This is a genomic window from Cohaesibacter sp. ES.047, from assembly GCF_900215505.1.
Classification (GTDB): Bacteria; Pseudomonadota; Alphaproteobacteria; order Rhizobiales; family Cohaesibacteraceae; genus Cohaesibacter.
Genome location: NZ_LT907844.1, coordinates 2,761,645 through 2,819,315, shown reverse-complemented (window position 1 = coordinate 2,819,315; position 57,671 = coordinate 2,761,645). Strand labels below are relative to the sequence as shown.

The window sequence follows — 57,671 nt, the reverse complement described above, 5'->3', positions numbered from 1 at the left end:
TCCGGCAACCATGATCGTGGCGTTGGTTTTGGTGGTCTCGCGCGGACTGGTGCTCTCCGGTGCCGTTGACAGAATCACGACGCTGGTGGTCGATGCTGACCGTTCACTGCAGAGCCACGTCTCCATCATCGGAGCAATTGGCGGCCTTCTCAGCGCGATCATGAACAATGTCGCGGCTCTGGCGCTCCTCATGCCGGTTGACATTCAGGCTTCGCAAAAGTCCGGCCGCAGCCCATCACTCACCCTCATGCCCCTCGCCTTCTGCACCATTCTGGGCGGCATGATCACGTTGATCGGCACACCGCCCAATATCATCATCGCCTCCTTCCGTGGTGAACAGCTGGGAGAGCCGTTCTCGATGTTCGACTTTGCCCCCGTGGGACTGGTTGCAGCCGTTATCGGCACGCTGTTCGTTGCCCTTGTCGGCTGGCGTCTGATACCCGGAGCGTCGGCCAGACGCGACGAAACCCAGGAACTGTTCGAAATCGGCAAATATATCGCCGAGGTGGTCGTCACAGAGGACAGCGAAGCTCTGGGCCAATTTGTAAAGGATCTGGATGCGGCGACCGAAGAGCATGACGTTGCCGTTCTAGGGGTCATCCGTAATGGCCGCCGTCTCGCCGGCAGCAGCCGCAATATCGAGCTGAAGGCCAAGGATATTCTGGTGCTCGAAGCTGGGCCTGAGCAGATCGACAAATTCGTCGGCTCTCTCAGTCTTGGCTATGAGCGCAAGCCGTCGGAAGCGCCCGCAGCGGCAAACGGTATGGAACTCATGGAATGTGTCGTGCCAGCCGATGCCCGGATTGTTGATCGCTCATCGATGTCTTTGCGCCTGCTCTCGCGGCGCAATGTGACCCTGCTTGGCATCTCCCGCCAGGGCCGCCGTGTCTATCATCGGGTGCGCAAGGAACAGATCCAGCCTGGTGACGTCCTGCTCCTGCTCGGCCCATCCGGAGCGCTGGCCGATACGGTTCGGTGGTTGGGCTGCCTGCCGCTGGCCAATCGTGGCCTGTCTCTCACCCAGCATGGCCGCGCGGGTCTTGCTGTGGGGCTCTTTGCCGCCGCAATCCTTGCTGCCAGCTTTGGCTTCGTGTATCTGCCTGTGGCCCTTGCAGCGGTTGTCGTGCTCTATGCCCTGCTCAAGATCGTGCCCATCCGGGAGCTCTATGACACCATCGAATGGCCGGTCGTCGTGCTGTTGGGATCAATGATCCCCTTGGGGTCAGCCCTTGAGAACTCAGGCGGCACCAGTCTCATTGCCGGGTCCATCGTGTCCCTGACCGACGGATTTGCCCCCGCGATCATTCTCACCATTCTGATGGTTGTCACCATGACCCTGTCGGATGTTCTCAACAACACAGCCACCGCGGTCGTTGCCGCTCCCATTGCCATGGAAATCGCGTCCCGATTGAACGTCAATCCCGACCCTTTCCTGATGGCCGTCGCGGTTGCCGCCTCTTGCGCCTTCCTCACCCCCATTGGGCATAAGAACAACACGCTGATCATGGGCCCCGGTGGCTATAAATTCGGCGATTATTGGCGCATGGGACTGCCGCTCGAAATCCTCATTATCGCAGTTTCTGTCCCGGCCATTCTAGTCTTCTGGCCGCTTTGAACGCTTGCTGTGCCCAAGGCTCCGGTATGTTGTGCAGGCCATAATCTTTGGAAAAGGCCAATGGGCGTTGGCATTCCTTTGGCATTCCCGTCCGATGCACCTGCACCGCGCGCGAACCGATATGCACAAAGGCTTAAAATTCGTCCGCTTTTCGATTGCACCGGCTCGTTGCATCAGCTAAGAAAGCCGGCATATCCCGCGCGTGTTGTTTCTCGGTCACACACGGTGAAGCCACTTGTCACCCTTGGCGACACGGCTCACTCTCGATGACACCGGAACCCGAACGCGTCAGGCACCCGTAGCTCAGCTGGATAGAGCGCTGCCCTCCGAAGGCAGAGGCCGCAGGTTCGAATCCTGCCGGGTGCACCAAATTTCCTCAACAAATACAGAATCTTAAAAAAGAGAACTCTGGAGCACCTCGATTGCGCCCATGATATGGCCCATGAAATCGCCGGTACAACGCGCTATTTCCTGGGCTTCTTGTTATTCCCTTCCATTGCACTGACAGCCGAATCCTGAAAATCAGGATGGTGATGGAGGTAGGTTTCCTCGATTGTCCGGATAGAGGTGGCAAAAAAGCTTGCTGCATCGGCAGGCGTTGCGCGGTTCCGCATAGCCCATGTGATGGCCGTATGTTTCAAGGTGTGCCGATTGACATCCGTGATCGCTGCATCACGGCAAATCCGCTCCCAGCCTGTCTTGATGTCCTTGACCTTCTCACCGCGATAGGTAATCACACAGATCGGATTGTTCTTGCGCCAAAGTCGAGCGTGCAAGAGAATCTGTCTTGGCAAGCGGGCCGGCGTGCGTTCTTTGTCGGTTTGCCGTTCCTTCGCGCCAGCACGATAAAGAATTCCGTTTTCGATATCGATATGACCCGCAAAGTCGGACTTTTCCCAACCGAGATTGAGGATGGCGCTTTTTCGGGTGCCGGTATAGACCGCAACCAGAATGAACTTGGCAATGTGCCTCGTCTCTGGATTTTTGCGTGCCACTCTCAAGAGCTTGGCGACTTCCTCTCGGGTCAACCAGCGATCGCGGCCAGAAGGCTTGTTGGGCAGATGGACAACAGGAGCCTTGAGGAGATATTCCTCGTGCTCACAATAATTCAAAGCAGCGCGAAGAACGCCCAACTCACGCCGAATTGTCCCATCAGCAACACCGCGCTCTTCAGCATATTTGCGACAATTGTTTTTCTTGACCTCTGCAACGGTCTTTTCGCCCCAAAAGCCCATCAGTGCATCAATGGCATATCCCACCCTTGCTGGGTCGGCCGTGCTTGGCGCATGTTCAATTGCATAGGCAGTCAGAACATCGGCCACAGCCATATTGGAGGGAGAGACCAGATCTCGCGTCGACCATTTGGTCGCGAGATAGTCACTCAAGAACTTTTCAGCTTCTTCGCTGCATTCAGGGCCGTAGCCCGTGCTTGTCTCGTTGCCCCGGTCGAGGATGACATAGACCGGCGAACGACCTTGTCTCTCCCGGAGAAAGAGGCGCGGGGGTTTGGCTCTACGCGGCATAGTTCAAACATGTCCTTTATGTTCTGATAGGTGGTGTAGTCCACGCCTCCCATCCGGTAGCAAACCAGATTGCCCTTATCCCGCTCATTGCGAAGTGTTTGGGTTTTGCGGCCCAGCAACTTTGCGGCGGTTGCCAGCGTGATATAATTTGGGAGCGTTTGAATTTCCTCAGCCATTTCCACGGACACCATCCCATTCAATTTTTCAAAGCATCTGGAATTCAGCTGAGTTCGAGAAAATCCGGATCAAAAATGAAAATTTTACAAAACTGAGGTAACCGCATGAAATTAATGGGAAAATTATTTTCATGCGGGAATTTTGCGAACCGCTGCGGTTCGATGTTCTTTGATGAAGTCGAATTTCTGACTGAAAAAAGCTGAAATTCTCGAAGGCAGAAAACATGGTTTTGCCAATTCTCATGATTTCTGCCCGGTCAGACGCTGGCCAGTCCGGGCGAAATCGATGGCATGATCAATACAGAGGAGAAGACTGCTGCCTCGTTTCTTGAGCTCGACGGCTGACAGCCAAATCAATCAGGGCATCAACGCGCGCCCGAACAGAATTGAACCGGTGTCTTGTTTTACCAGTCAAACTCCCGAGGACAGGTGTCTTGGCCGCCCCGCATACAAACCAGCCATGGTCGACAGAGACCGTAATCCTTTTGCCACTGTTAAATCGTGTTGCACCTTTTAGGCCTGCCGCAGCAATGGCAATCGGATGCACGACGAGCGTCCCATAACCACCCTCTGATTGGCTTGTTGTCTTAGAGCCGCATACGAGGGTGACCAGTCTAACGCCCGCAATATCCCGGACATCATGCACCACGCAGGGACGGGCCTTGGACGGTCGCGTTTGACCGCCTTCATCTGACGGAAATCGAAACATGACAACGTCGCCCCAACTCAGGTTGTCTTGCCAGATTGGCTTGTTTGATCGTTGATCGGGCTTGACCTTGATGAGCATCAGTTACTCCATTCGTTGTTTGGATAGTCTCTGACGCCTTTCTTTGCCCTTTCCCAAGAGGATCGGATCATGCGCGGCGTCACTAAGGCTGCCGCGGGTGATCTCGATCCCTTTCAGAATTTTTCCTTTTGCCTTCATGGCTTCCTTACGTGAGTTCGGACTGACATCAGGAGAGAATGGGGTTGGCCCCCATTCTCCCAATTGCTGCTCGAGACCATCAGAAGCTCTCAAGCACCCCACCCAGATCTTTCCGTTTCCCGATGCGTCCAGTATTGAAGGGCATCAAGAAGATGAAGGCGATCTTCCCGGATGCGATCGGGTTTGCGGATGAATTGCATGCGAAGCAGATCGATGTCAGCCAATCGACCGATCACAGGGGAGGCAATCGTAGTAAAGCCCGTTTCATCATGAGGGATTGAAACTGTACGGGTGTAATTGAGTGAAAAGGACAGTGGCTTTTTGAGTCCGGCCATCCGCAGTTTCTCCGCTTCGATGACGGGAATTTCCAACGGTTTCTTTGATGCAGCGTCGATATCTCTGCCGTGCCCCATCAGCAGCAGTGTTTGGGACTCGGTGGAATAAATGTCGATTATGACAAATGCATTGAACTGCTCTGATCTGGTTGACGAGACAGCAGCAAACTGGACAACATCGCCCCGCTTAAGGTCGTTCAGCCAGTTGGCGGGGGATTGAGATTGAATGTTTGTTTCAATGGGACTATGGAGAATTTTGTGCCCTGGCGTGGTAACTCTAATATGAGGAGACCCACGTATGAGCATCGACAAAGCCCTTTTGGATCATCTGATGGAAGGCCGCAAAGCGGGCGATCTGTTCGGAGAGGACGGGATTCTGCAAGAACTGACCAAGGCGCTGGCCGAACGAGCCCTGAGCGCCGAACTGGACGAGCATCTGACCGAAGAACGCGCCGATGCGCCGCCTGAAGGCGCGAACCAGGCGCCAAATCGTCGCAATGGCCGCAGCCAGAAGACGGTGACCACCGACAGCGGGAAGGTCATTCTCGACATTCCCCGTGACCGCAACGGCAGCTTTGATCCTCTGCTGATCGCCAAGTATCAGCGCCGCTTTCCCGAGTTCGACACCAAGATCATCAGCATGTACGCGCGCGGGATGACGACCCGCGAGATCCAGGGGCATATCGAGGATATCTATGGTATAGAGGCGTCCCCGAGCCTGATTTCGGCGATCACCGATGCCGTGATGGAGGAAGTGACCGCCTGGCAGAACCGCCCGCTGGAACCGTGTTATCCGATTGTGTTCATGGACGCGATCCGGGTCAAGATCCGCACCGACGGCGTGGTTCTGAACAAGGCGGTTTTTGTGGCCCTGGCTGTTCTCCCGGACGGCACCCGCGACGTTCTGGGGCTTTGGTTCCAGGCCAATGAGGGTGCCAAGTTCTGGGCTAAAGTTCTCAGCGATCTGCGCAACCGTGGCGTTCAGGACATTCTCATCGCCGTCGTGGACGGTCTGAAGGGCTTCCCCCAGGCCATCGAGGCAGCCTTTCCTCAGACCCAGGTCCAGACCTGTATCGTGCATCTGCTGCGCCATTCCATGAGCTTTGCCAGCTACAAGGATCGCAAGGCCGTCGCAGCGGCTCTTAAGGCTGTCTACACCGCTGTGGACGCAGCAGCCGCGGAGACTGCGCTGGCGGAGTTCGAAAACAGCGACCTTGCCGCCAAATACCCGGCAATCGCGCCGAGTTGGCGCCGGACTTGGAACGAGGTGATCCCGTTCCTTGACTATCCGCCCCAAGTGCGCAGGCTGATCTACACCACGAACGCCATTGAAGCACTGAACTCGAAAATCCGCCGGGCCGTTCGCTCCCGCGGGCATTTCCCCAGTGACGAGGCAGCTGCGAAATTGATTTATCTCGCCCTGAATGCTACTTCTGTGGAATGGAAACGCTCCGTGCGCGAATGGCACTCAGTGAAAAGCCAGTTCGCAATAATGTTCGAAGATCGTTTCCAAATGGCGTAATCAAAGCGCCAGGGCACAAAATTCTGCATAGTCCCGTTTCAATGGGCATTTGCGCCTCCGTTCAGATTAATTTCCAGACACGAACGCCCTTTCTTTTTCTGATCAACAGCAAAACAGATTGAGCGCGGCATCGCATAGGAGTGCCGCGCTCAATCTGTTTCGGAGTATCAAGAGTTGAATGAATTCAAGTGGTCACATCACATCAACATACAAACCATATCTATGATTCCTTTGCATAAATTCAGCACAGCATCCCTAGAGCTGCTATGTCTTGAGTTTCTATGCATACTCGGCATCTTGATCACCGACGGTCTTTTCAATAGCTCTCAATAGCCCTTGAGCTTGCTCCACTCGATAGCGATCAGCATTCACTTCATAAAACTCGGCGCTCGTTGCGCTCGCATGGCCGACCAATGCTCTTGCCACACTACGATCAAGGTCATTATCCATTGCGCAATAGTCATAGATGAGCGTCCGAACGATATGGGCGCTGTGACACGTGTGCTCCGTCATATTCCTACGCAACCATTCTGCGCTGTAACTCCGGAACCGGCGTGCAGGATTGGCAAAGAGAGGGGAATTGCATCGCTCATCATATTTACTCCAAAGAAATTCGGGCCTACAGTCCATAAGAAGCACGGCATCTAGATATGGCGTCAGGCAATCAGGAAGCCGACCCTTGATCGCTGTGCCAGTCTTGGAAGTCGCAAGATCAACAAGCCATCCTTCACTATCTCGGCAAAATTCCTTTCCAATCCGGCCTTCCCTCAAGTCCTTTGCTCGAATAGGCAATTTGCACAGCAAAGCAATTGCTCCAGCAAGAGTGAAGTCTCGTCTTCGATTTCGTAAATTTTCTTCAAACGGCGCTTTCATCAGAATCTCATTGGCAGTCTTTGCCAAGAAAACCAGATCAATCGGATTCTTGGCCAACTTGATCTCTTTTCGCCGTACATCATTCCTGCTCGCAAATTTTCGAGCATTTCGCCTCTTGTGCAGCGCATCAACAATTGTGTCTGGATATCCTGCCTGCTTGGCAAACGCCCCAAGGCTATCGCAATATGTCGCCTCTGAAATTCGAGCGATTGGATCACTGTGAAGGTCACGTGCAAAAGCCTTGGCAGTGTCCATCGTAAGAACGGGCTCCAAGTCTCTTGCCTTCGCGGAGGTCAAGAGTCTCCGAATGGCAGTTGCCATCAACGTGATCCTATCATCAGATTGAGCCCCAGATGAGCAGATGTGTTTGATCTCCGACAAGAACGGCTCAGGCAGATCCCCATATGGCGGCGCTTTCGGCAGGTCTTTTGCCTTACTGCGTTTGATGGTTCTTGCCTGTTGAATAATTTCGGTGTCTGGACTACCCGGATCAATTGCCGTCAGCACCTCCGCCAGATCAGAAAAGGCAGAAATTCCCTCTGGAAACTGAAGAGCATGATCCAGTGTCAGTTGGTTGACTTTGGCACAGTGACGAAGCCAACGATCCAAGAGACGGATAACGCGATCCGTGACTCCCACCGAAATCATATCTGGCACCAACACCGCATACGGCGTCCAATGTGAGCCTCGTGTAACAAGATCGATTGGTCGTCGGTCTGACGTGGCACTTTCGAGCGCCCATTCAATCCCTTCACCAGTTTCATAAGCGTAGCGACGAAGCAGTGATTTTTGGACGATAAGTGAATCCTTTGACCAACCCGCCTTCTTCAAACGATTGATCATTGCGGAAGCGGTCGCAGAATTGAGTTCTGCAACGAGTCCAGTCTTTGTTGCAGTCTCCACCAAACACCGGAGTGTTGAAGAAATACCAAAACGGTTCTTCTGCAAAGCTGAAGAGAAATAGGCTTGACCATTGTCAATATCGCGGAGGAATTGTCGCATGCTGAGAGGAAGTTCTGCTTCGGATAATTCGAATCTCATCTTCTAAGTCCTTTCTGAAGTGCGCGATTGACATCAGAAAGTCCGTTAAGGCCTTGTTGTGTCTTGTCTTCGATATCGATGAAAGCATAGGTTTTATCGACAGTTGCAGGCTCGTCTGCCAACAAGGCGGCAATCACCTCAATATCGGAGTTCGGTTGGTTTTTGAGGATCGAAGCGATTGCGTGTCGCACTTGATGCAAATTCATGAACAGATCGACAGAAGCGGTGGCGAAACGCCAAGATCTGTACAAGTTTTGATACCTAGCTCCTCCAAGAAGCAAAGTATCATCAGGCTTTGATAAGCCCGCCATAATCAATGGCCGCGCTTCTGAAAGCCACCAAAGAAGGATTGTCCTTGGGTCTGTCTTTCCTCGTCTGGAAATTCTTGTAACAATCTTTCGATTGTTTTTTACCATTTCCTTGGGGATGACAATCTGCACATCCTTGGATTTGTAAGGAAGGAAAACATTTGCCTCCTCGCCTTCAATCGTCAATTGCGTCAAATTCGTCGCACGCAAAGGAAGGAATGTGAGGATTGCGGCAGCTGCGGCCGAGAGAGCCCAATGTTGAGCTTGTGTCTTTTCGTTGAACGAAAGGTTTGAGTAGTTGGCAATCATCGACGCAGCCTTGTCGTAGAAGATCGCCCCCAAATTAAGAAATTTGGCCTTGTCTTGGCTGGACTTCATCAAAGATCTGCAGAATTCTTCGTTTTCTTCTGTCATTGGCTGCCATTTGGCAAAGTATTTTTGCTTAAAAAACTTCCGTTGCTTAGATTTCAATTTTGGATTGAAGCGACGAAGAAAACGAAAGGTACCTTCTAAATTCTTGCGCACTGTCCGCTTCTTCAGAGGGGTCCAGTAAAACTCTCCGGCCACCTCAGATTCAAAAGCGGCGGTTATGCACCCTATGGTGGCAAATGTAGATGGATCCGGATCCGCGTTCAGGTCGAGGAAGTCGAGCTCGACCATACAGCTGAAAAACCAGCCCACGGTGTCACGTACACTTTTGATGGAGCTTTCAGCGCATGGGTCTTTGCGCATCTCATCATCATCCGACAGGTCGTCATCATCGAGCAAATCGTCGTCATAAAGTACGCCCAATCTCATGTCAGATTGCAAATCTGCGATTGCCTGTTCACATTTTGGCGGGAGCGCAGGAGTTACACGACGACGGGTGATGACCGGAATTTGATCGATTTTGTGAGGCAGCAAACCAGCCGGACAATCGAAATCAAGATCATGAAGTTTATTCAAGACGGAAACCGCCGTCCGTATGGAAGACTTTTGACCAGAAGTTGCTTGTTGCATCCATATGGCAACCAACCCAGAAGTCAGCTGGAATGGTTGTCGCTCGTTCTGTCGCGCAAAATTTCGAAGAACCATGACAGCCACAAGATCGAATTGGTGCAGGCCGCACCCCTTCCTCTTTTCTTGGATAAGGTCTGAAATGATCTTTTCCAGATCTGTCCAATCATCTTGGCACGCTCTCAACTGATCTCGTCTTTTTCGTTCGCCCGAAACGTGATCGATCAGACTTTTTGTTTGGTCATACCAGTCTTTAAAGCTACCGAACCGAGGGAATGGGGCAGGAAAATTCTTGTTCTTCAAGAATAGTTGCCAGCGTTTTACGAACGCTTCTGGATCTGCAGGGATGCGCAGAAGATCGCAATTATAAACTACAGCGCATTTGTTTGCGCATTCCGGAGCATTCGGCCGGCCATTCCGATAACATCCGGCCACCTAATCCGGAGTATCCGGCCACCTTTGGCGTGCCGTCTTGAGGCCTGAAGATTTAGGTATCAGCTTTTGTTGTTTTCGTCACCCGTTTTGACATGGGTTTTTCGGAAGGACTGGCCTTCGAGTTCGAGGCGATATGCGTTGTGCACGAGCCGATCGAGGATAGCGTCGGCGAAGGTAGGTTCGCCGATAACCTCGTGCCAGGTTTTCAGCGGCAATTGGCTGGTGATCAGGATTGACCCTGCACCATATCGTTCTTCGACGATTTCCATGAGGTCCCGTCTCTGGTTTGCATTCAGACGGTCGGGTCCCCAGTCATCGAGGATCAGGAGTTGGGTTTTGGTAAGGCTTCGAAAGAGGCGCGGGAAGCGCCCGTCTGCATGGGCCATCTCCAATTCGCTAAACAGACGCGGCACACGTTTGTAAAGCACGGTGACACCACTTCGACAAGCGGCCTGGGCGAGCGCACAGGCTAACCAGGTTTTACCGACGCCACATGAGCCGGTGATCATCAAGTTCCGTTTGTCCCGTATCCATTTACCTGTCAGCAGTTGCTGGAACAGCGCCTTGTCCAGCCCACGTCTGGTTTTGTAGTCGACATCTTCTGGGGCGGCTCCGACATGGCGCAGACGTGCGGTTCGCATTCGGCTCTCGAACCGCTTGGTCTCGCGGCTGGCAGCTTCTCTGTCGATGAGTAGCCCCAGCCATTCGGCGTGGGTCAGATCAGCCGTTCCGTCTTGGCTGGCCAGCTCGGTGAAGGCCTCTGCCATGCCGTCGAGCTTGAGGCTATTGAGCTGCTCCAGGGTTGGATGTGTCAGCATATCCTGTCCTTTCAATGGAAGTAATCTGCACCACGGATATTGGGGTGGGTGATCGCGGGGCCGTCCGTGGGCGTTTCTCGGCGTTGTCGATCCAGACCATTCTTGAGAATGGAATGCAGGGATTGGTAGGTGTAGCTGTTGATCTCGAGCGCGCGTTCACAGGCAGCATCGAGGCGAGCATTGCCAAAAGATCGGGCAAGCTTGAGCACGCCCATGCAACTGCGATAGGCTTGTTCTGGGTGTTTGCGTCGGCGCATGACGACCTCAACATAGGTATCGACATTGGGGCCGATGCGGACGGCTTGCCTTCGGATGCTTTCCGGCGTCCAGTCGGCACGATGGCGATGATTGGACGGCATATGTTCTTTCTGGGTGGAATGTTGGCGGTTACCAGAGATGCGGACGTGAGACGCAACCCTCTGACCTTTATGGAAGACTTCGATGGTCCGCGCGGCGACCCGCACCCATAGCCTTTGTTTGATCAGCTGGTAGGGTACCGAGTAATAGTGCCGGTCCACATCGATGTGATAGTCAATCCCAGCACGACACTGCTTCCATTCGGCATAGACGTATGGCTCCCGGGGCACTGGCTTCATGGCTGGTTTGTCCAGGCTCTCAAACAAGGCCCGGCGGCTGGTACCCAGATGCCGGGTGACCTTGGCATTGAGCTGATCTTGTAGAGGGCGAATTGCTGCGTTCAGCTCGTCCAGGCCAAAGAAGGTCTGGTTGCGAAGTCGAGCCAATACCCAGCGCTCGGCCAATTGAACCGCCGTCTCGACCTTGGCTTTGTCCTTGGGTTTATGCGGACGAGCGGGCACAACGGCGGTATCGTAATGTGCAGCCATATCCCCATAGGTGCGGTTGATCGCCGGGTCATGGAAACAGGCCTTGATTACCGCTGACTTCAGATTATCTGAGACAATCATCGCAGGCACACCGCCGAAGAAATCGAAGGCCCGCACATGGCTCGATATCCAATCCGGCAGGCTCTGGGTCCAACTGGCCTCCACATAGGTGTAGTTCGACGCCCCAAGCGTGGCCACAAAGATCTGAGCTGTGCGCACTTCACCGGTCTGAGGACAGATCACATCCACGGTCTGGCCCGCATAATCGACAAACAACCGTTCACCAGCGGGGTGACGCTGGCGCATTACCGGCGAAAGCTTGCCTTCCCACGCTGAATAGCGGGCACAATATTGGCTGTAACCATAGCCGTCAGGATGAACCTCGCGATATTCCTGCCACAACAGAGCCAGCGTCACACCTTTGCGGCGCAGCTCGGCATGCATATGAGCCCAGTCTGGCTGCGGTACCGCGCGAGAGGACGCCCCAGGTTGGGATGGGTAAAGAAGAAGTTCCAGATCACTGTCAGACAAATCAACCGGCAGAGGCCATGCCAAACCAGCCAAATCCGCGCGACGGAAATAGTCCGATATCGTTGCTCGTCCTATCGAAAGGCTTTGCGCCACTCGGCGTCCTGACAAGCCTTCTGCCCGAAGCCGAAGGGCTTCCCGGATCTTGCGCATTGGTAATCTCTTCATGGGGCTTTCTCACGTTCCAAAAGAACACAAGATAGCCGGTGAGTGATTACCTCAAAACGGTCGACAAATCCCCTTCACAAGGGGGGGCCGAATGCTCCGGAATCAATGGCCGGATCAAATCGGAATGGGTGGCCGGATGCTGTCGGAATCAGTGGCCGGATAAGACCGGAATGCGCATTTGTTCACTGATCCGCGAACTTTGGCAGCGTAGCTGTCTGAAAAAGGCAGCTCGCCAGCATCAAGTTTCTCCAGTGCCTGCTGCAAATTGATCGTCATGTGTTTCTCCGATGTCATGGTGACTAAAGACAATGTTCGTGAAGCTGCCCCGGCTACAGGGGTTGACCATTCAGAGCAGAGTGCGTTTTGAGGTGATTTTTTCGAATTTCGGCATTGATAAAGTGAAATGAGAAAAACACGCTCAAAACGTCCTTAAATGACTCTTCGGGGGCGTTTACCTCACTTATTTTCAGATTTGCCGCCTTGTAATGAATTCGGTCTTTGGCACCTCATCTCCCTCAAAAAGGCTGGAAATGACGTGGTCATGAAAACGAATAGATCCACCAAGGGTGATGCTTGTGATCATGCCTTCACGTACCCAGTTCCGAATGGTGGCAGACGAACAACGGCACATTTCCGCCAGATCACTTACCTTGAGCAAAGGAGACATCAGTTCGCTGTGGTCGGAACGAGACAGGGCCGTGGAAATGGGAATGCCTTCCAGCCGCCAGATATCGAGAATGCAGTATCTGGCCCGTTTCCAAGGTCCCCTAGCGCGAGGAATTTTCGCATCTCGAATAATTCCTCGAGCTGTATCAGGATCAACACGCCACCTTCGCGCAATCTCGCATTGAGATAACGTTGGTAGCTGATGTATCAGACGGGATTTGAGCCTCAGTTCTGCAAGTTTGTCGTTCGCCATTTTTTTCTCCTCGAATTTTGATGTTGAGGAGGTGGGTTCGTTTTTCGGCTAAAAAAAATAAATTCTGTCTTTTTATGGAAACAAGGCCTTAGGCTAAATATCGCCCATCCAAAAACGGCAGTTTTCTGACAGAAAATCGCAATTACCCCTAAGAGAATAAACCTAAAGCCAAATTTTTTGGGGCGCTCTGACCATGATTTTTTTTCAATCGGCAATAAAAAACATGAAATGAGAAAATTCATGTTTTCTCGTCTCAAAACCGCTTGCCAGCACCACAGTTCCCATATTTCAGAGCGTTTGGAGAACTGCGACAACGCCTATACGGTCAAAATAGGAATTTTTCATTTTTTGAAATTTGAAACCATCTTACCATCTGCAAGACTCTGTCTTGCCGTCCAGAACCAAATCAAAACCTGAATAGCAGTTTTGAGCCATCGAGAATGATGTCTTTCAGACTTCCGGGGGATCCAAATCACGACCAAGGAAACTTTCAACCGGTAATGGAAATGAAATTGAACGCCCCTTGTCTTTGCCTTAGTCTCCAGACAAGCAAAGAGTTGTAAAAGCAAGATTCGTGCGCGTTGAAAGAGCAGAAGGGTGGGGATGATCAGGGATGGGATTAGAAACGCTCAACAGCATAAATGCCTTCCGTCCAAAAGCAGATCATTCAGCTAGGCTTGGAGGCTCTCAATGAGAATCTTGGATAGATTCTCACTGCTTAAAGGCAGAAGGACAAAACACAGACAGGATCTCACAGACGACAGCCTTAGAGTTTCAGAAATACGTCTCATCCTCAACGGGCAGATCGAAGATCTATCTGATTTCGCATCGTCAAATCGGCTAAACAAGAGAGATCCAAAGGGCGACACTCCACTTCATCTGGCAGCACGAAAGGGAAATCTTGCACTTTGCGATCTTTTCGTACGCTCAGGCGCTGAAATTCTTGCCCTAAACCACAAGCGTCAGACAGCAGCTGATGTTGCGAGGCAAGAAGGAAATGATCTTGTGTCCCAGCTGCTGGCTTCGCTTTCCGGACAAGTTCTGAATTCTGAAAATGATACCAAGCGTCGCCAAATAGGAAGCACTAGAACACATATCAACGAGTCGCCAGAGCATAGCGAACAACTTGCACAAGACCAAAAACCTACCTCCCAAAAAATTTCATCACCAAGAACACCCATTTCACGACAAGCTGAAGAATACCCGATCCAAACTGATTTTACTTCTGACGCATTTGATGAATTATTGAGTTTCGAGATAGAAGAAACCCCGCAATCATTTCTCCAAGCGTCTGGCGTCGAAAAAGCAGCAGGCTCTTTCGTATCAACAACTCGGGCGTTGCTTGATGTCACTGAAGAAGGCTTGGAAGAATTATCGCTCGATCGTTCATCGGTTCAAATTGCAGGCGATGGAATTCGCTCCAGCGGAACCAAGGTTGAGCGCGATGATCACGCGTTTCTCAAAGTGAGGAAAAGGGGACCTCAATCCTCAAAACAGGCAGTTAAGCTGTCAGGCACCAGATTGTCGATTAATACCAACGGCATTTAATTCTGACCTTCTTGAGCCCATTTTCTCATACCTATTGAATGGATGATGGTTGGGTTGGCGGAGAGGCTCTTCCATGCTTGGCAACCAGCATCAAGAATGGCGGCATAGTCTTCGAAGACCCGATTGGACAGGAAGGTACCGCGCAGATACTGCCAAATATTCTCAACTGGGTTCAGTTCCGGTGATTTGGAAGGCAACAGGAGGATGGTGATATTCTTGGGCACGTTGAGTCTGCTTGTCGTATGCCATCCGGCACGATCCATCAGCACCACGGCATGAGCGCCGCGCGCCACTGTCCTTGAGACTTCTTCGAGGTGCATTTGCATGGCCTGTGTATTTGCAAAAGGCATCATCAATCCCGCGCCAACGCCACGCGCTGGACATATTGCACCGAACAGATAGGCATTTTTATATCGCTGATCGGCTGGCAGACGTGGTCTGGTTCCCTTTTTTGCCCATAGTCGGGCCAGTCCATTCTTCTGACCAAGCCTAGCCTCATCTTGCCACCAAATCTCGATGGGCTTGTTCTTTGGCAAATGGCCTACATGCGCTGCCAACGTTGCGGAGAAGTTTTTTTGAAAGCATCAATGACTTCAGGCTTTTGTTCTGGATGTTGAGGTCGACCAGATATGCGCACATACCCCATGCGGCGCAAAAGATCCCGTACTCCACGTTCCTTGTAGGAGACCCCAAACCGCTCTTGGATCACACGCACCAGATCCTGGCTACGCCAGACAGAGACGCCGTCCTTCTCAGGATCAGGACCGGTTTCAACGATAGCAACAAACTCTTCGAGCTGTTCTGGGCTCAAGCGCATGGGAGCGCCGGTTGCTTTGATGTCGACAAGACCATCGGTGCCTTGCTCATTGAAGCGAAGAACCCAATCTCGCAAAGTCTGGCGGTCCATACCGCCGACTTTGGCGGCATCAGCACGGTTCATGCCGTCATAGACAGCCGCAATGGCCAGTAGGCGGCGGCTCTGTTTGGCATTGCGGCATCCTTTGGCAAGACGGCGCAAACTATCGGCGTCAAAAGCATCGCTAAGAATCAAAGCGGCAGACATGGCAAAATCTCCTTTGCCATGTTGAATCACGCCAGTGCTAAAAATGGAATCCCTAAAGAGTCAGAACTTCACGCCCTTGGTATAATCGCGAAATCTGCGCCAACTGGGCAGAAGAGATTATCTCCAAAGGGTGGTGTTCAAGTGTTGACATAGAAGATTTGGCGAATAGTTGCGATGGCAATGGAAGTCCAAATGAACTCTTCACAAACCTCCACAGAAATATAGAAGCGGCGGGTTTGGAGATAGTAGATCATATCACGAAACGCCCCGAAATACCGTGGAGCATTGGATCAGAGATATCGCCAGAGGATCTGACTGAATCAATGGAAGCGGTTTTGAATAGAGCGATAAAACTACCCGGAACTCAGCGCTTCATAATGGACAAGGCAGAAGAATCGGCTTTGCTAAAACCTCTTGTCCATTCGAAGCAAAAACTTCAGATCGGCATTCTATCGTGCGCTCCTGCCATGAGCGCACTAATGCTTGCATTCGATACTGTGTTTAGTGGCTCACGCGCGCAAAGTTCAATCTCTTCGAAAACTTTTTTCCCAGAACAACCGGATCACAAAGAAACAAGGGAAACTCTGGAAGCTACGGAAAGACTTAAGCTTTGGCAGAAGAATGGAAGTGTATTGGATGGAAAGCAACGGCGAGAAGCGTTAAGCGCCCTTGAAGCCCTCGACATAACTCTCGAATTTTACAAAAAACTGATCCAAATCTTGGAACGGGACACATTCTATCGAACGCGAGCAATCGAGTTAAACGAGTATATTGCGATATTTGAACAGACCATTGATCGCCTCGTCATTGACCACTTACCCTTTGTACGGCGCTTCGCTGCAAGAAATCTAGTCGATGGAGAAGATTTGGAGGATGTCTTCGCTGTCGCATTTATGGGACTTCAAAGAGCAAGCATGCGATTTGATGTTGAGCGAGGTTATCGTTTTGTTACGTATGCGACATACTGGATGCGGCAAGCAATCTCTCGATGGCGAGCTGACGAAGGGACTGAGATAAGGGTTCCAGTTCATAGGCAAATTGAGTTGGCAAGGTTTACTGAAGAAAAAGTCAAGCTAGAAAGTGTTCTGGAAAGAAAACCAAATCAGATTGAACTAGGCGACGCGCTTTCATGGGACGTAGAAAAAGTAAGGCAGTTCCAGTCAATACCAGTTGAAAAATTGAACATGGACGCAGCATCATCGCTGGATGAAATATTGCATCAATTTATCGAAGATGAAAACACCCAGAGCATTCCAGAATTTCAAAATGACCTCAAGAGAGTAATAGCAAGCGTTTTGCTAGATCTCAGTAGTCGAGAGGAATTTATTATTCGGTCACGGTTCGGTTTATCGAAAGAAGAAATGACCCTTGAGGAGGTTGGTGAAATTTTTGGAGTAACACGCGAGCGTATTCGGCAACTTGAATCCAAAGCAATCGAAAAACTTCAACACCCATCGCGCTCCCGGCAATTAAGAATTTATTGGGCTGAGGATTGACCATCGTGATCAGAAATGCCCCCCCTTATGCGGCATCAATGCTCGAGTCTCTTCGAGGTCTCGGGTACGCACCTGCAACTGCTCTAGCCGATCTCATTGATAATTCGATTGCTGCCAATGCAACGGAAGTCAGCATTCACTTTGAATGGTCCGCAAATGCCAGTTGGATCAGAATCACCGATAATGGCTTTGGAATGGACGATGCAGCACTTGAAAAAGGGATGCGTTTGGGAGCTCGAGATCCAAGGCAAGAACGCCAATCCAACGATCTCGGCCGTTTCGGACTGGGACTGAAAACTGCAAGTTTTTCTCAAGCCAGAAGGTTGACCGTAGCCAGCCGCAAAAAGGGAGAGGCCTTGGCCTGCTTGCGCTGGGATCTAGATCTCATCGGTCAGGAAACCGGCGCTGAATGGCCGCTCCACGAAGGCCCAGCCACAGGATCAGAGCATTTGTTCGATCCAATAGGACAAATGGAATGTGGCACCATAGTAGTTTTGGAAAAACTTGATCGCATCATCACGGAGGGATTTGCCGCTTCCGACATGATAGAGCTTATCGACCAGATTGAAATTCATCTTGCAATGACATTTCACCGCCTTATCGAAGGCGTTCAACCAGATTTACGACTCCTTATTAATGGGCGTCCGATAAAGCCATGGGACCCCTTCCTGCTCGGACACCCTGGAAAGGCACTCGAGAGTCCAGAATATCGGATCTTGCACACGACAGGCGTAACTGCGCAGTGCCATGTACTTCCGCATCGCGACATGCTCAAACCCTTTGAATCTGAGATCGCGGCAGGGCCAGGCGGATGGACACAACAAGAAGGATTTTACGTCTATCGCAACAAGCGCCTCCTTCTCGCAGGCGGTTGGCTTTCCCTCGGAGAGGGAGGCAAACCTTGGCCACGCGATGAAGCTCATAGATTGGCCCGTATCCGGCTTGACATACCAAATAGTGCAGATGCCGATTGGAAGATCAACGTCCTGAAATCAACGGCGAGTCCCCCTGTGCGGTTGCGATCTCAACTTCAACGTCTAGCCACCGAAACTCGCGAAACGGCAAGGCGGGTATTTGCACACCGAGGTCACATCACTCCGGCCTCAGGCGCCCGCACGAACGCAGTGGCAGAAGCGTGGCAAGTTAAGCGTTCGGCACAAGGAACATCCTACCGCATAGCTCGTGATCATGATCTTCTAGCCTCGATTCTCGATCGTTCAGGTCCGCTCAAGCCTGACATTCTCGCCCTCTTGAGGCTGATCGAGGAGACGGTACCGGTGCAACGCATCTGGCTAGACACGGCAGAAGACAAGGAAACACCTAGAACTGGTTTTGCGGGAGCAACCGACAACGAAGTGATGGAAACCTTGTCCTCCCTGTTTGAAGCATTGGTGAGGTTTCGCGGCCTCAGCCCGGACGAGGCGCGAGAACGTCTTGGCCGCACCCCTCCATTCGACCGGCATTTAGATCTGGTCTCAGCTCTTGAAGTGAAAGATACGCAATGACCATTTCAAACCAGAAGGCTTTTGATTCAATCCTTTCCATGGCTCAGAACATGCTTCGATTGGCTACAGAGCGTTCTCAGAGCCCCATTACTCCGGATATGATCGAGAAAGAGCTAACCAAGCTTTCTATCATGATGGAAGACGATTTTGCTCTCATTGATCGGGACACACTGGTTGACGAACTTATTCGTCGATCAAGCCGCACCGTGGGTGAGAATGCAACATTATCGAGTGGTGAAGACCATATTGCATGGCTTGATGCGGATAGAAAAAAGGGTTGGACCTATTGGCAGCGCTATTCGGAATACATGGAAACGCATATCCCGTGGACGGCACTTGACGCCCTTGACATCGCCACGGATGAAGTCCTTTCACAACTCGAGGACCCAACTCGACAAGATGCTTGGGATCGTCGCGGACTTGTCGTAGGCCATGTTCAGTCTGGGAAAACCGGCAACTATACAGGGCTTATCTGCAAGGCCGCCGATGCCGGTTACAAGATAATTATAGTGCTGGCTGGGTTACATAACAACCTGAGAGCACAGACGCAAATCCGCCTTGATGAAGGTTTTCTAGGCTTTGCCACCATTGCAGACGCTGAAGAACTCCCTGCTGTCGGGGTGGGATTGATCGACAAGGACATGTCGGTCCGGCCTAACGCTGCAACAAATCGAAGCGACAAGGGCGACTTCAACACAGCGGTTGCGGCGAAGATGAATATTAGCCCAGAGCAACGACCGTGGCTGTTCGTGGTCAAGAAAAACAAGACGGTACTCGAACGACTGCTTCATTGGATTCGCAACAGGGTTGCCAATCATGTCGATCCGGAAACCGGCCAGAAGCTGGTTACCAATCTTCCCCTTCTGGTAATCGACGACGAATCTGATCATGGTTCTGTCGATACAGGAGAAGACGTCGTAGACGAATTCGGTAATCCCGATCTTGAGCATCAGCCAAAAACCATCAACAGGCTGATCCGGTCAATCCTCCATCACTTTTCAAGAAAAGCCTATGTCGGCTATACAGCGACCCCCTTTGCAAACATCTTCATTCACGACCGAGGAGAAACGCAGGAGCACGGACCGGATCTTTTTCCGGCTGCCTTTATCACCAGCCTTGCAGCGCCTTCAAATTATGTCGGGCCGGGTCGTGTCTTCGGATCAGCTTCCAGTGTGCCCGAGAATCTTCCTCTAGTGCGCTCGCTGTCGGATGAAGAGTTCCAGCCATGGATGCCGCCACGGCACAAGAATGGCTATCGCCCTCGTTGGGAAGGAGAGGATTGCGTACCGGATTCGCTCGCAGAGGCAATCCGCTCCTTCGTCTATGCCTGTGCCATAAGGAAGCTGCGAGGCCAAGGAAACAAACACTCCTCGATGCTCATTCACGTAACCCGATTCACCTCGGTGCAGAACGCCGTTGTCAATCAGGTTGCGGAATATCTGCGAAGCCTGAAGGGCCGTTACACTCGTGGCATTGACTTGGAGAACCTCGAAACGTCAATGCGCACAGAGTATCAAGGAACCTTTCTGCCAGGGATGAACAGAATCCGCTCTGCACTGGTAGAGGGAGAAGTGTTGCAGGACTTCTCTTGGACTGACATTCGCGCTGTCCTCCCGGACGTCCTGTCCGACATTCGCGTCCGCGAGATCAATGGTACTGCCAAGGACGCACTCGACTATGCGGAAAACGATGCCACCGGCCTCAAAGTGATTGCGATCGGCGGCGACAAGCTCGCGCGCGGTCTGACGCTTGAAGGCCTATGCACGAGTTACTTCCTCAGAACCGCCCGCATGTATGACACGCTCATGCAGATGGGACGATGGTTTGGCTACCGTGACGGTTACCTTGACGTCTGCCGCCTCTACACATCGCAGGAAATGGTGGAATGGTTCGGTCATATCGCCGACGCGGCAGAAGAACTGCGCCAAGAATTCGATAACATGGTGGCCGCAGGCGCCACGCCAAAGCAGTTCGGACTACGTGTAAAGTCACACTCAGTCCTCACTGTGACATCTCGGGCCAAGATGAGAAACGCTCGCGCAATGCAGCTGACATATTCCGGAGATCTTCTTCAGACCATCGTGTTCCCCAATCGAAAGGAAGACATTGCTGCAAATTTCAATGCCACGGATCGTTTCATTGGTGCGCTCGGTCAATCAATAAATCTGAACGATCAACATTTCGTTCCGAAAGGGCAAAAGTGGAACGGATATTTATGGCGAGAGGTTCCCGCGCTGAACGTCATCTCGTTTCTTCGGGACTACCGGACTCACTCAGCCAGCTTCCGGATCATGAGCCCGCTGATAGCGGATTTCATCGAAGAAATGAACAAGGATCACGAACTCACTAGCTGGACAGTTGCACTGATTGGCAAGGATGTGGGGCCAGACGACAATTACCGGACTATTGGTGGTTGTTCCGTAAGCATGTTAACACGTAAGAGAACCACCCCGCATTCAGATCGATACTCAATCAAGACGCTCATCTCACCTCGCGATCAGGCCATTGATCTGACCGAAAAGGAATGGAAGGCTTCGCTTGATCTCAGCCAGAAGACTTGGCGCAATGACACGGATCGCAATGAAAGCAAGGATCCTCCAACTGAACCTAGGGGCCCTCAGATCCGCCACGTTCTGGGAGAAGGCGTTTCCAGAGCGGGCGTCCCTGCCCGACGGGAGCGGGGCTTGCTGTTGCTTTATCTGCTCGATCCAAAGGGAGCTGATGTCAAAGCCCTGAATGATGCCGATCCTGTCGTCGCATGGGCGATAAGTTTTCCTTCAAGCACTTCCGAGCGAAGGGTGTCCAACTCCCGGTATATTGCCAACAGCGTAATGTGGGGAGGCCTCAATGATTGGCTGGACTGAAGAAGGCCTCATCAATTCTTGGCGAGCGTTGGCTCATCGAGAAGCAGGAGAAGATTGGCGTTTTGTCCACCTCATCGGATTAGGAGAGGTTTCTGTCGAGGCTGGCTGTCACTTTCCTCTTGGCAGAGAAGCTTTGATCGTCTGCTTCCCCGGGTCATCGCAGATCAATTCGGCGCGTCTGCCTGAAGGCAAGGGATTCGACGTCACCTACATCGAAGGTCAGATCGCGCTCGGAGGAAAGACAGCCATCGCTCTTGTAAGACGACCTGAAGGGTCTCCTGACATATTCGCGGTTATGGTCGTCGATATTCTAAGATCATTGGAAACAGCTGCACATCACGAAAACCGGGACATTTTGGAGGCATTTCTCGAGCGCGTGAAAGAATGGCAAGCTTTCATGGCGCGAACGCACCGCCCGCTTTCACCAGATGCGCAAGTAGGACTATTCGGTGAGCTATGGATGCTTCGTCTTCTTATGGACACATCGCTTGGTGCGGAAAGCCTGAATTGCTGGTGCGGTCCATTGCGAGCAGCTCAGGACTTCCACATACGAGGCGGTGCGATTGAAGTTAAGAGTACTGTGCGTTCAAACAGCTTCCTCGCAAAAATCAACAGCATCGAACAACTTGATAGTGATCGCGCGCCAATCTTTCTGTGCGCCCTTCGCTTTGAAGAAAGCACTGATGGTGTTTCTCTTGTCGACTTGGTGACAGAGCTTCGCCAGAGGCTGGGAATTGCCGGATTTCTGCGAGGTTTTGAAGGGTTGCTCATGGTGATGGGGTATCATGATGAGCATGCTTCTCTCTATGAACGCACATTGAAGTTGAAAGATGCCAAGGCATTCCTGTCTGACAACGATATGCCACATCTCATACGCGGATCTTTGCCAGCGGCCCTACGTTCGGCAACTTACGTGCTTGATCTTGACGCATTCGAAGTTCCTTCGATCGGAATGCAAAATTTAGTCAACGAGTTTGGATTGGAATAACATGAGCCTCGAAGAATTTCACCGCAATTTCCGTTCCGACTTGCAGACTACCATTGCTGAAAGAATAGAAGAGCAGGATACGACTTTTCCATCCGAGGAACTGGTATTTGCAGAAATAGTCATGGATCACATTTCTGAAGCGGGGATTTGTGAAACTCCCGAAATTTGTCACTGGAATGGGACGGTTGGACGGTCCCGGCTTCGCATAACCGGCTTTGTTCTGAGCTCGGATGAATCTACCCTCGATCTATTCATAACGCATTATTTCGGCACGGAGGATCTTACAAGTCTAAGAGATTCAGACGCCGCGGCAACTGCCACAGAAGGAGTCAGATTTCTTCTTTCTGCCGCTGATGGAAAACTTGACGGAAAGATCGATCCGACACATCCCATAAGAAACCTGGTTTCAACCATTCGGTCTCGATGGAGCGAGCTGGATCGTTTGAGAGTTTTTGTCATTACAGACGGCATTACCAAGGCAAAGCAGTTCAAGCCCAAACCGGTTCTCGACAAGATGGTCATCATAGAAGCGGTTGATACGGAGAGATTGTTTCGGCATGTCGCAGGAAAGCCCCGAGATGAACTGGCAATTAGCTTTCCTCAAACGATTGGCCATCAACTCCCTTGTGTACATGTTCCTGATCCTGATGCGGACTACGAATATATTCTTACAGCACTCCCGGGACCCGTATTGCACGAACTATATCTCCGCTTCGGCCCGAGATTGCTTGAAGCAAATGTTCGCACGTATCTTGGAGCCAAGAGAAAGGTCAACAAGGGCATTTCGGAAACCCTGAAAAGAGAACCTGAGCATTTTCTGGCATTTAACAATGGGCTTGTACTCGTTTGCGATGAAGCAATCTGCGAACGCACCGAAGATGGGCACTTTGGGCTCTCTTACATGAGTGGATTTCAAATCGTCAACGGTGGTCAAACGACATCTTCGATCTACTTTGCATCACGCGACGACAAGACCATCGACCTCAGCCATGTGATGGTGCCGGCAAAGATCATCATTCTCAAGACAGGAAATGAAGACGCAAGGGAAAGACTGGTCAGCAATGTATCCCGATATGCCAACAGCCAGAATGCGGTAAAAATGTCAGACCTTTCCGCAAACAGGCCATTTCATGTGCAGCTCGAAAAACTTGCCAATGAAACATGGTGCCCGGATGGCATTTCGCGGTGGTTCTATGAGCGGGCAGATGGAGCTTACAATGTAATGCTGCTGAGAGAGGGTACGACCCGCGCAAAGCGCAAGAAGATAACGGACATGACCCCCACAAAGCGCAAGCTCAAAAAGAACGACATTGCCAAATATCACGAGGCATGGAGGGGCAAGCCAGATCAGGTGGCGTTGGCAGGTGAAAAGAACTTTGCTGCATTCATGAGAGCTCTGGATGAGGACGCTTCAATTGTTCCAAACCCTTTGAACCTGCAGTGGTACAAGGAGATGATTGCCAAGGTAATTATTTTCAAGGCGACCGAGAGCATGATCAAGACGAAGGAAGCCAAGCAAACGACGTTCAAGCAAGGTTGGAGCAATATTGCCACCTACACCGTCTCGGTTCTGGCAGATCGTCTGGATGATCGTCTGGACTTGGAACAGATCTGGAACCGTCAGGGTATTTCTCCTGGACTTCATGATCTTCTCTGGGACTGGGCAGTTATTGTAAATTCCGAGTTCAACCGCATCGCGCCAGGGCAGCAGTTTTCTGAAGTAGCCAAGCGTGCGGACACGTGGAAGCAAATAAAATCTGCGGAGTATTCATTGAACTCAATGCCCATTCAAGAGATACGATAATTCTATGGGAGCAGAAAATGGCGAAGCAACGAAACATGGGAGAAACGCAAAGACGATCCGACAATCTGGTGTTGGTTGGGTATTTTCTCTCACGATGCTCAGATTTCTCTGATGGCAAAAAATCCAAACCTCCTCCAGACTTGAATGTTGCGACGTGGAATGATGCGTACGATCTATTTTTCATCCAACTGTCCGAAGGTCGTCCTTCTCAACCCTTTAGGCACTCGTTGAAGGGAACTCGCGATATTTTTGACTCACTTTTTGAAAATGGCCGAAAAGGATGGTCTGAAGGACAAAAAAGAGGCCAAGAACTAAGCCTCAGGGATACGAGAATTCACGAAAGGTGGGCATCGCGCAGCGACGACGAATTGTTTGATGCGGTAAAAGCATTCATCGTGAAACCTGAGAAAGTTCGAAAGCCGGATTGGACGCGCGATGAGCTTTTGATTGTGTTGGATTATCATCTGAAGCATCGTGATTTTGATCCCCGCCCCAATTCCCCTGAGATTACGGAACTAGTGGAACGAGTTGCGAAGGTCGGAGATGTACTGGGAATTTCCAAGCAAGACACTCCTCTTCGATCTGCGGAAGCGATTGCCATGAAATTGCGAAACTTTAGTGCCCATGATCAGCAGTACACGGCAAACGGCAGGAAAGGCCTTCAAAATGGGAGTGCACTCGAAGCTGAACTATGGAATTGCTTTTCAGAGAGGGTCGATGAAGTTTCTCGTCTTGCAACAAGAATAGTTGAAGCGAGTTCGTCGTTGGTTGCATCAGAAGCAATCGCTGATGATGTCGAATTTGAAGCTTCAGAGGGAAGAGTACTTACCCGATTGCATCTATCAAGAGAACGAAAGCGTTCTCTCGTAGAAAGAAAGAAGAAGTCAGTTCTTAAAAGAACAGGTCAACTAGTTTGTGAAATCTGTGGCTTCGACTTTGAGAAGACCTATGGAGAAAGAGGGAAAGGATTTATAGAATGCCATCACACTTACCCAGTTTCTTCATTAAGTGGAAAATCCAAGACCAAATTGAGTGATCTGGCGTTGGTTTGCTCTAATTGTCACCGCATGATACACGTGCAACGGCCTTGGTGGTCTGTCGGCGAGTTGAAAGCAGTTCTTCAATCCTCTAGAAATGTATCAAGATAAAGCCTTCAAAACCAAAGCTGCGATCTGCCTTGCGAGATATGGCGGCACGGCATTTCCGACCTGGACATACTGCTGCGTTCTGTTGCCCAAAAACAGATAGTCATCCGGAAATGTCTGAAGGCGCGCAGCTTCTCTCACTGTCAGACTACGACACTGCATTGGATCTGGATGAATGAAATAGTGCCCGTCCTTGGAAATGTGGCTTGTGACCGTGGTTGAGGCCTCCTTTGCCAACTGTACCCTGAAACGATCATTGAATATGCCAGTGTGCCAGTTGCGATGGTTCGGATAAAGTTCGACCGGAAAGTCCGCAGCCTTGGGGCTGTAGCCTAGAGCTTGCCCAAATGCACTACAAAATAGATAGCGCCCCAAATCAGATCGCATATGGCCACGTGTTTCATGCTGGGAAATCCCATCCAGACAAGGTCGCTCGATCCAGCCCAGCAATTCGTCTACTGATTGACCATACTCATTTGGCAACTGGGCACTGGCACGAAGTGAAGGTGCCTCTCCGCTATCAATTCCCTCAACAATTGATGCAAAGACCGCTCGGAGTGTCTCGGTTTCTTCACGATCATAAAGGTTTGTCAGCAGCTGGGCTGCCTTCTGCACCTCAGATCGCCATGTCTTGACATCATCTTTGCCTCGACTGATGCCACTGCGAAGCTGCGGCAACGAACCGATCACATCAGCAACAGTGTTTGTCTTGGCGCAGATCGGAATAGCAGCAAGATCTGCTTGTTTTGCGAGATCAGACCGAATCCCCACGATGATGACGCGGTGCCTTCGCTGAGGAACCCCGAACGCATCAGCGTGCACGACAAAATCGGAAGACTTCTTCGGTTCTTGCAGCTTCGCCTTTCCATTTTCAACAAGGATTGATCGAAGTTCGTAGTGATGACCGTGTCCGGTCCCCAAAGATGAAAGGTCTTCCATCAGCATTTCAAAGACAAGACGGCTCTTTACCGTTGAGGACAGCATGCCTTTAACGTTTTCCATGACAAACGCAGCCGGCCTCAATTTGTCAAGGACGCGAATATATTCCCGAAAGAGATAGTGCCTTTCATCATCCTCGGGAACGTAGTCGACTTTGCCCCTTGATCTGGCTCGACCGACAAGCGAGTAGGCCTGACAAGGAGGCCCCCCGATGAGAATGGTATCATCATGATCATTTTGGAGAGTGGCTATTGCCAGATCTAGGGCTTCGGCCGCCGTCTGAGATCCAAGCTCCAGAGCCCGAGCTTCCTCCGATGCGCGTTTCCAAACATGAGCATCGACACTTGCCCAATCCGGTTCTTCTATTTGCCCCGCATGAAAGCTAATGAACTGTTTTGGAACGTAGCCATGGAGGGCATAATACTCACGAAGAAACGCCCGCAACCGAAGGGTTTTGTGAGCAGATTCCTCCTTCTCCACCGAAATCCCGATACGAAAGGGATGATTACCCTCATCGATCACAGAGGAGAAGCCTTCGCCCAGCCCGCCTGGACCAGCGAATAGGTCAACAAGACCAAAAGTGAATGACACCCCATTCTCCTAACATAAATCTCTCGCAATCTGTATACTAGTTTTCAGATAAGAATCCAGGCACGGAATGACAGATACTGTAGATATACAAACACGTTCCAGAATGATGGCTTCGATTGGCAGCAAGAACACGAAGCCAGAACTGGCATTACGTCAGAAAATACATCGGCTTGGATACAGGTATAGACTTCATGTAAGGCAAATTCTCGGGTGTCCCGATCTGGTTTTTCCTAAGTTCTCAGCGGTTGTGTTCGTGCACGGTTGTTTTTGGCATCACCACGACAATTGCCGATATGCGACGACACCAGCGACGCGGACAGAGTTTTGGAAGGGAAAATTTATGGCCAACTCCAATCGCGACAAACAGGTTTGCCATGAACTCCTAGATTCAGATTGGAGAGTCGCAACCATATGGGAATGTGCTCTACGTAAACCAATACATTCTGCCGAAACTGTAGAACGACTTGTTGACTGGCTGAATTCGGACAGAACAATTCTGGATATTGGTTCATCGGATTTGAATAATTCTGGCCAAAGCAACCAATAGCCACAAGCTTTCAGGCAAGCTTACAATGACAAGCCCAGCACGCAGGTTCAGCAGAACCATCGGCATCACCCACCGAACAGGTTGGTTTCCCAGCCCTCAGAACCCCGCCTTCTGGAGCTGCCGGGCCATCAGAGAAGCTTCGTGGAACGTCCAAAACAAAGCTCCCAACGGCAAGCAACCCAACCCATTCTGGTTCTCAAGTCCAGACGACGAACCACATCATTGGGGATCATCGAAACATAGATAGTGCGCTTTATTTGAATGTCAGGAATATACCAATCTGAGCATTGCAGATGCGCTTATGAATAGACGCCTGATTGAACCGACCGCAAATAGGCAAGAACTCTGCAAGATTTGCGCTCCGACACCAACTCAAACGCAGTTTTTCCGGCCCAACCAGGAATCGGTTGATGCTTAAACCAAAGAGCAGCACGCTGATCAGACCCAGTCATCTCGTTTGCTATGTTGAGGATACTCATTAATGGGCGAATTGCTTCATTCAGCTTGCGCAAACCTGATTGCCTATAAAATGCATGTCGATTAATACCGGTCAACTTAGCCAATTCTGTTTGCGTGATACCAAGGTCGTTGCAAATGCCCGTGCAGATGTAATGTGACTGTTGGGATCAAATTGCGCGGGCATTTCGGGAGAACCTCGTTGCTAAGTAGGCCTTTGAACCGCATTCGAGACAAGCCCATTCTGTGGCCATCTTTCGATCTATTCAAGCCTCTTTAAGCGCCCAAGGTTTGCCGAAAGCAATCATCTTCTCCATAGGCGTGAAGGTTCTGCGGCCGGGAAAAGCTGAATTCAATGGCCCTGCATCCCTTCTCCCTGAGCGCCTCCTCCGATATCGATCACGCTTTTATGGAAACGTGCGACGACTTCCTCAGAGATCCACTGCGGTTCAGTCATCGATTAGCGAGTTAAATGATTGTGTTGCGAAGTTTCTCAAGGCGCTGCTCCATGAGCTGCTCGACTTCGGAGGAAATACCGTTCTGGATTCCTGTCAAACGGTGGCACTCGTCCGCTGACATCAAAACGAGGCGATCTGGCTAATGGCTGGTAATGATGACGGGCTCAGTCATGACTGCATCACTGAAAGCACCAATATTATACTTGAATTCTGTTGCGCTCTCTCGGGTCACTCTGGCCTCCTTGATCTTGTTGTGAGTGTATAGCCAAATTGTCCATTTTGTCCGCTGACTGATACGCTTTCGGGGCGCACAGCACTTCAAGATCCTCCCTAGGCGACGCTGACATCTGTGGGGCATGCACTCGATCAGAAACTCCGGGCGAGATCGATATCGTTATTTTCCAGAACAGCCTTCATCGCGTTAAGATCCTGAGAGGTCATCTGCAAAGACGTACCAATCTCCCTCCATTTACTGGATATGGTATCCGCCATTGCATGTATCATGCGCCGCGCCTCGCCATCGGACAGATCGAAATACGGCGCCGCATCGAGAGCTGAAGCAATCGAGCACTCCGCACCGTGAATTTCCGAAATCGAGGTCTGAAGATACCCACCAGCCCGGTGCTCCGGATTGATATCGAAGGCCGGGGAAAGGCGCCAGCCGGTGGGCGCGCGCAGGAAGCCGTGATTGCGCAGATGGTCATCCGTGTTGCGGATCAGGATCCCAAAACACATCCGCCTGTAAAGCTCGAGGATATCCCGCTTTGGGTCTGCGCCATGCGTGCGCAGTGCCATCGCGATATCCTCGTAGGAGTGGTCGTCGCCGGAATATTCGGAGACGAATGTCTGGGCGGAGATGTAAGGAACGCGAGCGTCATGGTTCTTCCCTGTCCGATCAAACCGTTTGACCATGATCATCGGGAAATGTGGAGCGTCGTTGAGCACATGCGCTTGTGCAACCTCGATACCAACAAGGCTCGCAAGGCGTAGTGCAAGAACTTCTGCACGGGCCATGGCATAGGTGTCATTTTGCTTTGGAAGCTTGATGATCCACAGGGCGCCATCCTCGTCGATGGCATTGACTTTTGGCCGGGCACCACCGAGTGACCCCACGGCATCGCGCAGAATGTCGCCACCGAGGAGCTCTCCGCGCTTCTCGACATAAGCATCGGGATCAGCCTCGAACGACCTGGCAGCATGAATGACATCAGCCATATTGTGCAGCATCGGAACGCGAGGGTTTCCCTTTGCAGTCGAGACTTCGGCCAGCGCGCGCCCCTTCTCTCCCGGGGCATCGAAATACCGCAACGCACCGATGCGCAGGACATCATCAGTTCCGATCAGATAGTCGATGTCAAAGAGGTGTCCTCCCCCGCTTGTCTTCTCGATAATCTTGCGGCCCCAAGAATCCGGGGCCCCATCCTCGATTGGACTGGGGAGGGACGACATGTTGCGGTCCTTCTTCCCAAAGAAAGGGACGGCCTGCAAAGGCATGAATGGTGAGAGAGGGAAAGCCCGCGCGTTCTTGAGCCATGTTTCAGCGTAGCGGAATGTGGAGATCTCACGACGCCCATCATACTCACAAACAAGCGTTCCAACGGGAACTCCTGACGCCCCCATGCGGACATCGATTTCCTTCTTGCCCATCACCAGCCCTCTGGATCATTTTTTGCAGTATCATCACACAGTGATCCTCCCGGCCCGGTTTCTTCCGCAGTCCGGGACCTGACGATCCTTTTGGGCACGGCTTCATGGGCAGCCATGAGACCAATATCGTCCGAGGCGCGATCAGCGAGATCAATTATACGGTCCAGCATACCCAATGCGTGCAGAGCCATTGCCAGCGTGTTCAACGATACGCCAGGATCGCCTTTTTCAAGCCTGCGCAATGTCCCACGGTCCACCCCCATACGGTCGGCCATGTCCAACGTGGACAGCCTACGGGCTCGCCGGGCAAGGGCGATATCCTTACCAAGCTTTGATAGCCCGTGTTGGATGATGGGATGCACAGCGCTTCCCTTTGTCATCTTGCTGCTCATGGTGTTCACATGCCTCATAACGGCTTATTTTGGTGCATCTGTACACCATACTCGTTATCGCTCAGAAAATCACCAACCAAATTCTCCCCAACCACAAAATGATGCACACATACACCAAATAATACGTAAATGGTGTATGTGTGCCGCTCTGCGTCATCGTTAGTTTTACTCCGCCGTTGCCACGAGCCTCTATTCACAATTCCTCAAGGTGTAAAACATCAGAATTCCGAAACTCATTAAAATGATATAGATATGTCATCTATATCATTTTAATGTTGACAAAAAAGTAGCTAAGATATGTTATCTCCATCATCTGGAGAAAATCATGCATCTGACCCGTCACGCAGAACACCGATCCATCAAGCGCAACATCCCTATGCATGTGATGGACGCGATATATGAGTTTGGATCTCCGCACCCTTCTCGAGGATTGCTGAGTCTCACCCTAGACAGGAAGGCTATTGACTTGGCCGCTGAGGACAAGGTCCGTCGCCGACACGAGCTGTGTCGCTATAGCGGTACCTACCTCATAGTGGATAACGAAGAGCAGATAGTTACGGTCGCTCGGCGCACGCGCCGCTTCCGCCACTGATTTATTGCAACAAAAGGAATACTACTTTGGAACAGAACCTTTCCATTGCCAGAACCCTACTCCCGCAAATCAAAGCCGATACATCAAAGCATTTGTTGGACCGTCCAGAGTTCCTTCTTGGCCAGACAGACAACATCAAGATTTGCTACGCACCATTTGATCACGTGGCGGTTAAAGCGAAACTTGTTGTCGTAGGCATTACGCCTGGCATGACGCAGGCAATCAACGCATTGAATGCTGCGTTCCTAGCCAAGAAAAACGGCGCAACCCTTGAAGGAACTTTACAGGCAGCCAAGCTGACCGGCAGTTTCAGCGGCCCCATCAGGAACAACCTTATTGCGATGCTTGACCATATTGGTGTCGCCCAACATTTCGGGATTGTGAGCACTTCAGAGATGTTCGCACCCGGGTCAACAGACATTCACTTCACGTCCGCATTACGATATCCGACATTTGTTGACGGCAAAAACTACAATGGCACGCCAGCAATGCTAAAAACACCGCTTCTGCGCCAGATGCTCGAGACCCAACTAGCCGAGGAGGCCGATCTTTTGCCATCGGCATTGTGGTTACCTCTTGGTCCGAAGGCAGAAGAGGCTGTAAAGCACCTTGTAACCATGCATAGACTGAAGTCAGACCATATATTGTCAGGCATGCCTCATCCCAGTGGAGCAAATGCAGAACGAGTTGCCGTATTTCTAGGTCGGAAAGCGCCAGCTTTGGCTTCACGACAAACAAACGCAGAGAAGCTATTGTCAGCAGCAAGCAAGCTCAAAACTCAGATTGCCCGACTTGAAGGAGTGGCAGCATGATAAAAAAAGCTGGAGAAATTCCATACTCGTGGGAACTGATTGAGGATCAGATCAAAGACGCTATCATTGCCCAAGCCGCAATGCTCTCAATGTATGGCCCATGCCTCCATCAATCAAATTCCAAAGTGGACGAAATCTATCTCGGAATCGATTTCGCTGAACTTGAAACTGCAGATGACCTGAGCGACGAATCCCGAGCCAAGATCGATATTAGGCGCCATAATCTCTATCACATTGCACGCGACGCCTATATCTATGCATATCAGCTTGATGGCGTCGAGGAACTGTGCTTTCCCGTTGAAACGCACATGGATAGATGGGGAGAAGTTGAGTATCTTCTAATGTGCTTTCCTCAAAGTAAATGGGAAGGAGATCCCACGCCATTTAGCAAAACTGAGGAAATGCCCTTGAGGCGTATGTTGGAAACATTCTACGCTCGAATGCTTCTATTTGAAGGGGATCACAATCTAAACATCCATCAACTGTCCCTCTTAGCGAACATGACGGTCCCAGCGGTGAGAACCTCTCTTAGCAAAGAAGGCTTCAAGTTGGAGAAAGTCAATCAAAAGCCTGAAGACAAACACGACCCCAAAACCTTTTTGCTAAACGCTTCCAGTGCCAAAGCATGGCTCACCCGTCGCAGAGGTTTCATCCCTCAGCGTCCAACGGGAGAAACGCGAGACAAAAGTGAAATGGCTTCGACAGTCTTGGGTGAAGAAGATATTGATTTTCCAGCCAAGGTAGCAAGCCTGATCAGCTTGACGGAACTCAAGACAGACCAGATTGCCTCAGAAGCCGGAGTGGATCGCGAATGGCTAAAGAACCTGCTCGGTGGAAAGCCTACAAAGCTCGACATTGATGCACTGCGTTCATTGGCAAAAGCACTTTCTGTACCGCTCCCAGATTTCATTGGTATGGCAGTTAGACATATCCTGTCCCTCGAAACCACAGATGCATGACGACGCTCAGCAAGCATTGGAATGAAACCAGACACGGGCTTGCTAGTAAGCACCCAGCCCGTGCGACCAGACCACACCTAGATTGAATAAGCTGACATGCCAAATCTTTTTCAGAACCTTTCCGAAGACACGTTGAAGTGCAATCCATTTCCCAGTGGCCCCTTCCGCTTTATCGCCCTTGACGTGGAAACTGCCAACAATGATCGATCAAGCATTTGCCAGATCGGCATAGCTTGCGTCTGCATCGATGACCGTATGAACACATGGTCCAGTTACATCAATCCATGCACCGACAATTGGAGCTGCACTTGGGTTCACAAGATCACACAGTCTCATGTTCAAGACGCTCCAAGTTTTCCAGATGTGCTAAGGCTTCTTCTGCCCCATTTGGATGGGCATACTGTGTTCCAACACAGCAGTTTTGACCGCAGCGCCATAAACGCCGCTTGTGCCGCGAACGGCTTGTCTCATCCGGACTGGGACTGGCGTGACAGCATCCAGATCGCCAAGCTGGCTTGGCCTGAGTTGAAAGGCAATGGGGGATACGGCCTTGCATCGCTAAAGGAGCATCTGAACCTGCGATTCCGCCATCACGACGGAGAAGAAGATGCTCGGGCGGCGGCCGAAATCATCCTCAGGGCCGAACAGCACATGGGAAAGAGCCTTGTTCCCCAGACAACCACTTCACAACATCTACAGTCCTCGAACTCATCCATCGGTATGGCTATTCCTTCAAAGCAGACGACTCCGCAAAAGCGAGTGAAGCGGACACTCTCAACCCGTATGCAACTCAAAGCCCAAATTATGGAGAAGTTGAATGCCATTGCAGAGGAGCACGGTAGTGGGCACCAAGCTGTGTATGCAAATCGCTATGTTTTCTCTACATCCAGTGGCAAGCTTTGCGAACTCATGTTCCAAAAAGATGAGCGCTCGCCTGCAAACCTTTGGGTGCTAGAGCAGTTGGTTCCCAAGGCATCAAGAAGCCATATTCAATCACGTTTCAGCCCAGCAGGCAGCGGACGTCACTCTGCCTTAAAGAAGATGCCCCAACTCAATGCAAGCGATCTTACCTGTTTTGCCTTGGCAACAGTTGCTGAACTGAATGAGATATTGGCAGAAATCAGGGAACAATAGCTTCTATGGAATTCAGACTGAAGCACCCTGCGCCTATAGCAAGACCAACCGCCTTATAGAAGCCCAACCTGCGAGGAAGGGAATCTACTTCGTACTTGATGCGTCACACGAGCGGCCTACCTTTGGCGATGATCATCTCTTTGTCTGCAAGGCTTCTCTGAACAAGTTCCGAGATTTTGGCTTTCACATCGAGAAGATTGGCCGGAACTGCACCCATTATTTGCTCTATGGCATTTCCTGAACCGGAAGCAATGACGCGAAGATCATTTGACTATATCGCGCTGGTGTTCCAACAGATCATAATCAGATTGCAGTCCGAGGAAAAAGCCCTCCAACAGACCAAAGTGCCGAGCAAGTCGTCGATCCATATCTTCAGAAATCGCACGTTTCCCAAGAACGACTTCTTCAATATGACTGCAAGGAGCTTGAACGGCCCGTGCAAGAGCATCCTGGCTCAGGTTCATAGGCTTCAGAAATTCTTCCGACAGAACTTCACCAGGATGAGGGTTTGGCAAATGATCCATCAGGATATTCGATGTTTTCTGCATTGCTCTGTCCTTCCTCGCGCCAAGGCACATCCAGTCGGCCGCTTCTATCCGTCGTACGAAAACAAGTCACCCCCAAGGCGTTGAACCCGAATGGGGCGATAGGCCCGGGTTTCCATACCATATTCAATCATCAGCTCCCACTATTGAGAAGCAGCGACATGCTCAAACAGATAGAAGGTCATATAGTCAGTTGAAACGGAAAAATGCTCTCCCTTTCGTAATTCTCCGTCGCGATCATTCAGATCGAGCTGAAAATAGTATTCGACGACCAACATGCTCTGTGTGTCTGTGACAGTCCGCATGTAGTTGATGTTTGGAAAGCCGTCATCATCATCGTCATCGTCCCAGTCCGAAAAGAAGCATTCCCTGTTCAGCCTCGCACCGGTGATTGCCTCCATCGCGACTAGGATCTGCCGAAACTCGTGTTGGTTTTCGTCTGACAGTTCAGAAGCAAATTTGTAGAAGCCCGTAATCTCTCCGCCTCGCTCTCTGGCCGCAGCAATGACGCCGGCGACTTCATCCGGCTGTAGCTCGCGACATTGCACGGTGCTGCCGACAAAGTTCTGGACGCAGACGTCAGAACCCATGCTGATAAAAAGGTCTTTCATGGTAATTTCTCCAATGTTTGGTGGGGAAGTCACGACGAGGTCATCAGTCCGACCGATGCCCATTGATCGGCAAGACCCGGACCGAGATTTCTCATCAAGGATGGAAGTGTGTGATTGTCAGATGAAAATCTGTCAACGAACGGTGCGAACAGAAACAACAACACGAGCCGTGCCAATCCCGATTGCGATCACCTGTGGAGTGGCTCTTCTGTTCTGTCGCGTGCGTTTGAACGAAACTGATGCTATATCTGCGCAGGAAATCGCATGTGAGGGTCATCATGAAGACAGCCCAATCGTTTTGCGGGAGCCGAGGCAATGGCTATTCAGACATCCGCCCCAACAAACACGCAAGCATCCTGCGCCCATGATTGGCCCATGAAATAGCCTCAAATCGACATGTTTCGGGCACAGACCTCACGACAAAAACCCAATGATTTCAATGGACCTAGAGGGGAACCTTAGCCCTCCGAAGGCAGAGGCCGCAGGTTCGAATCCTGCCGGGTGCACCAACATCTCATTGATGTAATTGGTGTTTTCAGAAATCCCATGTTTCTGTTGGACTGAGCTGATCGGTAGCTTTCGCTCAAACATTCCCGAAATCCGTACAAATCGCGTACAGTAAACTGAATTGCCCCCGCCCAAACCGGTCCAATCCCACCATATGTGAACCGGCATGCAAAATTGACCCCTATATTGGGGTAATCGGCGTCCAAAAGTGCCCCCCTGAATTTTTTGCAATGATGCTCCCAGGATTTTTCGGGGAGTGTTATCAGGGATGTTGGTTGTGGAAACGATAGCAAAGATCAGACGAGCCTATTATCAAGACGGCAAGACACTCAAACAGATCTACCGTGACTTGCGCATTTCGCGGAATACGGTGCGCAAGGTCATTCGGTCTGGGGCAACAGAATTCAACTATGAGCGCCGGTCACAGCCCCGCCCCAAGATAGGCCCATGGCAATCTGACCTAGACGAACTCCTGACGGATAACAAACGCAAGCCCAAGCGGGAGCGCTTGACCCTTGTGCGGATTTACGAGGAACTCCGTACCAAGGGCTATGACGGGAGCTATGACGCGGTCCGACGTTATGCGGCCCATTGGACGAAGGAGAATTCGGAAGCATCCGCCAGCGCCTATATTCCTCTCAGCTTTGATCCCGGGGAAGCTTACCAGTTTGACTGGAGCCATGAAGTTGTCCTGCTTGATGGAGCAACCGTCGCCATCAAAGTTGCCCATGTCCGCCTATGCTATAGCCGCTTTCCCTATGTGCGTGCCTATCCTCGCGAGACGCAGGAGATGGTGTTTGATGCTCACGACAAGGCATTCGCCTTCTTTGGCGGGGCCTGTGCCCGGGGCATCTACGACAACATGAAGACAGCGGTTGATGCGATCTTCGTGGGCAGAGAACGCTCATTCAATCGGCGTTTCCAGCAGATGTGTGGCCATTATCTGGTTGATCCTACGGCCTGCAGCCCTGCCGCCGGATGGGAGAAGGGCCAAGTTGAGAACCAGGTTGGCGTCATCCGCCGGCGTTTCTTTGTGCCTCGGCCAAAGTTCAAGGATTATGCCGAACTGAATGCCTGGCTGGAAGACCGCAGTATTGCTTGGGCCAAAGCCAATAAACATCCCGACTTTCCTGACAGGACAGTCTGGGAAATATTCGAAGCTGAACGATCCAGCCTCGTACCCTATATTGGCCCGTTCGATGGGTTCCATGCTCTGCCAGCCTCAGTCTCCAAAACCTGCTTAGTCCGCTTCGACAACAACCGCTATTCCGTTGATGCACGAGCCGTCGGACGCCCCGTTGAGATCCGGGCCTATGCTGGCCGGATTGAGTGCTGGCAGGATGGAAAGGTTGTCGGTGAACATGTCCGTTCCTTTGGACGTGGCAAAACCATCTATAATCCGTTGCACTATATCCCGGTTCTCAGCCGCAAGCCTGGAGCCTTGCGCAACGGAGCTCCCTTTAAGGAATGGGAGCTTCCTGCTGCAATGCGGCGGGTTAAACGCAAGCTGGAAGCTCTGCCCGTGGTGATCGAAAAATGGTCGACATCCTTGGTGCTGTTCTCACCGATGGCATGGATGCGGTCGAAGCGGCCTGCGTGGAAGCTCTGGCCGAGAGCACATATTCTGCCAGCGTGATCCTGAACATCCTGGCTCGGCATCGAGACCCACCACCACCCCTTACAATCTCAACTCCGGATGCCTTGCGGCTGGACTGCGAGCCAGTCGCCGACTGCAATCGATATGATAGCCTGAGGAGATAAGACCATGGAACGATCCCACGTCCTGGATGCGATGAGCCAATTGAAGCTTTAAGGCATGAGGGCAGCTTATGACGAGCTTCTTTCCACGGCGGTGAAACGCCAGCATAAACGCAGCAAATCATTGGTGATCTACGCAATGCCGAGATCAATGAGAAGAAGGCGCGGTCAATCAAATATCAGATGACCATTGCTAAACTGCCGCTGGCCAAGGAGGTCGATGAGTTCAACTTCGAGGCAACACCAGTCAATGAGACACTCATTCGTGATCTGGCTGGCGGCAACTTCCTGGCACAGCAACGCAATCTGGTATTGATTGGAGGCACGGGAACCGGCAAGACCCATCTCGCGGTCAGCATCACCCGGGCCTGCATTCGCAATGGTGCGCGCGGACGCTTCTTCAATGTCGTCGATCTGGTCAATGAACTGGACAATGAAGCAAGGGCTGATCGACAAGGGCGCACCGCCGATTTGATCTCTCGTCTCGACTTCCTGATCCTTGATGAGCTGGGCTATCTGCCCTTTGCCCAAACTGGGGGGCAACTCCTATTCCATCTCATCAGCAGGCTCTATGAACGCACCTCCATCATTGTCACGACCAATCTGTCATTCGGTGAATGACCTTCCGTCTTTGGCGACCCAAAGATGACAACCGCGCTACTCGACAGGCTTACTCATCACTGTGACATCGTGGAAACCGGCAACGAAAGCTGGAGATTCAAAAACAGGGCATGACCTCAAAACACGCTGGCCCGACGCAGCTTCGTTATGTGGAGACTACGCAGCATCGGCCCAGCTAATCACCGAACGGCTGGGGTCATTTTTGGGCGCCGATAAGGGGGCAATATTGAATGCCGATTGACACAAAAAGGCTGTGGCGCTGCTGCAAGACCTTGGAAAAGACGCCAAAATCTGTTTTGCTTAAACCTGTTGCACTTCGCGATGGAATCTACCACCGCGTAAATGCCTCGGATTCAAAACCCCATTCCAGGCTTTCGCGGAAAACTTCGGTGTTGCGCTTGAAATGTGAATCCACCCCCTCCATCTCGATCCTGAATGTCGGCGGCATGAACGACGACAAATTGCATCAAGCCAATGGTATCGGTAATGATATGCCGTTTGCGCCCTTGATCTTTTTCCCAGCATCATAACCGGGAATCCCGCCAGTCATAGAAATAGCCCTGAACGGTCGTCATTGGCGGAAAGTCCTTGGGCTGCATGCCCCATTGGCAACCGGAACTGGCAATATACAAAATCACATTGGCAACATCCCGCAGGGCCGTCGTTCTTGGTCGACCGCCAGACTTGGCCGGTGGCAACAGGGGCGTCAACAAGGACTATTCCGCATCCGTCAAATCGCTTGGATATTGATCTGATTTTCGGCTATGCTCCTGCCGGGTGATATCAGTCCAGCTCATATGATCCTTCATCTCTTCGCAAAGACTGTGAATCACAAACTACTGATATCGCTCAACTACTTTTCGGTCAGGCTCTATGTGCAGGGCTGGTGTCCTTGGTGCGCCAAAGCCAATACTTTAACTGATACGGTCTTTTCACAGAAACGGGAGTAATCTGGCTTGCGACCAACACTTCAGGACGTCGCGAAACAGGCTGGCGTTAGTCTGGCTACAGTTGACAGGGTGCTGAACAGGCGTCCGGGTGTCCGTAAGACGACGATCAACAAGGTTGAAACAGCAATTTCGGTGCTTGGCTACATCAGAGATGTTTCTGCGGCCAACCTGTCCAAGCGGCTGGTCTATCGGTTTGCCTTTGTCATTCCCGAAGGCACAAACAGCTTCATGCGCGCTCTTGAGGCCGAGATTGAGGCTGCGCGGCAGTATTCAGCAACCGAACGCACCGAAATATCGATATACAAGGTGCCTCCCTTTGACGGGCCGGCGCTCGCAGCCGCGCTGGACGGGTTGAACCCGGAACGCTTTTCCGGAGTTGCTGTTGTTGCCGCGGATGCCACTTCTGTTCGCGGTGCGCTGGCACGATTAAACCAGAGCGATGTTCCAGTGGTGACATTGGTTTCAGATGTGCCTTCGTTTAAATCATATGCCTATGTTGGCATCGATAATGTTGCTGCCGGTCGAACGGCAGCCAGGCTGATGGGCAAATTTATTGGAGGCAAAACCGGCAAAATTGCTTTGGTCGCCGGTTCAATGCTGTTGCGGGACCATGTGGAACGCCGCATGGGCTTCGAACAGGTCATGCACAGCGATTATCCTGATCTCGAGTGTCTGCCTGTTATAGAAGGGCGAGATGATGGCGATATTGTTGAAGAGCAGTTGAGCAAATGCCTGACAACGCATCCCGATGTGATCGGGGTCTATAATATGGGTGCGGGAAACCGTGGCATCATCCATGTCGTGTCGGCCCGCCCGCGCAAAGAGCAGGTTGTCATCGCGCATGAGCTAACGCCTCACACACGCGAGGCGCTGCGCAATGGTGTTGTTGACGCGATCATTCATCAGGATCCGGGTCATGAAGTGCGAAGTGCCTTGAGAATCCTGAAGTCGGCTATCGAAAATACGCCCCTGCTTGCCGGCCAGGAAACAATACGCCTCGAGATATATCTGAACGAAAATCTGCCCTAGCTGTTCTGACTCAAAGGCGTTGTGACGGAACAACTATTGCCCATGTAGATCTACTCCACCATATTACAGCTCATGCATTGCGCACGAGGCGTGCCTGTCTCATGGTAGTGGTGTTCAGGCGCGTCATAGGGCTCAGGTGCTGTAGACGCCCACCGCTGGCTCTGATGTGAGAAGGTGGGATTTTGTTGATCCTATAGAAGGCGTCTATGTTAGAAGTTCATACAATTCGTGTTGATCTAGCGAAGTCTGTTTTTCAAGTCCACGGAGCAGGAGCATCGGGTGAGGTTATCTTCCGCAAGCGCCTGCGCCGGAAACAAGTTCGTTCGTTTTTCGATGATCAGCCGTGCTGTTTGGTAGCGATGGAAGCCTGCGGTAGCGCCCACTATTGGGGACGTGAGCTTACCCGGCTTGGCCATGAAGTCAGGTTGATCCCTCCAATTTATGTGTAGCCATTCGTTAAGCGGCAAAAGAACGATGCAGCAGATGCTGACGCGATCTGCGAAGCGGCCAGCCGTCCAACGATGCGCTTTGTTGCTGTAAAGAGTGAGGAACGTCAGGGCGTTGCTGTTTTATTGCGTCCCCGAGAAATGCTGATCAGGCAACGCACACAACAGCATTGGCCGGGCGCAGTTCCAATTGGACCAATCCGGGGCCCCATCTTGCCTGAAACATAATACCAAGGGCGTGAAGTTCTGACTCTTTAGGGATTCCATTTTTAGCACTGGCGTGATTCAACATGGCAAAGGAGATTTTGCCATGTCTGCCGCTTTGATTCTTAGCGATGCTTTTGACGCCGATAGTTTGCGCCGTCTTGCCAAAGGATGCCGCAATGCCAAACAGAGCCGCCGCCTACTGGCCATTGCGGCTGTCTATGACGGCATGAACCGTGCTGATGCCGCCAAAGTCGGCGGTATGGACCGCCAGACTTTGCGAGATTGGGTTCTTCGCTTCAATGAGCAAGGCACCGATGGTCTTGTCGACATCAAAGCAACCGGCGCTCCCATGCGCTTGAGCCCAGAACAGCTCGAAGAGTTTGTTGCTATCGTTGAAACCGGTCCTGATCCTGAGAAGGACGGCGTCTCTGTCTGGCGTAGCCAGGATCTGGTGCGTGTGATCCAAGAGCGGTTTGGGGTCTCCTACAAGGAACGTGGAGTACGGGATCTTTTGCGCCGCATGGGGTATGTGCGCATATCTGGTCGACCTCAACATCCAGAACAAAAGCCTGAAGTCATTGATGCTTTCAAAAAAACTTCTCCGCAACGTTGGCAGCGCATGTAGGCCATTTGCCAAAGAACAAGCCCATCGAGATTTGGTGGCAAGATGAGGCTAGGCTTGGTCAGAAGAATGGACTGGCCCGACTATGGGCAAAAAAGGGAACCAGACCACGTCTGCCAGCCGATCAGCGATATAAAAATGCCTATCTGTTCGGTGCAATATGTCCAGCGCGTGGCGTTGGCGCGGGATTGATGATGCCTTTTGCAAATACACAGGCCATGCAAATGCACCTCGAAGAAGTCTCAAGGACAGTGGCGCGCGGCGCTCATGCCGTGGTGCTGATGGATCGTGCCGGATGGCATACGACAAGCAGACTCAACGTGCCCAAGAATATCACCATCCTCCTGTTGCCTTCCAAATCACCGGAACTGAACCCAGTTGAGAATATTTGGCAGTATCTGCGCGGTACCTTCCTGTCCAATCGGGTCTTCGAAGACTATGCCGCCATTCTTGATGCTGGTTGCCAAGCATGGAAGAGCCTCTCCGCCAACCCAACCATCATCCATTCAATAGGTATGAGAAAATGGGCTCAAGAAGGTCAGAATTAAATGCCGTTGGTATTAAAAAAACTTCCCAGCCGAGTTGGCAGAAATCTGCAAAAAGCTCCCGAAAGGAACCCCGATAGAAGTGTGGTGGCAGGACGAGGCGCGTGTCGGACAGAAAACCAAGATCACACGTCGTTGGGCAAAGCGCGGAACCCGCCCTGTTGCACCGAAAGATCAAAGGACAAAGTCAGTCTATATCTTCGGGGCTATCTGCCCGGCCCGTGGTGTCGGGGCTGGATTGGTTCTGCCCTTTTGCAACATCCAAGCCATGCAGTGGCATTTGGAAGAAATCTCCGGCCAAGTCGCTGATGGAGCCCACGCAATCCTCATTCTCGATCAGGCCGGCTGGCACACAAAGGTAATGGGATGAACTGCCTTTCCGCCAAATTCAAGCTATATTAGCTGAGATTGAGGGATAGGAGGATCATCCCATTACCTCTCACAACGCAAAATCTCGACGTGCCGGACAACATCACATTGCTCCCGCTACCACCAAGGTCTCCTGAATTGAACCCGGTCGAGAATATATGGCAGTTCATGCGGAAAAACTGGCTTTCCAACCGGATCTTCTCATCCTAAGAGGAAATCCTCGCGATATGTTGCGAAGCCTGGAACAAACCCGTCGGTCAACCTTGGATCATCATGTCCATCGGATTGCGAGAATGGGCATATCGGTTCTGAATTCTGCTCGATGGTATAACACGGTCGACCAGACGGTCTCGCCGGTTTCAATGTCGATCGCACGGAACAGGTTGTCCGTCGCCGCCGCGATGAAGACAAGTCCGCCGGCAGTCACGACTGCCCCGCCGTTGTTCGGCGTGCCGATGTCGAAGGGCAGGAAAGAGGGAATGCCGAACGGGCCATTGCGGCGCGCGGTGCCAATCGGGCGGTCCCACAGGGTTTCACCGGTTTCAAGGTCGATTGCCCGAATGCCACCATAAGGCGGACGCGTGCAGGGCACGCCGGTCACATTGTTCCGCCAGCCGGCATTGACGCTGATCCCGTATGGGGCACCGGTTTGGGGGTCTGCGGCACCTTCGGCATTCGTGCCGCCGCTTTCGCCGGTCTCCATCTCGTTGATCGGTTTGGACGTCACTTCATCTCGCGGCGCCAGCCGGTTGTAGTTGGGCACATCATTGTAGTTGGCGATAATGATCCCACGGTCCGTATCGACAGCGATCGACCCCCAGTCGGACCCGCCGTTGTAGCCGGGATACTGGATCCATGGCTTTTCACTGGAGGGCGGCGTGAAGAACCCGTCGTAATTGGCGAGGCGGAACTGGATGCGGCACCAGAGCTGATCGATGGGGGTAAAGCCCCAAATATCCTTTTCTTCGAGCGGCGGCTTGCGCAGGGTGTGCCATTTGCTGATCGGCTGGGTATCCGAAATGTAATTCGGTTCAATGTCGCCCTTCGGCAGATCGGTGAGTTCGCCGACCGGAGTCAGTGGCTCACCCGTTTTGCGGTTCAGGATGTAGATGTCGCCCTGCTTGGATGGCAACAACACCGCGGGGGTATCCTGATAGTCAATCAGCGTTGGCTGGGAACCGAGGTCGTAGTCCCACACATCATGGCGCACAGTCTGGAAATGCCAGACCTCCTCGCCAGTCGTCGCATCCAGCGCAACAAGCGAGGTGGCGTATTCGTCCTCCACCTCGCTACGGTTGGACCCATAATAATCGACCGAGGAATTGCCCAGCGGTAGGTAGACCATGCCCAGCTCCTCGTCAGCGACGGCCGTGGTCCACATGTTGGGCGTGCCCCGGGTGTAAACCTCGCCTTCCGGCGGGCCATTGCGGTTCTGGTCGGGAGCGGCCAGATCCCAGGCCCAGGCAAGCTCCCCGGTCACGGCGTCATAACCACGGACCACGCCGGAGGGCGCATCTTCCGCCTGACCGTCCTTGACCTGTGCACCCGTCACGACGTCGCCACGCACGATGGCAGGTGGAGCCGTCACGGCATACCAGCCTGGCACCCGCTCACCAATGTCCTGCCACAAGTCGACGGTGCCGTTTTCCCCAAAGTCTTCGCACGGCGCGCCGGTTTCAACATCAACAGCAACCAGCTTGGCATCCAGCGTGCCCTGAATCACGCGCGTTGCGCAGGCATCATCTTCGGCTGCGTCGGGATTTCTGTAAACCGAGACGCCGCGGCATGTGGCACCGTAGGGAATCGCATCGTTCGGGACGCCCGGATCGAAGCGCCAGTTTTCCTCGCCGGTGGCGGCGTTCACCGAAATGAGGATATTCATTGCGGAACACATCAGCAGATCGTCGCCGACCTTGAGGGGTGTAACTTCGGGCGAATATTTGCCTTTCGCCGTGCCTTCGGGCAGATCGCCGGTGTGGAAGGTGAAGACCTGTTCCAGCTGGCCGACATTTTCGGCCGTAATCTGATCCAGTGGGGAATAGCGGGTTGCCTGCGCGTCTCCGCCCCAATAGGGCCAGTCACTGCCCAGTTCCATCGGAGGCTGGGCAGGGGTGACGATTGTGCCGCTTGTCGTCTGGGCGTCTTCGGTTAGGCTTTGGGCAGTTTGTGCTGTGGTCTCCTCCTCGGCGTCCGGGAACTCGTCCTGGGTTTGGGCTGTATCCGGTTCCGCAGACTTCGCCTCCGGCGCGGTCTCATTTGTTGAGCTGGACGGCGGGGATAGTGTCGGCTCGTTCGTGGTCGCCTGCTGCGCATGAAGAGGTATAGAACCTGCTAGGATAGCGGCCGTGGCGAAAGAAATAATACGTGTCATCCGAAGCTTCTCCGTATCAATGTTTGGAAGAGTGGCGTTTCAGCGCTGGAATACAGAGCAGCACAAGAAGGAGGATCAGGGTCGGTGCGACAAGTCGCGGGACCTCGGCCCACCAGTCGGCTCCGACTTCCCACCAAGCCCAGGCGACCGTTCCGACCCAGACAACGAGATAAAGCCAGACGGACGCCATCATGTAGCGGTTCAGCAGGATACCGGTGGCCGTCAGGCCAAGGCCCGCGATGCCGTAATACCAACTTCCGCCAAGAAAGATCAGCCAGATGCCCCCAGCCAGAATGACCGCACCGAAAAGGACGCAGACCCAGCCGAGGATCTTGACGCCCCAGACCGTTTCATGACGGCCTGACGGATTGGAGGGGGATGTTGCGATGTCGGACATTGGAACCTCCTTCTGATCGTTCGAGTATGCGTGCGTCCAGCGAGAGCCACACGTTAAGCTAACGGCGAGTTGGCGGGTTTGTTCCAAACAGAATGTGATATGCCATCAGTGATGCGAACACCGGTCGCCTGCTGTCTCAGACGAAATAGAGCGTCACCGGCACGGCCAAAATCCGGCAGAATGGCCCTTCGATGGCTCCTCAAGTTTTTTTTGCAACAGAGCCAACAAAAATACCCCCGCCGGTCAAAACCTGCGGGGGTAGGAATGTCGTGCTGGATAGGGCGTTTTGAGGCGTCAGTCCCACCAGCCTTCGTCAACACTTTCTCGCTCTTCGAGCTGTTCTTCGGAAAGACGCGTGACGTAGGAATAGCTCTCGTCGTCAACGGCGACAAGCTTCACATCCTCTACTGGTAGCATCACATGTTTGTCACCAATGTCGAGAAAACCGCCGACTTCGGCAACAATGCCAATCATTTTGCCTTCTCGGTTAAGGATCACATCTTCAATTTCACCGATATCATTCCATCCTTCGGCGGTACTCGTGTAATAAGTGTCGGCTTCCCAAGACCCCTCGTCGTAGGACTCGTTCATGGTGTAGATGGTGCCGCCAGTAATGTCGCGGGTCCGGATCAGGTTGGAATAGTTGATCATGTCGGCGAGGACGGGTGTCGAGACAAGAGCAGCTGCGGCGGTTGCAAGAAGAAGACGTTTCATAATTTTCCTCCAAGTTGGATTATAGGTTTAGAACGGGGCGCCACCAATTACAGGCTGCACCCGCTGCTCTCAATTCAACCCGATACACCCGGATTTTGTTCCGTATTTTTCAATCCAACTCTCCCGTGTGGGTCAAATCAACCGGACCCTACGAAGCCTACATTGCGTGTCTTACCGGTCATTCTGGGGAAATTGCAGCTTGGCCATGACGGACAGGCACGCCATCTTTGACTTAGTCTATTCGGGGTTTACTTTCATGTGTCATATTCCTCATATCATGGCGTCCTTATCCAGGCTGCGGTTTGAGGCTATCCCACTGCATTCTGCCCGAAGAGCAAGATTAGAAGCGCTTGGTGTTGGCTATCCGGTCCAGATCCTCCATAGAGGTCTCGTTGCTCAGGAAAAGCGCGATGGGCCGCAGAGTATCGAAATGACTGAAGGCGATTATTACGGTGATAGTGATCGGCACAGCCAGAACGGTGCCAATGATCCCCCATAGCCAGCCCCAAAGTGCCAACACAATCAACACCACCAGAGGTGAAACAGACACTTGCTGTCCCTGAACTCTTGGGTCGATAAAGTTACCGATTACCTGTTCGATGACCAGAACGCCACCTCCGATGATCAATGCGGACGATGGGTCTTTCTGGACAAACGCGTAGATCACTGGCAGCACGCCAGCAACGAGGGATCCTATCGTGGGAACAAAATTCAGCAGGAAGGCCAGAAATCCCCATACCAGCAGCAGGTCGACCCCGAAAAGCCATAACCAAAGCGCATAGAGCGCCGCTGTCAATAAGCCCATCACCGTGCGGGTGACAAGGTAGCGCATGAGTCTCTCGGAAATGACACGTAGGGTGTTCTGCATATCGCGGTTTGTACGCCGAGATGCGACCGCATCCAGTTTTTCGCTCCAGTGCGGAGCTTCAACCAGCATCAGCAAGGTCAGGAAGATGACGAAAATCACCCCTCCAAGCGTCCTACCAGTCTTGTTGATTACACTGTTGGCAAATCCCGAGATCCACTGCGATGCCGCATCTCCCAGTGATTTCACTGCGCTGGTATAGGTTTCTCGCAGAAGTATGCTGGATTCTGTATTTGTACCCTGTCTGTCTGGTGCGGCGGTTGCGTCGGCACGCATATCAAGATCCAACCAAGACATGAGCGGCATTTTTTCGGCCCCGGAAAACTGATCTGCAATCTGTCCCGCCGCGATCCAAAGGCAGGTTACAAAAAGCCCCACGCCACACAGGACAGTAGCAAGCGCGACAACATGCCCCAACCAAGCGATCCTTGTAGGCAAATGCGCTGCCGTCATTCTGTCGAGAGGACGAACCATCAGCGTAAGAAAAAAGGCCAGAATGACCGGCACCACAACGGTCGTCATCGCACGAAGAGCCCAACCCGAGAGAATGATCACAATAATGGTGATCAGCCAAGGGTTCGCTTTATGCCATGCGCTGTGTCCATCTGCTGGGGAAAGGCCTTTGTCTGACATGTGGCGTCCTAATTTATTTGTGAGACAACTCGGAAAACATCAACAGCGTGGATTCATTAGACCAATTCCCTAGGTCAAGCGGCGCCGAGACTACCGGGATGCTTCAGGGAATCATTCTGCTAGCAGCAAGAGCCCGAACTTGCGTCCTTCTCCGTCTGCTAGCAATTCGAAGCCCGCGTGCGTGAAGTTCTTATCGAATAGCCGCTCACGGTTCGGGTTCCCCTCACTTAACCAGTCCGACAGAAAACTCCTCACATCACCTGCCACCAACTCTTGACCACATCCGCTGCACGCTCCCGCAACAGCGGATAGTCGAGCCCAGTTTCCCTCGATTTCCGATAGACCCTTCAAGTCTTTTAGGCGATATCCAGACAGGTCTTCGGGGAGCATACTGGCGGCGCTATTTGTCAGGGTGTCGCTGGCTTTGATCTGCGGCAACCCTGCTTTGGACCGGGCCGCGTTGAGCTGATCGAGAGCCATCTCCGTGGCGTCTCCCACGGAGAGTGCTTCGGTGCCATCACCCCGCGTCGTGCCGGGCCCAGCGAAGGTTTGAACGGCATAGATGACGTTGTCGCTCGACGCTGTCGCAAAGCCGAACCGTGACAGCCCTTTGCGCAAGATATTGGCGCGGTGTTCGGCGCTGTTCATCCATCCCTTGTGAAATGCCTCGACCCGGTTGATGTCCGGGGGCGTCTGACAACTCGTGCATTTGGCGATATTTTCGGCCACCAGTTCCCACTCACTGCCGCCGGCTTCAAGGTAGCGCTCTCTCGGCCCTTCACCTTCGGGGGAGGTGTGAGAATAATAGTTTCGTTTCAGCATGTCCTGTGCATGGGCCATCGCGGAGGCGTTCAAATCTTCGCCTGCCGTCAGTGTGGGCAGGCCTTCGTCTGCACGCGATGTGTTGACGAGCTCGAGCGCACGCTCGCGCAGTCCGTCCATGACGCTCTCTGCCTGAACCATGGTAACAGTGCCGGCCAGTAAAGCGGCGATGAGTAGTCTCAGAGCCATCGGTCGTCCTTTCGAGGCAGTTGGGCTGAAGTCTCAGCGCTTGTGATCGGGTTTCCCCTTGCGCTCGGTGCTAGCAAAATCTTCGAGTTGCTCTTCAGACATCGAGTCGAGCATTTCGCAAGCGGCACCCTGCAATGCGCTCTTTTTTGTCTCTCCCCGTTTGGCGGAAAGTGCCGCCCCGGCGGCTTTCTGTTGTGCTTTCGATTTGGCTGGCATGGGTTCCCTCTCGCTGTCAGGTCTCAATCCGACAACGGGGGATGCTGAAAAAAGGTTCCTTGTAGAACTTTTCAGTGCTGGACGCTGTTAGTCAGGCAAGTATGAAAGGAAGGAGAAGGAGAAGGAAATGAACTACTCTCGCTTTGCAATGATGATCTTGGCCTCCACCTTTTTTATGTGCGTACTGACGTATCTGAACACATACGCTCTCGAGCATATCTTTTTTAGTGAAACACGCGCCTACATGACGATCCTGATGGGCGCGACCATGGCTTTTGTCATGATGGCGTTCATGATGCCGCGTTCAGATCTGTTTCCGCCTCGCCCTCTCAGGCATCCTCGTGAGCTTCGTGCTCCATATGACCGCGCTTGGCCAATCTGTCGGCGACCATCAGGCAAATCATTGCCCACACCCCTCCTGCGAGCCAGCCCGCAGCAACATCGGTAGGCCAGTGGACACCCATGTAAACTCTGCTTATTCCGACAAGAATCGTCAACAAAACAGCGACCATCAAGATATAGACCTTGAGAATAAGCCCTGGCTGGACGCGGGCAATCAGCACTCCTATCGACAGATAGACAATCGCGGCCATCATGGAATGCCCCGAGGGAAAGCTGGCTGTTTGGACCATTGACCCATGGGGCACCAGATCGGGTCGAGGGCGATCAAAGAATTCTTTTGCGATACTGCTGAGCACGATACCGCTTCCTACTGTTGCGACTAGATACAGCATCGACGTCCAGCGGTGACGCAGCAAGAAGAACACAGAAGCTATAAGTGTTGTGAGAACAAGGACGGCGACCCCGCCCAGGGCCGTCAGATCGCGTCCCATTTCTTCCAGCCACCACGGGCCGATCGGATCGGATAGATCGCCAGATGTTCGCAGAAGCAAGAGGATATCACGATCAAGGCTTTGGGTTGAGCCTTCGGCAACTTCTTCAATTAATTCTGCCAGCGTCCATATCGCGACCAAAGTGACGCTCAAAAGGGACAATGTCGTGAGCTCGACGTGGCGGCGGCTCCATTTAATGAGTGCGATTACGTATTCGGACTTCATGCTGTGTACCTAAATAGTATGATTGGCTCGTTCATCCACTACAGTGGATGCCAAAACATTTTTTTTCGCCCATATATTGTATATCGAAGAACACTCTCAATATGCGCCTAGTGCTGTATCTTTGGTTGCTTGGTTTGCTTCGACCGAAATGACGCACCCGACCAGTCGTTGCCCGATTGCAAGGCGACACGGATGTCTTTCTTTGCTTCAGAAATGTCATTCTTCTGTAACCGAGGTGGCGGGTTGTCACTTCGCTTGTGACAAAGCACGGCCTCGACAGGGTAGTGGTCTGAGCCAAAGCTCCGAAGAACCTCAAACCTGTCCACTGTGAAGGCCTTTTGGTGGAAGACATGATCCAACGGCCACAGCATCCATGGTGACTGCGCATCATAGGTCGCATTGTAACCATGATCGTCTCTTGGATCAATCAGACCGCCAATACGCTGGAATCTCTCGATGGAGGCCTCCCAGGGAACGGCATTCAGATCGCCGGCATTCTTCAGATCGGTGCGGATCGAGTGGTAAGACGTCATCTCGCGGTCTTCAACGACACCGGCTTCGATCAGAAGCCATGGCGCGTGGCAGATCGCAGCGACAATCTTGTCATTGGCGACGAAATCTCGCACCTTCTGAACGGTCACCTTATCGGTCCGAAAGATATCAGGGTTGATCTGGCCACCAGGCAGGACGAGACAGATGTAGTCTTCGACGTTGACGTCGGAAATCTTGAGGTCTGCCTCGACACGATCACCCCAATCGCTGGCCTTCCACCCTCCGATGGCTTCGCCGTCCAGGGTCGCAACGTGAACGGTTGCGCCAGCTTCTGTTAGTTGTTTTATAGGCTACATGAGTTCGGATTGCTCAAATCCGTTGGTGGCAAAGATAACGACCTTGGCGTTTTCAAGCACTGGCAAATGTGGCTCCTTTTGCTGCTAAACCGCCTCTTAGGGTCTGAATCTAAATTTTATGAGGGATATCAGTATTTTGCAATTCTCCGGGTGAGGAACCTGATACTGGCTACCAATGCCCAAGCGGTTGAGCTTTCGATGCTTTGCTCCCAATCCTTGGCGAGGCGGCGACATCGCCCGAGCCACGCGAAGGTACGTTCAACCACCCATCGCCTTGGCAAGGCCTCAAAGCCCTTGGCCGTATCAGAGCGTTTGATGATTTCAATGGTCCAGTCACGATGCCCCTTCAACGCTGTCCTCAATTTTTCTCCGGCATATCCGCCATCCATTGCCCGGCAGACAAGCGAAGCGCCGTCGAGAGGGAACGAAGACATGACGCAGCCATGGGAAACGGCCCCGAATGCTTTTGAGCACATCAGGCGCTCCATCTCGATCCTTAATGTCGGCGGCATGAACGACGACAAATTGCATCAAGCCAATGGTATCGGTAATGATATGCCGTTTGCGCCCTTGATCTTTTTTCCCAGCATCATAACCGGGGATCCCGCCAGTCATAGAAATAGCCCTAAACGGTCGTCATTGGCGGAAAGTCCTTGGGCTGCATGCCCCATTGGCAACCGGAACTGGCAATATACAAAATCACATTGGCAACATCCCGCAGGTCCGTCGTTCTTGGTCGACCGCCAGACTTGGCCGGTGGCAACAGGGGCGTCAACAGGGACTATTCCGCATCCGTCAAATCGCTTGGATATTGATCTGATTTTCGGCTATGCTCCTGCCGGGTAATATCAGTCCAGCTCATATGATCCTTCATCTCTTCGCAAAGACTGTGAATCACAAACTGCTGATATCGCTCAACTACTTTTCGGTCAGGCTCTAAGGGGTTTGGAACTATATACAAGTAAATAACCAGCCGCTTGAGGCCAAATCACCACCTTAAGCCGCGAATTGAATCATTCAGGACAACACGGAAACCTCCTTTTTCAACCGCACTCCTGAAATCTCTGTTTCATGAACGCCAAAGACAGAAATGCGGCGAAGCACAAGAATATATAAGGTGAAGTACGTAACTCATTAAGACCCAAAACCAAAACCTATTTCATCAAGAATCCAGAAAATAGAGTAAGGATCAATCTCTAAAACTGATAAAAGTCCCTATTATTTGAATTTTTTAGCAAAAATTGTGATTTTCATCATATCAATAGCAATGATTGACAGCTATCTCATTAATGAGGTACGAACCTCATTAATGGCATTTTTGATGGTTTTTCGCAAGTATCCAACCAACTTGGCCATGACGTTTCCGATGCCGTCGGTCAGTGTGACTTGAGGTCTTCCTCCAAACGACAGGAAGAGTTCATTGGCCTCTGGAGGGATTGCAAGCGCATCAGAAGCGACGAGAAGGCTTGAGCGGCAAACAGCCTCACCGGCACGCATTTCAAAAGGGTGGCAGGAGGCACTTAAAATGAAATCCGAGAAAGGACTTAAAATGAAAACGATGACTTTCGGTGTTGTGGTGGGAAGCCGTGGCTTCTTTCCGGGTCATCTCGCGTCGACCGGACGCGAGCATATGATCAACGCTCTGGAGAAAGCCGGCCACAAGTGTATTGTTCTCAGCCCGGAAGACACTCAGCATGGCGCTGTTCAGTCGTTCGCTGATGCGAAACAGTGCGCTGCGCTCTTCAAAGCCCATTCTGATGACATTGACGGGGTTATTGTCACGCTTCCCAACTTTGGTGAGGAGCGGCCAATTGCCGATACGATCAGGCTTTCAGGCTTGAAAGTGCCGGTGCTGATTCAGGCAACTCCGGATGATCCGAAGAATATGTCGATCCAGTGGCGGCGCGACAGCTTCTGCGGAAAGATGTCAGCCTGCAACAACCTTCGACAATATGGTATCCGCTACTCCCTGACGAAATCGCACTGTGTCGATCCACTCAGTGATGAGTTTCAGGAAGACCTCTCGCGGTTCTCGGCAACCTGTCGCGTCGTTGGCGGCTTGCGCGGGCTCCGCATCGGTGCCATCGGTGCTCGGCCAGAGGCGTTCAATACGGTGCGCTATAGCGAAAAGCTTCTCGAAGCTGCTGGCATTTCTGTCGTCACTCTTGATTTGTCAGAAATTCTGGGCCGGGTTTCAAGGCTTGACGACAACGCCGCAATCGTCACTGAAAAGCTGGATGCTATTAAGAACTATATCTCGACCGATGGCGTGCCAAACCCGGCTATCCTCCGGCAAGCCAAATTGGCTGCGGTGACGGAAGAATGGATGAAAGAGGCTGACGTCTCGATCAGCGCCATCCAGTGCTGGACGTCTCTTGAGGAAAACTACGGCGTCGTACCGTGCACGATGATGAGCATGATGAGTTCCAAGCTTATTTCCAGCGCCTGTGAGGTTGATGTCTGCGGCCTGATTGGCATGCATATGCTTGCGCTGGCGTCGGGATCGCCAAGTGCGCTGCTCGACTGGAACAACAACTACGGTGCAAACGCCAACAAGGCTGTCTGTTTCCACTGCAGCAATCTGCCGAAGGAATTCTTCAAAGACTACAAGATGGATTTCCAGGAGATTATCGCCGGCACTGTTGGAAAGGAAAACACCTATGGGACGGTCGATGGTTCAATCAAGGCCGGGCACATGACCTACATCCGGGTCAGTACGGACGATACCTCCGGCCGCATCCGTGGTTATGTCGGGGAAGGAAAGTTTACCGAAGATCCTCTGGAGACATTCGGCGGCGCCGGTGTTGTTGAAATCCCAAGCATGCAGAAGCTGCTGCATTATATTTGCGAAAACGGCTTCGAGCATCACGTCGCTGCAAATTTTGCATCAGTGAGTGATGCCATTGTCGATGCGACCAAGCAGTATCTGGGCTGGGATTTCTATCTCCACGACGCAGCAGACTAAGACAAAATCGAGAAGAGAGACCCTGCCTGCCCGACAGGACAGGGCTCTCCTTCGATGACTGTTCAGCACCAAATCCTCTGACGTTTAGGCTAGGGTCAAAACCTATTGATACCATTGAACTGGCGAAGAAAATCAGATTCAATCTATCCAATCATTAGATTGGAGGCTTGAATGGGACATCTATATTGTTTGTCGGACTCACAATGGGCGGTTATTGAGCCGCTTTTGCCGAATAGCAAAGGCGGTACCCGTCGAGTGGATGATCGCCGAGTGATTTCCGGTATCATCTATGTTTTGAAGGTGGGCTGCTGCTGGTGCGACTGCCCTGCAGTTCATCGCAAGCGCTGTTTCAGCCCCACATTGCTGCTTCCAGACGGATCTGCGATGAGATCTTCATATTGATATTTATGGAGTATCTCCATGGAGAGTACGACGGAGTTTCTCACTCCTGTAGCGCGCGTCCGTGGTCGTCCGCGCAAATGGACGGATGAAGAGAAAGCTCAGATTGTGCCGGAGAGCCTCCGTCCTGGTGCCCGGGCGCATGAAGTCGCTGAGCAATATGGGGTTCGCCCGAACCATCTTTCCTCCTGGAGGACGGCGGCACGACGGGGCAAGTTGGTTCTCCCCGAACCTGAGGGTGAGATTAGATTTGCCAGTTTGGTGGTCGAGGATGCGTCGGCCCCGGAACCTCGCGTCATTGCAGATAGACCTGAGATTCATTGCGGTTCCATCACGATCCGGCTGGAAGCAGGAGCAAGCGTGAGCCGAATAGCCGCTGTGGCACGATCTCTGGCACGCACATCATGATCTTCCCCTCGAACCATGTGAAGATATTGTTCGACACCAAACCTGTCTACTTCCCTAAAGGCCATGCGGTTTGGCAGCCTTGATCAGGAATGAACTAGACAAGGCCCCCTTCACAGGGACAGTGTTTGTCTTCCGGGCCCGTCGGGCTGATCGATTGAAGCTTCTCTATTGGGAAGGGTCCGGTCTTGTGATGACCTACAAGCGGTTGGAGGAGCATTCCTTTGCCTGACCCCAAATTCGGGATGGCCTGATGCGGCTTGAACCTGCCCAATTTGAAGCCTTGTTTGCTGGTCTAGACTGGCGTCGGGTTCGATATTCTTTGGGTCTTGATGGCAGAAATCTGCTAAATCAGGGTCATGTTGACCGAAGCCGATCTGCCCGATGATATTGATGCTTTGAAAGCGCTGGTGATTGCCAGCAAAGCCCATGGTGCCCGTCAGGATGAGCGGATTGCTGAGCTGGAGAAGCTGGTAAAGGCCTTCAAACAGGCGCTCTTCGGCAGCAAGTCAGAAAAGGTTGATCCCGATCAGTTCCAATTGGCCCTTGAGGATCTGGAAACAGCCATTGCCGTAGTGCATGCCGCCGATGAGGCAGCCCCTTCCCCAATAGAGCGCAAACGCAAGAAGTGCCGGTCTGCCAATCGCGGGGCCTTGCCAAAGCATTTGCCGCGCATCGAAGAGGTGATCGAACCAGACAATCTGGTTTGCTCCTGTGGTGGTGAGTTGCACTGTATCGGTGAGGATGTGACCGAACGGCATGATGTGATCCCAGCGCAATTCCGGGTCATTGTCACCCGCCGCCCCAAATATGCCTGCAGATTCTGTACGGACGGCGTTGCTCAGGCCAAGGCTCCAGCACGACTGATTGAAGGAGGCATGCCCACTGAGGATTTGGTGGCTCATATTGTGGTCAGAAAATATGCTGACCACTTGCCACTCTATCGTCAAGCTCAGATCTATTCCCGGCAAGGTATTGATCTCGACCGTTCCACTCTTGGGGATTGGGTTGGTCGGGCTGCCTTTGAATTGCGCCCCGTTTTTGATGCCTTGGTTACCGATTTGAAGCAATCAGGCAAACTCTTCATGGACGAGCCAAGAGCGCCAGTTCTCGATCCCGGTAAACGCAAGACCAAAACCGGCTACTTCTGGGCCCTTGCCCGGGATGATCGGTCATGGGATGGAAACGGGCCACCCGGCGTGGCCTTCACCTACGCTCCGGGGCGGAGCGGCAAATATGCAGAACAGATATTGCAGGGCTTCAGCGGCATCCTGCAGGTGGACGGCTATGCTGGTTACAATCGACTGCTCAAACGGGCAAGCCAGGACATCCGTCTTGCCTATTACTGGGCTCATGCTCGCAGAAAACTGGTAGAGATTACCCGCACTGGCAATGCTCCCATTGCCCAAGAGGGTATCAACCGCATTGTCAAGCTCTATGGCATCGAGAAAGAAATCAAAGGAATGGATGCAGATGACAGGCGGACCGTCCGACAGGGAAAGTCTGCCCCTTTGATTGCTGAATTGGAAATATGGGTTGAGCAGCGCCGTGCCCGTGTCTCCGCGAAGTCACCATTGGGCGAGGCTCTTGCCTATGTCGCCAAATTCTGGGATGGGCTTTGTCTGTTCCTCACCGAAGGTCGTATCGAAATGGACAACAACAGCGTCGAGCGGACAATCAGGCCGATTGCTCTGAACAGAAAGAACGCTCTCCTTGCCGGACATGATGCAGGAGCCACAAATTGGGCAACCATCGCATCGCTCATCGAGACCTGCAAACTCAATGACGTTGATCCTCATACATGGATGACATCCACCCTCAAAGCCATCGTAAATGGTCACAAGCAGAGTGACATCGACGAACTCCTGCCTTGGAACTTCCTGCGCAACGTGTGACCGAAACAGCGCTTGCTGTGATGCTGTGATGCTGTGATTCAAGCATCACATAAACCAAAGAGTATCGCATCGCTGGCCGTCCGTGCATGCTGCTCTGCTGACCACAACGGCGCTGTCTGCTGCCCTGCTGTCGGTGCCGCCAACTATGGCCGGTATTACCGATTGAGTCCTCGAAACAGACAAAACGGCCTTGTCGCAAAGTTTTGAAGCTATATGCCTTGGTATTGTTGCTAAGGGAGAAGTGAAGCTGCAGTTTATCAGTGCCTTTGTCTGGACCCCGCACCTTCTGGTCAGTTTGCCGACTTTATTGGCCATCACATTGATGCACTTTTTCCCGCAGAAAAAGTCCCGGCGCGAGCTTGCCTTCACCATGCTTTGTGTGTTCGTTTCTCTCGTCCCTGCCGCCAATCACGCCTATCTGGAAGACGATAGCGCCATAGACATTTACTTCGGGCAGGTGCTGGCAATCATTGCTTTCAATGTCGCCTTCCCGATGACCATCAAATACAAGGTGATTGCATCAGGGTTTGCAACATTGTGCATGTCGCTGTCGGCGATCATGTTTTTGAACGCTTCGTGGAACACAGTTTCGGCGATTATAGAGACCTATTTTGCGGCTATGGTCTTTTCCCTCGTTGCCAGTTATAGCATCGAGAAAGCAGATCGAAACAATTATTTGCTGATGCTGCGTGTGAGCATTCGCAATTTCGTTATCCAACAGCAGGCCGAAGAACTTGCATTGTTATCGCAGACGGACCCTCTGACCGAGCTGCCCAATCGCCGTGCTTTTGATATCCGTCTTGCTGCTGAAATCGAAACAGCCCCAGATATATGTACCGGCTGCTGTTCGCAAGAGATTTCTTTGCATGTCGCAGGAAGTCGCTCATATGTATCCGATGGGGTGGACACCCCTCCGACGGCATAAGTGTGCCAAACTGGAGAGGTACTCACCAAGCTGAGTAGGAGATTTTCATGAAGCAGGTTTTCATAATCGGGATAGATTTGGCAAAGAACACATTTCAGGTTCATGGCGCAACGAAAGCTGGCAACCGCATCTTCAACAAGAAGGTAACACGTGCCAAGCTGATTTCTTTTCTCACAGAGATCCCCAACTGCATAGTTGCAATGGAAGCCTGTGCCAGTTCGCATTATTGGGGCGCAGAATTGAGGCGCTCGGGCATACCATCAAGCTGATCCCACCTGCTTACGTCAAACCATATGTCAAGCGGCAGAAAAATGACGCCAATGATGCCGAAGCGATCGCAGAGGCGGCCTCTCGTCCCACAATGCGCTTTGTTGCGGTAAAGAGTGTTGAAAAACAGGCTTCTGGAATGGCTCTCCGCACCAGAGATTTGCTCATACGGCAGAAGACGCAGACAATTAATGCCTTACGTGGGCATTTAGCCGAATATGGAATTATAGCCCCTTGCGGAACGGTTTATCTCAATCGCCTGCAAGAAGCCGTAAATGACCCGGAAACAGAGTTACCTGATGCCGTAATTGCCAATGCTCAGATACTTCTTGATCACATTGCGTCTTTAGCAGGTCAGATTAGCCAATTGGAAAAGGATATTCGTGAGGCGGCAAGGCAAGATGAGCGCGCAAGGAAACTGATGAGCGTTCCTGGAATTGGTCCGATCACTGCTGTAGCTCTAACCGCCCTTGCACCTGGCCCGGCAAGCTTTCGCAAAGGTAGAGATTTCGCCGCTTGGACGGG

The 57,671-nt window shown here is 52.1% G+C and carries 43 protein-coding genes, 1 tRNA gene and 8 pseudogenes (2 of these 52 only partly in view); 27 read left to right on the top strand and 25 right to left on the bottom strand.

The annotated features are described in order from the left end of the window. Both CPH65_RS12885 and CPH65_RS12880 read left to right on the top strand, forming a co-directional pair. On the top strand, nucleotides 1–1,615 hold the 3' portion of the coding sequence (locus CPH65_RS12885; RefSeq protein WP_096173823.1) for an SLC13 family permease. 176 nt of this gene lie to the left of the window's left edge; the window shows 1,615 of its 1,791 coding nt (coding positions 177–1,791); the start codon falls outside the window, past its left edge; the stop codon is at nucleotides 1,613–1,615. Between the two features lie 292 nt (nucleotides 1,616–1,907). Beyond that, nucleotides 1,908–1,984, top strand: a tRNA-Arg gene (locus tag CPH65_RS12880). Between the two features lie 95 nt (nucleotides 1,985–2,079). Here the strand turns inward: CPH65_RS12880 and CPH65_RS12875 are convergent. The 3 genes from CPH65_RS12875 to CPH65_RS23895 form a co-directional block, all read right to left on the bottom strand. Then, on the bottom strand, nucleotides 2,080–3,138 hold the full coding sequence (locus CPH65_RS12875; RefSeq protein ID WP_096173822.1) for a tyrosine-type recombinase/integrase: 1,059 nt from the start codon (nucleotides 3,136–3,138) through the stop codon (nucleotides 2,080–2,082). Between the two features lie 471 nt (nucleotides 3,139–3,609). Then, nucleotides 3,610–4,101 carry a hypothetical protein gene (locus tag CPH65_RS12870; RefSeq protein ID WP_096173821.1) on the bottom strand — a complete coding sequence of 164 codons (492 nt, stop codon included), beginning with the start codon at nucleotides 4,099–4,101 and terminating at the stop codon, nucleotides 3,610–3,612. A gap of 227 nt (nucleotides 4,102–4,328) precedes the next feature. After that, on the bottom strand, nucleotides 4,329–4,880 hold the full coding sequence (locus CPH65_RS23895; RefSeq protein ID WP_157747672.1) for a hypothetical protein: 552 nt from the start codon (nucleotides 4,878–4,880) through the stop codon (nucleotides 4,329–4,331). On the opposite strand from CPH65_RS23895, the gene CPH65_RS12860 reads away from it, so the two are divergent. Next, on the top strand, nucleotides 4,873–6,096 hold the full coding sequence (locus CPH65_RS12860; protein ID WP_096171576.1) for an IS256 family transposase: 1,224 nt from the start codon (nucleotides 4,873–4,875) through the stop codon (nucleotides 6,094–6,096). The two genes, CPH65_RS23895 and CPH65_RS12860, sit on opposite strands and share 8 nt — an antisense overlap. Nucleotides 6,097–6,375: 279 nt before the next feature. Here CPH65_RS12860 and CPH65_RS12855 read toward each other — a convergent pair whose 3' ends face one another. The 6 genes from CPH65_RS12855 to CPH65_RS12835 form a co-directional block, all read right to left on the bottom strand. Then, on the bottom strand, nucleotides 6,376–8,010 hold the full coding sequence (locus CPH65_RS12855) for a hypothetical protein (protein ID WP_096173819.1): 1,635 nt from the start codon (nucleotides 8,008–8,010) through the stop codon (nucleotides 6,376–6,378). Next, the gene (locus CPH65_RS12850; RefSeq protein ID WP_096173818.1) at nucleotides 8,007–9,617 is read right to left on the bottom strand and encodes a hypothetical protein; all 1,611 of its coding nucleotides are present in this window, start codon (nucleotides 9,615–9,617) and stop codon (nucleotides 8,007–8,009) included. Before CPH65_RS12850 ends, CPH65_RS12855 begins: the two co-directional genes overlap by 4 nt. A 191-nt stretch (nucleotides 9,618–9,808) precedes the next feature. After that, entirely contained in the window at nucleotides 9,809–10,567 is a 759-nt protein-coding gene (istB, locus tag CPH65_RS12845; RefSeq protein ID WP_096171581.1) for an IS21-like element helper ATPase IstB, read from the bottom strand. 11 nt (nucleotides 10,568–10,578) lie between these two features. Next, nucleotides 10,579–12,108 carry an IS21 family transposase gene (gene istA, locus CPH65_RS12840; protein WP_096171580.1) on the bottom strand — a complete coding sequence of 510 codons (1,530 nt, stop codon included), beginning with the start codon at nucleotides 12,106–12,108 and terminating at the stop codon, nucleotides 10,579–10,581. Between the two features lie 114 nt (nucleotides 12,109–12,222). Further along, nucleotides 12,223–12,384: a hypothetical protein gene (locus tag CPH65_RS23890; protein WP_157747671.1), complete on the bottom strand. Its 162-nt coding sequence runs from the start codon at nucleotides 12,382–12,384 to the stop codon at nucleotides 12,223–12,225. Between the two features lie 190 nt (nucleotides 12,385–12,574). Continuing rightward, nucleotides 12,575–13,027 (bottom strand): helix-turn-helix domain-containing protein, encoded by a 453-nt coding sequence (locus CPH65_RS12835; protein WP_096173817.1) that lies wholly within the window; start codon nucleotides 13,025–13,027, stop codon nucleotides 12,575–12,577. A 690-nt stretch (nucleotides 13,028–13,717) separates the two neighbouring features. Between CPH65_RS12835 and CPH65_RS12830 the strand changes: the two genes are divergently transcribed. Next, a complete protein-coding gene (locus CPH65_RS12830; protein ID WP_096173816.1) occupies nucleotides 13,718–14,575 on the top strand; it encodes an ankyrin repeat domain-containing protein in 858 nt (285 codons plus the stop codon). Here the strand turns inward: CPH65_RS12830 and CPH65_RS12825 are convergent. Next, nucleotides 14,572–15,638 (bottom strand): IS630 family transposase gene (locus tag CPH65_RS12825; protein ID WP_096171592.1). Its coding sequence is split into 2 segments (ribosomal slippage): nucleotides 14,572–15,134 and nucleotides 15,134–15,638, totalling 1,068 coding nucleotides; the frame shifts between segments, so codons are not numbered across the junction. The two genes, CPH65_RS12830 and CPH65_RS12825, sit on opposite strands and share 4 nt — an antisense overlap. Nucleotides 15,639–15,874: 236 nt before the next feature. Between CPH65_RS12825 and CPH65_RS12820 the strand changes: the two genes are divergently transcribed. Genes CPH65_RS12820 through CPH65_RS12795 form a run of 6 tightly spaced genes read left to right on the top strand, consistent with a single transcriptional unit; the run spans nucleotide 15,875 to nucleotide 25,443 of the window. Beyond that, on the top strand, nucleotides 15,875–17,134 hold the full coding sequence (locus CPH65_RS12820) for a sigma-70 family RNA polymerase sigma factor (protein WP_172891517.1): 1,260 nt from the start codon (nucleotides 15,875–15,877) through the stop codon (nucleotides 17,132–17,134). Nucleotides 17,135–17,139: 5 nt separating this feature from the next. Further along, a complete protein-coding gene (locus tag CPH65_RS12815) occupies nucleotides 17,140–18,639 on the top strand; it encodes an ATP-binding protein (RefSeq protein WP_244574646.1) in 1,500 nt (499 codons plus the stop codon). Beyond that, nucleotides 18,636–21,503 carry a Z1 domain-containing protein gene (locus tag CPH65_RS12810; protein ID WP_096173814.1) on the top strand — a complete coding sequence of 956 codons (2,868 nt, stop codon included), beginning with the start codon at nucleotides 18,636–18,638 and terminating at the stop codon, nucleotides 21,501–21,503. The genes CPH65_RS12815 and CPH65_RS12810 overlap by 4 nt, the downstream gene beginning before the upstream one ends. Further along, nucleotides 21,487–22,491: a PD-(D/E)XK motif protein gene (locus CPH65_RS12805; RefSeq protein WP_096173813.1), complete on the top strand. Its 1,005-nt coding sequence runs from the start codon at nucleotides 21,487–21,489 to the stop codon at nucleotides 22,489–22,491. Before CPH65_RS12810 ends, CPH65_RS12805 begins: the two co-directional genes overlap by 17 nt. A gap of 1 nt (nucleotide 22,492) precedes the next feature. Then, nucleotides 22,493–24,295 (top strand): AIPR family protein, encoded by a 1,803-nt coding sequence (locus CPH65_RS12800; protein WP_096173812.1) that lies wholly within the window; start codon nucleotides 22,493–22,495, stop codon nucleotides 24,293–24,295. A 17-nt stretch (nucleotides 24,296–24,312) separates the two neighbouring features. Next, complete coding sequence (locus tag CPH65_RS12795; protein WP_197703843.1) at nucleotides 24,313–25,443, top strand: HNH endonuclease; 1,131 nt, start codon at nucleotides 24,313–24,315, stop codon at nucleotides 25,441–25,443. Here the strand turns inward: CPH65_RS12795 and CPH65_RS12790 are convergent. Then, nucleotides 25,435–26,859: a DNA cytosine methyltransferase gene (locus CPH65_RS12790; RefSeq protein WP_244574645.1), complete on the bottom strand. Its 1,425-nt coding sequence runs from the start codon at nucleotides 26,857–26,859 to the stop codon at nucleotides 25,435–25,437. The genes CPH65_RS12795 and CPH65_RS12790 overlap by 9 nt on opposite strands. A gap of 178 nt (nucleotides 26,860–27,037) precedes the next feature. Between CPH65_RS12790 and CPH65_RS12785 the strand changes: the two genes are divergently transcribed. Next, nucleotides 27,038–27,517 (top strand): very short patch repair endonuclease, encoded by a 480-nt coding sequence (locus tag CPH65_RS12785; RefSeq protein WP_096173810.1) that lies wholly within the window; start codon nucleotides 27,038–27,040, stop codon nucleotides 27,515–27,517. Nucleotides 27,518–28,797: 1,280 nt separating this feature from the next. On the opposite strand, the gene CPH65_RS12770 is transcribed toward CPH65_RS12785, so the two are convergent. Beyond that, the gene (locus CPH65_RS12770; protein WP_096173808.1) at nucleotides 28,798–30,078 is read right to left on the bottom strand and encodes a type II toxin-antitoxin system HipA family toxin; all 1,281 of its coding nucleotides are present in this window, start codon (nucleotides 30,076–30,078) and stop codon (nucleotides 28,798–28,800) included. Continuing rightward, on the bottom strand, nucleotides 30,078–30,470 hold the full coding sequence (locus tag CPH65_RS12765) for a helix-turn-helix transcriptional regulator (protein ID WP_197703842.1): 393 nt from the start codon (nucleotides 30,468–30,470) through the stop codon (nucleotides 30,078–30,080). The genes CPH65_RS12770 and CPH65_RS12765 overlap by 1 nt, the downstream gene beginning before the upstream one ends. A 618-nt stretch (nucleotides 30,471–31,088) precedes the next feature. Here CPH65_RS12765 and CPH65_RS12755 point away from each other — a divergent pair. The 3 genes from CPH65_RS12755 (at nucleotide 31,089) to CPH65_RS12745 (ending at nucleotide 33,967) form a co-directional block, all read left to right on the top strand. Further along, nucleotides 31,089–31,874 carry a hypothetical protein gene (locus CPH65_RS12755; RefSeq protein ID WP_157747668.1) on the top strand — a complete coding sequence of 262 codons (786 nt, stop codon included), beginning with the start codon at nucleotides 31,089–31,091 and terminating at the stop codon, nucleotides 31,872–31,874. Then, on the top strand, nucleotides 31,871–32,833 hold the full coding sequence (locus tag CPH65_RS12750; protein WP_096173805.1) for a hypothetical protein: 963 nt from the start codon (nucleotides 31,871–31,873) through the stop codon (nucleotides 32,831–32,833). The genes CPH65_RS12755 and CPH65_RS12750 overlap by 4 nt, the downstream gene beginning before the upstream one ends. 96 nt (nucleotides 32,834–32,929) lie before the next feature. Beyond that, a complete protein-coding gene (locus tag CPH65_RS12745; RefSeq protein ID WP_096173804.1) occupies nucleotides 32,930–33,967 on the top strand; it encodes a 3'-5' exonuclease in 1,038 nt (345 codons plus the stop codon). Between the two features lie 263 nt (nucleotides 33,968–34,230). Here the strand turns inward: CPH65_RS12745 and CPH65_RS12740 are convergent, their stop codons facing one another. After that, a complete protein-coding gene (locus CPH65_RS12740) occupies nucleotides 34,231–34,515 on the bottom strand; it encodes a HigA family addiction module antitoxin (RefSeq protein ID WP_096173803.1) in 285 nt (94 codons plus the stop codon). A 140-nt stretch (nucleotides 34,516–34,655) separates the two neighbouring features. Beyond that, complete coding sequence (locus CPH65_RS12735) at nucleotides 34,656–35,123, bottom strand: hypothetical protein (protein ID WP_157747667.1); 468 nt, start codon at nucleotides 35,121–35,123, stop codon at nucleotides 34,656–34,658. 775 nt (nucleotides 35,124–35,898) lie between these two features. On the opposite strand from CPH65_RS12735, the pseudogene istA (CPH65_RS12725) reads away from it, so the two are divergent. Both istA (CPH65_RS12725) and istB (CPH65_RS12720) read left to right on the top strand, forming a co-directional pair. Next, a pseudogene (istA, locus tag CPH65_RS12725) lies at nucleotides 35,899–37,463 on the top strand (IS21 family transposase). Further along, a pseudogene (gene istB, locus CPH65_RS12720) lies at nucleotides 37,447–38,123 on the top strand (IS21-like element helper ATPase IstB). Before istA (CPH65_RS12725) ends, istB (CPH65_RS12720) begins: the two co-directional pseudogenes overlap by 17 nt. A 272-nt stretch (nucleotides 38,124–38,395) precedes the next feature. On the opposite strand, the pseudogene CPH65_RS24610 reads toward istB (CPH65_RS12720), so the two are convergent. Then, nucleotides 38,396–38,806: pseudogene (locus CPH65_RS24610) on the bottom strand (transposase); the annotation flags it as partial. 159 nt (nucleotides 38,807–38,965) lie between these two features. On the opposite strand from CPH65_RS24610, the gene CPH65_RS12705 reads away from it, so the two are divergent. The 4 genes and pseudogenes from CPH65_RS12705 to CPH65_RS24600 all read left to right on the top strand — a co-directional run. Beyond that, on the top strand, nucleotides 38,966–39,988 hold the full coding sequence (locus tag CPH65_RS12705; protein ID WP_096173799.1) for a LacI family DNA-binding transcriptional regulator: 1,023 nt from the start codon (nucleotides 38,966–38,968) through the stop codon (nucleotides 39,986–39,988). A gap of 206 nt (nucleotides 39,989–40,194) precedes the next feature. Beyond that, a pseudogene (locus CPH65_RS24605) lies at nucleotides 40,195–40,599 on the top strand (transposase); the annotation flags it as partial. A 145-nt stretch (nucleotides 40,600–40,744) separates the two neighbouring features. Beyond that, nucleotides 40,745–41,811, top strand: a protein-coding gene (locus CPH65_RS12695) for an IS630 family transposase (RefSeq protein WP_096171592.1) whose coding sequence is annotated in 2 segments (ribosomal slippage) — nucleotides 40,745–41,249 and nucleotides 41,249–41,811 — 1,068 coding nt in all. Because the reading frame shifts where the segments join, the coding sequence is not laid out codon by codon here. Nucleotides 41,812–41,827: 16 nt separating this feature from the next. Further along, a pseudogene (locus tag CPH65_RS24600) lies at nucleotides 41,828–42,489 on the top strand (transposase); the annotation flags it as partial. Here CPH65_RS24600 and CPH65_RS12680 read toward each other — a convergent pair. The 9 genes and pseudogenes from CPH65_RS12680 to CPH65_RS12635 form a co-directional block, all read right to left on the bottom strand. Then, nucleotides 42,449–44,548 carry a PQQ-binding-like beta-propeller repeat protein gene (locus CPH65_RS12680; RefSeq protein WP_096173797.1) on the bottom strand — a complete coding sequence of 700 codons (2,100 nt, stop codon included), beginning with the start codon at nucleotides 44,546–44,548 and terminating at the stop codon, nucleotides 42,449–42,451. The pseudogene CPH65_RS24600 and the gene CPH65_RS12680 overlap by 41 nt on opposite strands. A gap of 16 nt (nucleotides 44,549–44,564) precedes the next feature. Then, nucleotides 44,565–44,945 (bottom strand): glucose dehydrogenase, encoded by a 381-nt coding sequence (locus CPH65_RS12675; RefSeq protein ID WP_096173796.1) that lies wholly within the window; start codon nucleotides 44,943–44,945, stop codon nucleotides 44,565–44,567. A 294-nt stretch (nucleotides 44,946–45,239) separates the two neighbouring features. Then, nucleotides 45,240–45,659: a PRC-barrel domain-containing protein gene (locus CPH65_RS12670; protein ID WP_096173795.1), complete on the bottom strand. Its 420-nt coding sequence runs from the start codon at nucleotides 45,657–45,659 to the stop codon at nucleotides 45,240–45,242. A gap of 340 nt (nucleotides 45,660–45,999) precedes the next feature. Beyond that, nucleotides 46,000–47,157, bottom strand: a complete 1,158-nt coding sequence (locus tag CPH65_RS12665) for an AI-2E family transporter (protein WP_096173794.1) — start codon at nucleotides 47,155–47,157, stop codon at nucleotides 46,000–46,002. A gap of 111 nt (nucleotides 47,158–47,268) precedes the next feature. Further along, on the bottom strand, nucleotides 47,269–48,168 hold the full coding sequence (locus tag CPH65_RS12660) for a CAP domain-containing protein (protein WP_096173793.1): 900 nt from the start codon (nucleotides 48,166–48,168) through the stop codon (nucleotides 47,269–47,271). A gap of 33 nt (nucleotides 48,169–48,201) precedes the next feature. After that, complete coding sequence (locus tag CPH65_RS12655; protein WP_096173792.1) at nucleotides 48,202–48,384, bottom strand: DUF3008 family protein; 183 nt, start codon at nucleotides 48,382–48,384, stop codon at nucleotides 48,202–48,204. Between the two features lie 329 nt (nucleotides 48,385–48,713). Beyond that, complete coding sequence (locus tag CPH65_RS12645; RefSeq protein WP_096173791.1) at nucleotides 48,714–49,442, bottom strand: phosphatase PAP2 family protein; 729 nt, start codon at nucleotides 49,440–49,442, stop codon at nucleotides 48,714–48,716. A gap of 107 nt (nucleotides 49,443–49,549) precedes the next feature. Next, nucleotides 49,550–50,281, bottom strand: a complete 732-nt coding sequence (locus CPH65_RS12640) for a DJ-1/PfpI family protein (protein ID WP_172891590.1) — start codon at nucleotides 50,279–50,281, stop codon at nucleotides 49,550–49,552. A 137-nt stretch (nucleotides 50,282–50,418) separates the two neighbouring features. Next, nucleotides 50,419–51,152: pseudogene (locus CPH65_RS12635) on the bottom strand (transposase). Nucleotides 51,153–51,839: 687 nt separating this feature from the next. Between CPH65_RS12635 and CPH65_RS12630 the strand changes: the two are divergent. The 7 genes and pseudogenes from CPH65_RS12630 to CPH65_RS12600 all read left to right on the top strand — a co-directional run. After that, on the top strand, nucleotides 51,840–53,255 hold the full coding sequence (locus tag CPH65_RS12630; RefSeq protein ID WP_244574393.1) for an L-fucose/L-arabinose isomerase family protein: 1,416 nt from the start codon (nucleotides 51,840–51,842) through the stop codon (nucleotides 53,253–53,255). 171 nt (nucleotides 53,256–53,426) lie between these two features. After that, nucleotides 53,427–53,582 (top strand): annotated as a pseudogene (locus CPH65_RS24590) (transposase); the annotation flags it as partial. A 93-nt stretch (nucleotides 53,583–53,675) separates the two neighbouring features. Further along, entirely contained in the window at nucleotides 53,676–54,062 is a 387-nt protein-coding gene (locus CPH65_RS12620) for a transposase (RefSeq protein WP_096173790.1), read from the top strand. A gap of 70 nt (nucleotides 54,063–54,132) precedes the next feature. Continuing rightward, nucleotides 54,133–54,291, top strand: coding sequence for an IS66 family insertion sequence element accessory protein TnpB (tnpB, locus tag CPH65_RS25045; protein WP_096173789.1), 159 nt, complete (start codon nucleotides 54,133–54,135; stop codon nucleotides 54,289–54,291). Nucleotides 54,292–54,418: 127 nt separating this feature from the next. Next, a complete protein-coding gene (locus tag CPH65_RS12610) occupies nucleotides 54,419–55,954 on the top strand; it encodes an IS66 family transposase (protein WP_096173788.1) in 1,536 nt (511 codons plus the stop codon). A 190-nt stretch (nucleotides 55,955–56,144) separates the two neighbouring features. Further along, nucleotides 56,145–56,879: a GGDEF domain-containing protein gene (locus tag CPH65_RS12605; protein WP_157747665.1), complete on the top strand. Its 735-nt coding sequence runs from the start codon at nucleotides 56,145–56,147 to the stop codon at nucleotides 56,877–56,879. A gap of 47 nt (nucleotides 56,880–56,926) precedes the next feature. Further along, nucleotides 56,927–57,671: pseudogene (locus CPH65_RS12600) on the top strand (IS110 family transposase); it runs 277 nt beyond the window's last position.

Coding starts and splice junctions, on each gene's coding strand:
- CPH65_RS12835 (WP_096173817.1), bottom strand. CDS start 13,027: ATGGCGAACGACAAACTTGCAGAACTGAGGCTCAAATCCCGTCTGATA.
- istB (WP_096171581.1), bottom strand. CDS start 10,567: ATGCTGACACATCCAACCCTGGAGCAGCTCAATAGCCTCAAGCTCGAC.
- CPH65_RS12750 (WP_096173805.1), top strand. CDS start 31,871: ATGATAAAAAAAGCTGGAGAAATTCCATACTCGTGGGAACTGATTGAG.
- CPH65_RS12785 (WP_096173810.1), top strand. CDS start 27,038: ATGACAGATACTGTAGATATACAAACACGTTCCAGAATGATGGCTTCG.
- CPH65_RS12810 (WP_096173814.1), top strand. CDS start 18,636: ATGACCATTTCAAACCAGAAGGCTTTTGATTCAATCCTTTCCATGGCT.
- CPH65_RS12670 (WP_096173795.1), bottom strand. CDS start 45,659: ATGAAACGTCTTCTTCTTGCAACCGCCGCAGCTGCTCTTGTCTCGACA.
- CPH65_RS12770 (WP_096173808.1), bottom strand. CDS start 30,078: ATGGGCAAGAAGGAAATCGATGTCCGCATGGGGGCGTCAGGAGTTCCC.
- CPH65_RS12655 (WP_096173792.1), bottom strand. CDS start 48,384: ATGCCAGCCAAATCGAAAGCACAACAGAAAGCCGCCGGGGCGGCACTT.
- CPH65_RS12855 (WP_096173819.1), bottom strand. CDS start 8,010: ATGAGATTCGAATTATCCGAAGCAGAACTTCCTCTCAGCATGCGACAA.
- CPH65_RS12660 (WP_096173793.1), bottom strand. CDS start 48,168: ATGGCTCTGAGACTACTCATCGCCGCTTTACTGGCCGGCACTGTTACC.
- CPH65_RS12665 (WP_096173794.1), bottom strand. CDS start 47,157: ATGTCAGACAAAGGCCTTTCCCCAGCAGATGGACACAGCGCATGGCAT.
- CPH65_RS12610 (WP_096173788.1), top strand. CDS start 54,419: ATGTTGACCGAAGCCGATCTGCCCGATGATATTGATGCTTTGAAAGCG.
- CPH65_RS12630 (WP_244574393.1), top strand. CDS start 51,840: ATGAAAACGATGACTTTCGGTGTTGTGGTGGGAAGCCGTGGCTTCTTT.
- CPH65_RS12860 (WP_096171576.1), top strand. CDS start 4,873: ATGAGCATCGACAAAGCCCTTTTGGATCATCTGATGGAAGGCCGCAAA.
- CPH65_RS12680 (WP_096173797.1), bottom strand. CDS start 44,548: ATGACACGTATTATTTCTTTCGCCACGGCCGCTATCCTAGCAGGTTCT.
- CPH65_RS12735 (WP_157747667.1), bottom strand. CDS start 35,123: ATGAAAGACCTTTTTATCAGCATGGGTTCTGACGTCTGCGTCCAGAAC.
- CPH65_RS12745 (WP_096173804.1), top strand. CDS start 32,930: ATGCCAAATCTTTTTCAGAACCTTTCCGAAGACACGTTGAAGTGCAAT.
- CPH65_RS12800 (WP_096173812.1), top strand. CDS start 22,493: ATGAGCCTCGAAGAATTTCACCGCAATTTCCGTTCCGACTTGCAGACT.
- CPH65_RS23890 (WP_157747671.1), bottom strand. CDS start 12,384: ATGACGATCAATTTGCAGCAGGCACTGGAGAAACTTGATGCTGGCGAG.
- istA (WP_096171580.1), bottom strand. CDS start 12,108: ATGAAGAGATTACCAATGCGCAAGATCCGGGAAGCCCTTCGGCTTCGG.
- CPH65_RS12620 (WP_096173790.1), top strand. CDS start 53,676: ATGGAGAGTACGACGGAGTTTCTCACTCCTGTAGCGCGCGTCCGTGGT.
- CPH65_RS12830 (WP_096173816.1), top strand. CDS start 13,718: ATGAGAATCTTGGATAGATTCTCACTGCTTAAAGGCAGAAGGACAAAA.
- CPH65_RS12740 (WP_096173803.1), bottom strand. CDS start 34,515: ATGCAGAAAACATCGAATATCCTGATGGATCATTTGCCAAACCCTCAT.
- CPH65_RS12795 (WP_197703843.1), top strand. CDS start 24,313: ATGGCGAAGCAACGAAACATGGGAGAAACGCAAAGACGATCCGACAAT.
- CPH65_RS12765 (WP_197703842.1), bottom strand. CDS start 30,470: ATGAGCAGCAAGATGACAAAGGGAAGCGCTGTGCATCCCATCATCCAA.
- CPH65_RS12875 (WP_096173822.1), bottom strand. CDS start 3,138: ATGCCGCGTAGAGCCAAACCCCCGCGCCTCTTTCTCCGGGAGAGACAA.
- CPH65_RS12645 (WP_096173791.1), bottom strand. CDS start 49,442: ATGAAGTCCGAATACGTAATCGCACTCATTAAATGGAGCCGCCGCCAC.
- CPH65_RS12870 (WP_096173821.1), bottom strand. CDS start 4,101: ATGCTCATCAAGGTCAAGCCCGATCAACGATCAAACAAGCCAATCTGG.
- CPH65_RS23895 (WP_157747672.1), bottom strand. CDS start 4,880: ATGCTCATACGTGGGTCTCCTCATATTAGAGTTACCACGCCAGGGCAC.
- CPH65_RS12805 (WP_096173813.1), top strand. CDS start 21,487: ATGATTGGCTGGACTGAAGAAGGCCTCATCAATTCTTGGCGAGCGTTG.
- CPH65_RS12675 (WP_096173796.1), bottom strand. CDS start 44,945: ATGTCCGACATCGCAACATCCCCCTCCAATCCGTCAGGCCGTCATGAA.